Source organism: Streptomyces sp. NPDC006259 (assembly GCF_042870975.1).
GTDB lineage: Bacteria > Actinomycetota > Actinomycetes > Streptomycetales > Streptomycetaceae > Streptomyces.
On sequence record NZ_JBIAHY010000002.1, the window covers coordinates 607913 to 665098 of the forward strand.

Consider the following 57186-nt stretch of genomic DNA (forward strand, 5'->3'; position numbering starts at 1 on the left):
GGCGTCGGTCAGCAGCGCGGCGAGCCGGTGCCCCGCGGGCGCCAGGAACGCCTCCGTCAGCGCGCTCAGCGGAATGAACACGGCGGCCACGAAAGTCGTCACCCACGGCGCGCGGCGTGCGGCCGTGAGGAACACGGCGGTCGCCATGGCCAGGTAGGTGGGGCCGATCGACGTGCCGTCCGGCCCGGCGAGCTGCGGGATGTACGACAGGTGTTGCAGCGTCCCGGACGCGAGCGCCATCACCAGCAGACTCGCCAGCGGCACCTTGCGGTGCACGGCGAGCGGCAGGCTCGACAGCAGTGTCAGGGCGAGCCACCAGTGGTCCGGCGGCCGCAGTGGGTGCGCGCCGGGCGGGATCGCCTCCGGCAGCGCCAGGCACGCTGCCGCCGCGAGAACGGCCAGCGTCACGTCCGTGACCGCGGCAGACACCTGGCGGCCCGCGAAGGACCCCGACTCTTTCATGAGGTCCACGGTAAAGGCGCTGCTCACCCGGCCCGCCCTCCCCGGGTCTGAACCGGACCGCCGTCGTTCCTCCCCAGGACCCCCTCCTTGAGGAGGAGACGCGTCACGGGCGGCGTTCGAGGACGCCACGTGCCGTCGTCCGGACGGTGGAGGACCTCGCTCCTCTCGCCCGCCCGGCGGAGCGCGGGATTCGGCGCCGAGACGGAGGCCGGGGGTAGCGGACGCCGGTGGACTGGAGGGACGCACCCGCCACCGACCTCGAGGTTCGACCATGCTCGGAGCACGCAGCCGGAGAACGTCCCCCGGCGCCCCCATCGGCATCGATCCGGCACGAAGCGCCGTACGGCTGACCGAGGTGACCAAGGAGTACGGCCGCGGCCCGTCCGCGGTCGTCGCGCTCGACCAGGTCAGTACCGGCATCGCCGCCGGCAGCTTCACCGCCGTCATGGGCCCCTCCGGCTCGGGGAAGAGCACCTTCCTGCACTGCGCCGCCGGGCTGGACCGGCCCACGTCCGGAACCGTCCAGCTCGGCGGCCAGGACCTGGGCGAACTGGACGAGACACAGCTGACACGGTTCCGTCGGACCCGGATCGGGTTCGTCTTCCAGGCGTTCAATCTGCTGCCCTCGCTCACCGTGGAGCAGAACATCACCCTGCCTCTGCGGCTGGCGGGGACCAGGACGGACCACGACTCGGTCGGGAGCGTCACGGCCGCGGTGGGGCTCGCGGGACTGCTCGGCCGCAGGCCCGCGCAGCTCTCCGGCGGACAGCAGCAGCGTGTCGCCATCGCCCGCGCCCTCATCACACGCCCCGAAGTCATCTTCGCGGACGAGCCGACCGGCGCGCTCGACCCGGACACGGCCGAGGACGTCCTCGCCCTGCTCCGGCAGGCGGTGACCGACCTCCACCAGACGGTGGTGATGGTCACCCATGATCCGGTCGCCGCCCAGCACACCGACCTGGTGGTCTTCCTGGCCGGCGGACGCGTGGCGGGCCGCGTGGACGCGCCCTCCGCCGCACAGGTCAAGAGCGTCATGACCGAACTGCGGAGGAACCACTGATGCTGCGCATCGCCCTCGCCACGCTGCGCGCCCGCGGCGGGGCCTTCGCCGCCACGTTCGCCGCCCTCCTGCTGGGCGCGGCCGTGATCAGCGCCTGCGGTGTGCTTCTCGAATCCGGGCTGCGCTCCACCCTGCCGCCCGAGCGGTACGCCAAGGCCCCGCTGATCGTCGCCGGCCGGCAGTCCGTCGACCTGGACGTGAAGTCGGCCGACGGATCCGACTACCGCAGTTCGCAGTCGCTGCCCGAACGGCCGCGGCTCGACGCCACCCTGGCCGGCGACCTCGCCACGGTGGACGGTGTCGCCTCCGTGGTGCCCGACCGCCGCGCCACGGTCCGCCTGCTGGACGGGGACCGCGCCGTGACGGGGGCCAACGGTGCCGTACCGCAGGCGCACACCTGGGAGAGCCGCGTCCTGGGCGGCTTCCGCCTCACCGAGGGACACCGTCCCAAGGGTGCCCGTCAGGTCGTGCTGGACGCCGATCTCGCGGACCGCGCCGGGCTCCGGACAGGCGACAGCGTACGGCTCATGACGGCGTCCACCCCCCTCACCTTCGAGGTGGCCGGACTAGTGAGCCTCGACGACGGCCGCTCCCCGCGGCAGTCGGTGCTGTTCGCCTCCGGGGCCGCGATGGAGCGGCTGGCCCCTCGGTCAGGTGCGTCCGTCGACGCCTTCGGCGTGTTCACCACACCCGGCACCCGGACCTCCGAAGTGGCCTCCAGGATCGAACGGCTGCCGGCGGGGCGGCACGCGGCCGTGTACACCGGCGAGGGACGCGGTGAGGCGGAGTTCACCGACATCGCGGCCGGTGCGGCCAACCTGGTGGAACTCGCCACCGCCATCGGCGGCAACGTCCTGCTCGTGGCCGTGTTCGTGCTGTGCGCCACCACCTCCCTGGCCGTCCGTCACCGCCGCCGGGAGATGGCCCTGCTGCGCGCCATCGGCACCACTCCGGGACAGCTGCACCGCATGATCACGGCGGAGTCCGCGGCCACCGGCCTGATCGCGGGCGTGCTCGGCTGTCCCCTCGGTGTCGGTGTCGTGTTCTGGCTGAGCGGTCAGTTCGCCGGGCGCGGCCTCGTCCCGCCCGACTTCCGGCCGGTCGTCGGTCCGCTCCCGTTCCTCGCCGCCGTGGCCGCCACCGTCCTCACCGCGGTCACCGCCGCCTTCGTCGCGGGCCGGCGGGCGGCCCGCGTCCGCCCCACCGAGGCGCTGCGCGAGGCGTCGGACGAGCCCGCGGGCATCGGCCGCGGCCGCCTGGTGACAGGCGGCCTCCTGCTCGCGACGGCCGTCGCCGTGCTGAGCCTCGGTCTCGGTTCCCGCACCGACTTCCTGACCCTGGTGGGACTGGCCAACTCCCTGGTCCTGCTGCTCGTGATCGCCGCCGCGGTGCTCGGCCCGCTGATCAGCCGCGCCGCGACGGCCCTCCTCACCCCGCTGCTCGTCCGGACCGGCGTCACCGGCCGGCTCGCGGCGGCGAACTCGCGCGCCGGCGCCGCCCGCACCGCGGCCGCCGTCACCCCGCTCGTCCTGGCGGTGTCCTTCGCCTCGACGGTCGTCTTCACCCAGACCACCCAACTGAGCCGGGCGGCCGACGAGATGCGCTCCGGGACGGTGGCCGATCACGTGCTGACCGCCCCCGCCGGCCTGCCGCCGGGCCTCGCCGCACGGGCCGCCGAGCTGCCCGGGGTGGCGGCCGCCACCGGTGTGGTCCGTTCCGAGGCCATCGGCGTGGGTTCGCTGCTCGGTGAGGAGGAGGCCGTCTCCCTGACCGCACAGGGGCTCCGGCCGTCGGCGCTGACCGCCACCGTCGATCTCGGCACCCGCGAGGGAGACCTGTCCGCCCTGGCACCGGACACCGTCGCCCTCAGCACGACGGCGGCCTCCTGGCTGGGCCTCGACGTCGGCGACCGGGCGCGGCTGTACCTCGGGGACGGCACGCCCTTCTCCGGTGAGGTGATCGCCGTGTACGGACGAGGGCTCGGCTTCGCCGACCTCACCTTCGACCACGACCTGCTGCTGTCGCACACCACGACGGGAGTCGACCAATCCGTGCTGATCCGGTCGGCGTCCGACGCCGCGGACACCGCGGCCCGGCTGACGGCTCTGGCGCGCGACTATCCGGGCACCACCGTGGGCGGAGCATTGGCGGTCGACGCCCAGGTCGAGGAGCAGCGCGCGCTGGCGTGGGTGAACTACGTGGTCGTCGGCCTGATCATCGCCTACACCGCTCTGACGGTCGTCAACACGCAGGCGATGAACACCGTGACCCGTCGACGCGAGTTCGCGCTGCTGAGGCTGACCGGCGGCAGCCGCTCGCAGGTGCGGGGGATGGTACGGCGCGAGAGCCTCACGGTGGCGGCCGTCGGCGGGGGCCTGGGGACGCTGCTCTCGGTCCCGCCGCTGGCCCTGGTCGCGTTGGCGCTGACCGGCGGTCCCTGGCCGACCGTGCCGGTGACGGGCTGGCTCGCGATCGTCGGGTCGACGGCGCTGCTGGCGGTGGCGGGCGCCATGGTGCCCACCCGGCTCATGCTCCGGGTGCGCCCGGTGGACGCCATCGGGACGAAGGAGTGACGCGGGGGTGGTGGAGCACCGGAGAGCCACCTGGCGGAGCAGGACGGGCCGCCGCCGTGCAGCTCCCGCACGACCCTGGGCGCGACCGACTCCGTCGCGTCCCTCACGGACTCGGCCCGCCGCTCGACGGACGCCTCGTCGATGTCGATGCCCACGTCGGTGTCGGTGTCGGTGACGGGCACGACGGGCAGGGCCGAGACGCTGCGGGCGGGGGCGGATCCGGCGAACGCGGGGACCCCCTCCCCGACGTCGGCCACAGCCCTCTTCCCGCAGGTGGCGCCGGACGGCCCGGCCACCTCGCCGCGCCGCCGACTGGATAAGGTCATGGCCATGTCGAACGAGCATCCGCCCGCCCACAACCCCTACGCCCAGCCCGCCGGGCAGTACGGCGGTGACCCCGCCGGGCAGGGCGGCCCCTACGGTCCGCCGGCCGCGATGCCGGGCGGCGCCTACCCGCCGCCGCCCGCACCCGGAGTCTTCGGGGCCACGCCGCCGCCCGCACCCGGAGTCTTCGGGGCCCCGCCGGCGGGCGCCCCGGCAGCACCGTACGGGGTCCCCGGCGCGTACGGCGTCCATCCCTACCCGCCCGCTCCGGCGCCCGTCATGCCCGGCTCGGTGCGCGGCGCCCAGATCGTGAGCTGGGTGATGGCGGGGCTGGCGCTGCTGATCGTCCTGGTGTGGGGGTTCGGCTCCGGCGCGGAGGCCGCCGGCCGGCTCATGGGCGCCAACCTGATGGGCTGGGTGCTGTTCTTCCTGTCGTTCCGGTACCCGACGGCCGGCAACGGGGTGCGGATCGCCTCGATCGCTCTGGCCTCCCTGCAGATCGCGATGTCGATCGGCGGGCTCGCCCAGGGCAACGGGGGTGGAGGGTTCCCGCTGATCGGCGCGATCGTCGTCGTGACCCTGCTCAACCAGCGCAGCGCGGTGCAGTGGTTCCAGCGCCCGCGCGACATGGTCGGCCCGTACGGTCGCTGACCGCGCACCGTCGGCAGGTGTGACGGCCGGGGCGGCGACGGAGAACCGGGTGCCGCTCAGCCGTCGGTCCGGGACTCCAGCGCGTACAGGACGGCGGCCATGTCCTCCCCGCCGTGACCCTGTTCGACCGTCTCGGCGTAGAGGGCGTGGCAGACGTCGAGCAGCGGGGAGGCCAGGTCCGCCTCGCGGGCGGCCTCCGCGATCAGCCGGTTGTTCTTGAGGACGTCCGCGGCCGCCGCCTGGACGGAGAACTCGCGCGCCAGCAGTTTGGGCGCCTTCGCACGGGAGACCGCGCTGGCCATCGGGCCGGCGTCCAGGACGTCCCGCAGCAGACGCCCGTCGACCCCGTGCCGGCCGGCGAAGTGGAAGGCCTCGGCCAGGCCGGTGACCAGGGTGATGAGGAACAGGTTCACCGAGAACTTCATCAGCAGCGCGCCCGGGACCTGCCCGCACGCGAACGTCTCGCGGCACAGCGGGGCGAGCACCGGGCGTACGGCCGCCACGGCGTCGTCCTCGCCCGCCAGCATGACCACCAGCTCCCCCTGCTCCGCCGGACCCCGGGAACCGGACACCGGCGCCTCGACGTAACGGCCGCCCGCGGCCCGGATGTCGTCCCGCAGGCCGCCGGAGTACTCGGGGGAGGTCGTGCCCATGTGGACGACGGTGTGTCCGGCGACGCGCGCGGCGAAGCCGGGGCTGCCGCGCCCGAGGACCGCGTCGACGGCGGTCTCGTCGGCCAGCATGAGGATCACCGTGCCGGCCCGGTCGAAGACCTCGGTGGGGCTCGCCGCGACCTCGGCGCCGGCGGCACGCAGGGGCGCGCAGCGGTCGGGGGTGCGGTTCCACACGGTGAGGGGCGTCCCGGCGCGGGCGAGGTTGAGGGCCATGGGCTGCCCCATGACCCCGAGGCCGAGAAAACCGACGTACGTCATGTGCTGCCTTTCCGGGACCTTCGCGCGCCCCGTGCCGAGGCGGAGCCAGTGCCGTCGCGGACCGACGACTATGACACCGGTCATGGTAGGCGAGTTCATGACCGGCGTCATAGGGTGGGAGTCGGTCAGTCGCGACAGGACACGGGGAGGTCGACGGTGGCGCCGTCCGAACGGGGGCCGCGCGAGCGGATGGTCTTCAGCGCGGCCCAGCTCATCCGGCGCGACGGCGTCGGCGCCACCGGCATGCGCGAGGTGGCCGCGCACGCGCGGGCACCGCGGGGCTCGCTCCAGCACTACTTCCCCGGTGGCAAGGAGCAGTTGGTCAACGAGGCGGTGGGCTGGGCCGGCCGTTACGCGGCCGGCCGAGTGGCCCGGTTCCTGGCCGTGCTGCCCGAGCCGACGCCGAGCGGGCTGTTCCGCGAGATGGTGCGTCAGTGGACCGACGAGTACGCGTCGGACGGGTTCGCGGGCGGCTGTCCCGTCGCCGCGGCCACGGTGGACTGCGCCGAGTCCGCCGAGTCCACCAGGGAAGCCGCCTCCGCGGCGTTCGCCACCTGGAACGGCGCCGTGGCCGAGGCGCTGGCCGGGATGGGAGTGCCGCCGGAGCGGGCCGCACCGCTGGCCACGCTCATGATCGGAGCGCTGGAGGGCGCCATCCTCATCGCCCGCGCCGAGCGGGACGTGCGGGCCCTGACGAGCGTCGCCCGCGAACTCGGCCCGCTGCTCGACGCCGCGGTGAACCACCAGGGCTGAACCCGGTGGCGCTACGGCCGCGTCCCCGCCGTGGCCGACGGCGGACCGGACGCGTCGCAACTCGGCGCCCTGGGCGCGTCCTCGGCGTGCCCGGTCAGCGCGCAGACCGTGCGCAACGCCACCTTCCAGACGTCGTCCTGCCGGACCGCCGCCCCCGGTCCGCCGGCGTCCAGCGGCAGGCCGTCGCGGGTGAGCGTGTAACCGACGGCGGCGTCCTGGGACGTCGTGTACGCCACGGAGGTCACCGTGGCGCGCAGCCGGCTGCCCAGTCGGTCGGCGAAGAGGTTCTCGATCATCAGGGAGTTCTGCGGGCCGTCCTCCACCACCCGGCTGCGGTCGTCGACGGAGGATTCCGGGTCGAAGAGGGTCTCCCACGCGGCCCGGATGTCCCGCTCGGCCCCTTCCGGGTCCTCGGGGGCGGTACCGGTGGGGGTGGGGGACGGAGCCGTGGGCGCCGCGGAACCGCCGGCCGTGGGCGGCGCCGTCGAGACGGTGGGCGGCGGTGCCGACGTCGTCCGCGCCGCGTCGTCGCCGGTGCCGCCGCCGTCACAGGCGCCGACGAGGACGAGAGCGGCGGCGGTGGCCGCCCAGCAGGCCGCACGTCGTGTCACAGGGGACATGGGCTCCCTCCGGTCTTCCTGGGGCAGCTCTACCCGCAACGCGCGAGAACATCCCGGCGGCGGCCCCGCGGACGGCTGCCGCGAGAGGGTGTGCACCCGTCCTCACGCCGCGCGGAAGAACGGCTGAGGGCCCTCGGCCGTACGGGAGAATCGCCTCCGGGGCGGTGCCTCGGCGGCGTGCGGACGGGCCCGCGGCCCCCCGGGACGTGAACGACCTCCACGGAGCGGCCGTATCCCTGGGCAGTCGTACGCCCAGGTCGCCGACGCGGCCGGGCCCAGTCCGGGACCGGAAGACGGAGAGGCACGTGCCACAGCAGTCGCGGCGAGCACACACCGGCCGCACCACCGCCACCATCACCGCCGCCCGCCTCGTGCGAGGCACCCCGGCCGCCGCCGTGCTGCGAGGTGCCGCACTCGTCGGCGGCCTGGCCCTCCTCTGCCTCGCCACGGCCTGCGGCGGCAGCGCCGACGAATCCGCGGACGAGCCGGCGCTGAACAGCGACCCGGCGAAGATCTCCGCCGCCCCCGCGGCCGGGGTCGTGGCCCCGGCGAAGGTCGAGGTGATCGCCGGCCTCACCGGCTGCCAGGCCGACATCCGCATCGAGGCCGACGAACTGCGCCAGGGCGCGTGCACCACCGAGGACGGTGGCTACCTCATCACCACGTTCCCGCAGGAGAGGCTCAAGGAGACCTGGCTGGACTCCGCGAGCGTGTACGGCGGCACGTACCTGGTGGGAACCCGATGGGTCGTCAGCGCCGAGCCCGAGACGCTGGAGAGGTTCCGCGGCAGGCTCGGCGGGACGATCCGGGAGTTGCGGGGCATCGGAGCGGAGCCCGGCGCGTCGTAGTGGCGGGTGCGGACCGGTCAGGCCCGCAGCGGATTGACGCGGGCCGCCGCCAGCAGGTACCAGGCGGTGGCGCCGGTGTGCCGGTAGGGGTAGTAGCCGAAGCCGAAACCGGTGTCGAGCGGGCTGCTCGCCGAGACGACACCGGAGCCGGCGGCCACCGGCCTGCCGCCCAGGGTCTGGTCGCGGCCGAGCTTGTCCTGCGCCCGCTCGACGGAGGCGAGCAGCCGCCGGGCGCGGGCCTCGTCACCCGGGGCGTGCCGCTCGCGCAGGGCGAGCGCCAGGTGGGCCGTGCCCTCGAACCACACCCCGTCGCGGTCCGGCCTGGGCTGCCCCTCGGCGATCGGGGCGTCCTCCTTCGCCAGCAGGCTCGCGGAGCTGAAGGTGACGCCCTCGTACGACTGGCCCGCGGGCACCGTGCTGTTGCGCCGGGCCGCCGTGTCGAGGACGGCCAGTTCGGTCCGCGCCCAGTCCAGTGAGCGGGAGTGCGCGCGGGAGGGGAGCGCCAGGTGGGTCCAGGTCTGCGTGTCCTCCGGGACCGGGGAGGTGTTGACCGTCACGCCGTCGTTGGTCCCGGTGTAGAAGAAGCCGCCGGACGGCTCCCACATGGTCGCGACGAAGGCCGCGGCCCGTGCCCGCCGCTCCCGCCACACCCGGTCCCCGGTGAGCCGCGCGAGCCGTCCGAACAGGCACACCAGGTCGGTGTTGTGCTCGGTCGAGCTGAACGGCAGCCGCTCGTCCGCCCCGTCGACGCCGAACCGGTAGCCGCCCAGGGGCTGGTCGGTGCGGCCGACGCGCTCGATCCACTCACCGATCCGCACGCAACCGTCGAGGAAGCGGGTCCGGCCGGTCCGCCTGGCGAGCGCGGCCAGCGCGATCCCGGCCCAGGCCATGTCGCCCACGGCGGTCCCCGTGAAGCCGAACTGCGTGCCGACGTTGGCCGTGCCGTCCGCCCGCACGAACCCGTCCGGCTGCGGTGAGCCGTCGTAGAAGGTGTAGGGCCCCACGTTGTACGCCTGCCGCAGCCGGCCGTCGTCGTACACGGGGTCGTGGTTCTGCGCGTACAGCAGCGCGTCTCCGAGAGCCACGGCACGGCTCAGGCCGTCCGCGCCGCCGGACGCGAGCGCCGCGAGGACGGCGAGGGCGTTGTCGTAGGTGAAGGCGGTGCTGAACAGACCCGCCTGATCGGTGTAGCTCTGTGCCAGCCGGAGGGGGCCGTGCCGCGGATAGGCGTCCATGGCGGCGGCGAGGAAGGCGTGAGCCCGGCGCTCCGGCGAAGCGGGCGCGTTCGCGTGGGCCACACCGGACCCACCCGCGGTGAGCACGGCGGCGCCGACGCCGAGTCCGGTCCCGATGAGCGCACGACGACTGAACGCCGGGCCTTGGCTGCCGGTCATGGATCTCCTCGTTGATGCGGGGGAGCGGGAACAGGTGCAGCGGGGGAGCGGGAGCAGGGACGCCTGGAGACGCACGCGAGCCGCGGGAGCGCTCTCGCCTACGCACCCGCCAACTTGAGAGCGCTCTCAAGCCGATGCGCGCTCATTCTGCTGTGGGGTACGGGCCGGGTCAACGCCTGCGCGGGGACGAGCGGTTCCGCGTTCAGGGACGACGCACCGGGCTCAACACCTCGGGCGGGACGACGTGTCGGGGAGGGGGCGCGCACGGTGCCGCGGCGCCCCGTCGGCACACCGACGCCGCGTCTGCGTCTCCCGACAGCCCGGCCGGGGGCTTGTTCGCCGTGGCTGTCGTGGCGCATGCTGCCTCCCGGCGGGCAGGGGATCGGTGAGCCGGGAGGCATGCGGTGGGCGGCGGCGTCGTGCGGGCGATGTGGGAGCGGTTCGAACTCGTGCATGACCTGGTCTACTTCGCCCCCGAGGCGCACCGGGCCGCCGAGGATCTCGGGATGCGCGGCTTCTGGATGGGCTACTTCGCCTTCCGTGCCGCGCCCCTCGGCCCCGTTCCGGCCTCCGTCGTCACCAGTTCCTTCTACGTCTTCCATCCCGACCGCGTGGCACGTGCCGTCCCCGACGCCTGGCGGTACGCCGATCCGGCCGACGTCCTCGCGGCGCGCGAGCGGGCCATGGACGCCGCGATGACCCGCGTCTTCGGAGCGGACACGGTCGGTTCCGCCGCGCTGGCCGAGGCGGCCGACCTCGCGTGGGACGCGGCGCAGGCGGCCGACACGGCCGGACGCGTCCTCGGCGCCGCCAACCAGGCCCTCCCGCGTCCGGCACAGCCGCACGTCAGGCTCTGGCAGGCGGTCACCACGCTGCGCGAACACCGCGGGGACGGACACATCGCCGTACTGGTCGGCCAGGGCCTCGGCCCGGTCGAGGCCATGGTGCTGAAGTGCGCGGCGGCGGAGTCGGACGAGGAACTGCTGCGGCAGACCCGCAAGTGGGACCTCAGGGCCTGGCGGACGGCACAGGCCGGGCTGCGCGACCGCGGTCTGCTCACCGACGACGGCCGGCTCACCCCCGCCGGGACGGCCGTCCGCGCGACCGTGGAGGCCGGGACGGATGCCGCGGCGGCCGCCCCCTGGGCGGCCCTGGGCCCCGACGCCACGGCCCGCCTCGGCGGCCTCCTCGCCCTGCTGGCCCGCACCGTCCGCGAGTCGGGCCTCATCCCGGACGGCAACCCGGTCGGGCTCCCCGCCGTCACGGAGGCGGACGAGCCGGAGGAGTAGGGGTGGGGGAGCGGGAGGGGAGTGCGCCTCTCCCCCTGGGCCTGCTCGGGACACTCCTCCCGGGCCTGCCTCGGGCCACTCCTCCGGGCCTGCCTCGGGGCAGCTTCCCGCCCGGTTCGTGTTCTCCCGGCGCGACGCCGCCCGCCCGCCTCAGTACCCTCCAGAGCATGCGGATCTCCGTCTCCTCCGACATGGACGAACCCGTGGCCCGCGCGCTCGTCGCGGAGCTGCGCGGACGCGGGCACGACGTGGTGCCGCACGGTGCGTTGCGGCCCGGTTCGGACCCGCAGTGGGCGGTGTGCTCGGAAGCGGCGGCCCGGGAGGTGTCCGACGGGACCTCGGAACAGGCCGTCGTGTGCTGCTGGACGGGCACGGGCGCGTCCATCGCCGCGAACAAGGTGCCGGGCGTCCGCGCGGCGCTGTGCACCGACGCCGGTACGGCCGCGGGCGCACGCCGCTGGAACGACGCGAACGTCCTCGCCCTCAGCCTGCGCCTCACCTCCGAGCCGCTGCTGAAGGAGATCCTCGACGCCTGGTTCGCCGCCGAGGCCAGCGAGGACGACGAGGACCGGGCGAACGTCCTGCACGTCGACGGCATCGCCCGGGGCGGCGACGGGACGATTTCCTGACGGCGCCGCCGGCGTGCGCCGACGGCCGGCCTCGGCACCCGCGCGGGGCCGGCATTCGGCCGGCACCGCCGTCCTGAGGGTCCGGTGTTCGCCTCGGCCCCAGGCCCGGGTCGTCCGAAGCGACCTCGACCGTTCTCGCCCGGTCGTGGACGTCACCCACCGCCTTCCCGGCCCGGCGGTGCGCGCCGCGGCCGTACGCCGGCGGATGGAGGACGCCCGGCTGCGCCACCACGACGGGATCCGCGTCCACGGAACCGGTCTCCCCGAGGTCGCCGACGACCGGGCCCGGGCCGGCTGACCCGGACACCGGGCAGGGCGCACGGGCCGGGGCGGACGGCGCAGGGGGAGGGGCAGGAGCGGGGCGGCCGTGCGCCCTGTCACGGCGCCGGTCCCGGTGCCTAGAGTGGTCGGCCCGCCCCGCGGCACGGACCGGCGGGGCGAACGCCACCTTGCGTGGTCACCGGCCGGCCCCGGCCCCGGCGGCCGTCCGGACCCGGCGCGGCTCCCGGGGCGACGGGTGCGAGGACCACCCGCGCGACAGGCACCACACCGTGACGCCGTTCGGGCCGCGCAGCCGGGCCAGCGGTACGAGCGCGCGTCGAGAGCCACTGGAGGCCGCTGTGTTCCGACCGTGCATCGCCCTGATCGCCGACCCCACGTCGCCCGAAGGCTGCCGCGACTACCTCGCCGACGCCGTGGAACAGCTCACCGGCACACCGCCGGTGCGGATCGACTCCCGCCACTTCGAGACCGAAACAACCGGAGTGACCACGGTGACCGGAGTGACCGGAGCAACCGCCGCGGCCCAAGCGACCGGAGTGGGCGGAGCAATCGCAGCGACCGGAGCCACCGGAGTCGCCGGACCCGGCGGAGCGACCGGTCGCGGCGTCGGCGACGGGGGCCGCTTACGCTTGCACGTCCCCCAAGAGGGGCTGGACTTCGTGCCGGACATCGTCGTGCTGTACGAGATCCCGCCGCACCGCCGCCGTGCCCTGGCCGGCTTCCAGGGACTCCTGGAACGCCATGACGTGGTCACGCTCGGCACCAACCCCGACGCCTGGCGGACCGCGACGGAGAAGAACCTCACCGTGGCACGCTTCCGCCGGGACGGCATCGCCCAGATGGAGACCGCCGTGCTGTCCCGCCCCACCGCCCGCGAGGCCGCCGAGGCGTTCGAGCGGCTCGGCGGCGACACCTGGGCGCGGCCCGTCGTCGGCACCGGCGGCAACGACACCTTCCACGTCACCACCCACGCCCGGCTTGAGGCGGCCACCGTCTACTACGCCGAACACGGCACCGACTGGATGCTCTCCCGCGACGCGGGCAACTTCACCGCCGACGGTCTGCGCCACCAGTTCCGTGTCTTCGTCCTCGGCGGACGCGTCGTGCACGCCCGTGAGCACCTCCAGCCCGCCGCCGACACGCCCTGCAACACCTGCCAGGGCGCCACGCCCGTCCACATCGCCCCGCCGGACCTGCCGCCCCGGCTCGCCGAACTCGCCGTAGCCGCCACCGCGTCGGTCGGCCTGCCCTTCGCCGGGGTCGACCTGGCCGTGGAGAACGGCGGCGTCGTCTTCGAGGTGAACGTGCAGCCCGCCTTCGTCGACGGCGAACTCGAGACCGTGGCCGTCCCCTACGTCCAGGCGCACCTGGACGCGTACCACGCCCGCGCGGCGAGCGGTCCTCGCGCGGCACGGCAGCCGCGCCTGACCCGGCCGATCGGAACCGGCCGCCGGGACTTCACCGCCCCGGCGTGAACCCGGTCGTCCGCCCTCGCCGACGGCCGCACTCCCGGCCGTCGGCGAGGGCGCCGACGGCATGCGGAACCCGGACCGCTACGCAGTCGGCAACCGCGCCAGCAGAAGGGTCACGTCGTCGTTGTGGCTCTCCGGGTCCGGCAGCAGACCCGCGAGCACCTGGTCGGCCGCCGTCTCCAGGCAAGGCGCTTCGGCGAACAACTCCTTTATCAGCAAGGACAGTTCATCGAGACGTAAGGCGATGTCGCTGCCCGGCGTCTCGATCAGGCCGTCCGTGTACAGCACCAGGGTGGCTCCCGGCGGTATCCGCGTGCGGGCCTGTTCGAACGGGACGGAGCCGACGCCCAGAGGCATGTTGACCGGGCAGTCGAGCGCCCGTACGCCACCGCCGACGTCGGCGACCAGGACGGGGAGATGGCCCGCCGAGCAGATCGTCACCGTGCCCGTTCTCGGGGTGATCACCAGATAGCAGCAGGTGACGAGCTGGTCGGGCACGTCCAGGTCGGCGACGCAGGTGTCCAGCGCCCGCATCAGCTGCCGCGGCTGCATGCCGGTCTTCGCCAGCGCGTGCGCGGCCGAACGGAGCTGGCCCATCACGGCGGCGGCCTCCAGCCCCCGCCCCATCACGTCGCCTATCAGCACACCCGCCCGGCCGGCGCCCAGCGGCACGAGGTCGAACCAGTCGCCGCCCACCCCGGCGCCCTGGGTGGCCGGCCGGTAGCGGCTGGCGGTGGCCAGACCGGGCAGCGCGGGCGGCGTCCCCATCAGGCTGCGCTGGAGGGTGAGGGCGATGTGCCGCTGCTGCTCGTACAACTCGGTCAGCTCGGCCTGGGCGCGTTTGCGGTCGCTGATGTCCCGCACGATCGCGCACGCCCCGACCACCGTGCCGTGGGTGTCCCGGGTCGGCCACAGGGTCACGTCCACGTCCAGGAGCGCACCGGTGCGGGTGACCCTGAGCGTCTCGAAGTGCTCGACCTTGTGGCCCCGTCGCAGCCGCCTCAGCAGGGCCCTGACCTCGCCGCGCAGCTCCGGCGGGGCCAGCAGGGAGACGTGCCGGCCGATGGCCTCGTCGGCGGTGTGGCCGTACAGGCGCTGCGCCGCCGCGTTCCAGTAGGTGATGTATCCGTCGAGGGTGTGGGCGAGGATGGCGTCCTGCGAGGACTCCACGAGGGCGGCCAGCTCGTTGATGCGGGCCTCGGCGGCCTTGCGGTCGGAGACGTCGCGGACCGCCGCCGACACGAGGAGCCCGTCGCCGGTCTCCAGCGGGCTCAGGCTGATCTCGACGGGGAACTCGGTGCCGTCCGCGCGCAGCCCGAGGAGTTCCAGTCCGGCGCCCATGGGCCGGACCTGGCGGTTGGCCGTGTACCCGCCGCGGTGCCCGGTGTGCTGGGCGCGGAAGCGGTGGGGCAGCAGCAACTCGACCGGGCGACCGAGGAGTTCCTCGCGGCGGTAGCCGAACAGGGCCTCGGTCTGGGCGTTGACGAGGCGAATGGTGCCCCGGTCGTCGACGATGACCATCGCGTCCGGCGCCGCCTCCAGCAGCCCCCGGAACCGCTCCTCCGCGGCACCCGGGATCTTCTCCGGCACGGGGGCGCGGCAGCCGTACCGTGGTTCCGCCGGTTGCGCCTGCACCAAGTCGGCCATGATCCACCTCACTTCGCGCGACGATTCAGGCCATCACAGCGCCTCCACCCCCTCCCCGCTCCGGTATGTCGCTTACTGACCGGTCACGCCCGAAGCCGGCCGATCGAGGTCCGGGTGTGGGCGGGGCGGGCCGCTTCCGCGGTGCTCCGCCGCCGGCCCGCCCGGGACGGCATGGTTTCTCGCCCGCGCGGCCGAGGAGGGAGGGACCCGTTCGATCAGGATTCGAGAAGCGCCGGGCCTCCCGCAGCACATAACGTGGGGGCGATGCCCGGCACGACGGACGGAGACAGTCGATGAGCCCCGCGAAGAGGACGGACACCAGGTCGTCCGCGACGCACGCCGCCGACACCCATGACGTGATCCGGGTGCACAGCGCGCGCGTGAACAACCTCAAGGACGTCAGCGTCGAGATCCCCAAGCGCCGGCTGACCGTGTTCACGGGGGTGTCCGGCTCGGGCAAGAGTTCGCTGGTCTTCAACACGATCGCCGCCGAGTCGCAGCGACTGATCAACGAGACGTACAGCGCCTTCGTGCAGGGCTTCATGCCCACGCTGGCGAGACCCGACGTCGACGTCCTCGAAGGGCTGACGACCGCGATCATCGTCGACCAGCAGCGGATGGGCGCCGACCCCCGCTCCACGGTCGGCACCGCCACCGATGCCAACGCGATGCTGCGGATCCTCTTCAGCCGGCTCGGCCGGCCGCACATCGGGCCGCCCAGCGCCTACTCCTTCAACACCGCCTCGGTGCGGGCCAGCGGCGGCATCACCGTCGAACGAGGCGCCAGGAAGACGGTGAAGGCGACCTACCACCGCACCGGCGGCATGTGCGTCCGCTGCGAGGGCCGGGGCACGGTCTCCGACATCGACCTCACCCAGCTCTACGACGACAGCAAGTCGCTCAACGAGGGCGCGCTCACGATCCCCGGCTACAGCATGGACGGCTGGTACGGCCGTATCTTCACCGGCTGCGGCTTCTTCGACCCGGACAAGCCGATCCGCGGGTACTCCGAGACCGAACTGCACGACCTCCTCCACAAGGAGCCGACCAAGATCAAGGTCGACGGCGTCAACCTGACGTACGAGGGCCTCATACCGAAGATCCAGAAGTCGATGCTCGCCAAGGACGTCGACGCGCTCCAGCCGCATGTGCGCGCGTTCGTCGAGCGGGCCATGACCTTCACCGTCTGCCCCGAGTGCGACGGGACCCGGCTCAGCGAGGGCGCCCGGTCGTCGAAGATCGAGGGGGTCAGCATCGCGGACGCCTGCGCGATGCAGATCACCGACCTGGCCCTGTGGATCCGCAAGCTCGACGAGCCGTCGGTGACGCCGCTGCTCACGGCGTTGGGGCAGACCCTCGACTCGTTCGCGGAGATCGGCCTCGGCTACCTCTCGCTCGACCGGCCGGCGGGCACCCTGTCGGGGGGCGAGGCCCAGCGCGTCAAGATGATCCGCCACCTCGGCTCCTCGCTCACGGACGTCACGTACGTCTTCGACGAGCCCACGGCGGGCCTGCACCCCCACGACATCCGGCGGATGAACGATCTGCTGCTGCGCCTGCGGGACAAGGGCAACACCGTGCTCGTCGTGGAGCACAAGCCGCAGACGATCGCGATCGCCGACCACGTCGTCGACCTCGGCCCCGGCGCGGGTACGGCGGGCGGCACCATCTGCTTCGAGGGCACGGTCGAGGGGCTGCGGGCCGCCGACACCGTCACCGGCCGCCACCTCGACGACCGGGCCGCCGTGAAGGAGTCCGTGCGCGAGCCCACCGGGGCGCTGGAGATCCGCGGCGCGAGGGCGCACAACCTCCAGGGCGTCGACGTGGACATCCCGCTCGGCGTGCTCGCCGTCGTCACCGGTGTCGCCGGCTCCGGCAAGAGTTCGCTCGTCCACGGGTCGATCCCCGCCGACGTGGGCGTGGTGTCCGTCGACCAGAGCCCGATCAGGGGTTCGCGGCGGTCCAACCCGGCGACGTACACCGGACTGCTCGACCCGATCCGCAAGGCGTTCGCCAAGGCCAACGGCGTGAAGCCGGCCCTGTTCAGCGCCAACTCCGAGGGCGCCTGCCCCGCCTGCAACGGCGCCGGTGTCGTCTACACCGACCTGGCGATGATGGCCGGCGTGGCCACCACCTGCGAGGACTGCGAGGGCAAGCGGTTCCAGGCGGCGGTGCTCGACCACCACCTCGGTGGCCGGGACATCAGCGAGGTGCTCGCGATGCCGGTGGCCGAGGCCGAGGAGTTCTTCGGCTCCGGTGAGGCGCACACCCCCGCCGCGCAGCGCGTCCTCGGCCGGCTCGCCGACGTCGGACTCGGCTATCTCACCCTCGGGCAGCCGCTCACCACGCTGTCCGGCGGCGAGCGGCAGCGGCTCAAACTGGCCACCCACATGGGCGACAAGGGCGGCAGCCGATCCGTCTTCGTGCTCGACGAACCGACCACCGGCCTGCACCTCGCGGACGTGGAGCAGTTGCTCGGCCTGCTCGACCGGCTGGTCGACTCCGGCAGGTCGGTCGTCGTCGTCGAACACCACCTGGCGGTCATGGCGCACGCCGACTGGATCATCGACCTCGGCCCCGGCGCCGGACACGACGGCGGCCGGATCGTCTTCGAGGGCACCCCGGCCGAACTCGTCGCCGCCCGCTCCACCGTCACCGGCGAGCACCTGGCGGCGTACGTCGGCGCCTGACGGGCCGCGCCGCCGATGCCTGGGAGCGGTGACGCCTCCTGACGCATCGGTGCCGCCGCGGCGCGGCTGACCGCTGCGGCCGTCGTCCGGGTACGCCCGCTATCCGGGAACCTCGCCGAGGTCGCCCTCGACGGCGGGCGGACGGTGATGGTCCAGCACGGCGACCCCGCGCGGTGCGGGCCGAGGCGGCCGCACCGGCCGGCCGACGGACAGCTCGGGGCGCCGCGCACCCGGGTCACCCGAGGCCGGCTCGGCGCCCGCCTCCACCCGCTCCGGGCGGGACGTCAGCGCCTCGGCCACGGGCAGGCGGTCGGCGTGCGTCCGTTCGTGGGCGAGCAGTCCTCCACCTCTTCGGTGGACAGCGACCGCACGCGACTTTCCAGACCGTCGACGGGCAGGTGGTCGTGGTCGGGCAGGGGCGGCGTGCCACGGCCGTCGTCGGCCTTGCGCCGTGGGTCCCACTCCGTTCGCGCTGCGCGACGTCCTGGAGGGGCGGGGCCCGTGCGGGGGACCGGGCTCAGTGGCCGCCCAGTCCGCCCCCGCCGAACGAACCGCTGCTGCCCGAACTCCAGCGCGGCCGGGACTTCGACGTACTGGGACGCGTCCGCATGTTGGTCAGTTCGTACGGCGTGAGGGCGCGTCCGCCCTTCGGGGTCCGCGGTACCTCGTCGGGCTCCCGGATCTCCCGGACCTCGTGCACCGGCCCCTCCGGGGGCAGGTGCGGCTGATCCTCGGGGCGCGGCCGGGGCAGCTCCCGCTCCTTCACGCGCGCGCCCAGCCAGAAGCTGCCGCCCAGCAGGGCCAGCAGGACGACACCGACCATGAACATGCCCATGCTGAGCAGGCCGCTCGTGGCGGCCAACTGCGTGCTTGCGCTAGTCATATCGGCTGAATACCCCTCAAATGGGGCGTGAACCGTCTTGCGGGCCCTCGTCGCTCCGCACGCCCGGTCACCGCGCCGCGGGTGCGAGGCCGTCGCGCTGCCGTGGCCGGCCGTTGCGCTGGGCGGATCGGCGCTGAGCGCCGCGCTGCTGTGCCAGGTGGCCGCGCTGCCGTGTCAGGCCGCGCTGCAAGGCCAGGTGGCAGGGTGGCCGCGCTGGGCCACCGGCGGTAGCGGCACCGGTGGCCGCGCCGTAGCGCCGGGTGCCGGGCCGGCCGGGCTCCCTCTCTCCGCGAGGTCCCTTGCGCCGCCGGCCGCGCTCCGCGCGGATCCCGGCGTGGCCCGCATGCTGCCCGCCCCGCTCCCCGCATGCTGCCCGCCTCGTTCCCCGCCGGAGGCAAGGGCTTCGGCAAGGGCTTCAAGGACTTCTCCGGGCCAAGGACGCCTTCGGCTGCCGACGCCTCCCTGCCGGGTTTGGCGCGGCCCGCCGCGGCTACCCGCGCTGTGTGACTTCGACGACATCCCAACAGGAACTCTTCCGGTTCCTGGAGGACCGCTTCGCATGTGCCCAGGCGTGCACAGAGTGTGCGCGGGTCTGCGCGCTGCGCGCGAGCCTCGTGGATCCGGGGGGAACGGAACAGCAGGAACTCGTACGACGCAAGGGGATCATGTGCGCGGAGGTCTGTGACGCGACCTGCCGGGTGCTGTCCGAGGACAACCGGGTGGACGAGGCCGGTATCCGCGTCCAGGTGGAATGGTGCCGGACCGTCTGCCTGGAGACCGCGCACGTCTTCGACCGGCACCCCGGCGCCGAGGACGGTGCCGCCGTCTGCCGCGCCTGCGCCCAGGCCTGCACCGACTTCCTCAAGACGCTGGAGTGAGGTGGTGACCGTCATCGCCGGGTCGGTGACCGGCATTCCCAATTACTGAAACACGTTCTACGGTGTGCGCCGTCAGGAGACCGGCCTTGGGAAGCCAGGAGGCGCCGTGCACCTCGACCACACGCCCGAGCAGCTGCGGCTGCGCACCGAACTGCGCGCCTACTTCGCCGAGCTGGTTCCGGACAACGCCTACGCCCGGCACGCCGACCCCGTCGCCGCGAAGCGCTTCTACCGCGAGACCATCCGCAGGCTCGGCGCGGACGGCTGGCTGGGCGTCGGCTGGCCGAAGGAGTACGGCGGGCGCGGACTCACGCCGATCGAGCAGTTCGTCTTCTTCGACGAGGCCGCCCAGGCCGGCGTGCCCCTGCCGCTGATGGCGCTCAACACCGTCGGTCCGACGATCATGCGCTATGGAACGGACGAGCAGAAGGCGTACTTCCTGCCGAGGATCCTCGCCGGCGAGATCGACTTCGCCATCGGCTACAGCGAACCCGACGCGGGCACCGACCTCGCCGCCCTGAGGACGCGCGCGGTGCGGGACGACGGGGGCACCTCCCGCTCGGGCGAAGCCGAGAGTGGGGGAGAGTACGTCGTCAACGGCCAGAAGATCTGGACGACCAACGGCGACACCGCCGACTGGGTGTGGCTCGCGGTGCGCACCGACCCCGACGCCCCGCCCCACAAGGGCATCACCATGCTCCTCGTGCCGACCAGCGACCCCGGCTACTCCTGCACGCTCATCCGCACCCTCGCCTCGCACGACACCACCGCCAGCCACTACGAGAACGTGCGGGTCCCCGTCTCCCGCCGGGTCGGCGCCGAGAACGAGGGCTGGCGGCTGATCACCAACCAGCTCAACCACGAGCGCGTGACACTCGCCGCGCACGGCACCATGGCCATCCGCGCCCTGCACGACGTCCAGCGCTGGGCGACCGGCACCAAGCTCGCCGACGGCCGACGCGTCGTCGACCTGCCCTGGGTCCGCCGCCTCCTCGCCCGCACCCACGTGAGGCTCGACGCCCTCAAGCTCCTCAACTGGCAGATGGTGGGCGCCCTCCAGGACGGCACCCTGACCCCGCAGGACGCCTCGGCCGTCAAGGTCTACGGTTCCGAGGCCCGCCGGGACGCCTACGCCTGGCTGATGGAGGTCGTCGCCGCCCCCGCGGCGCTCCAGGAGGGCTCGGCCGGCGCCGTCCTGCACGGCGAACTCGAACGCGGCTACCGCTCCGCCGTGATCTTCACCTTCGGCGGCGGCAACAACGAGATCCAGCGGGAGATCATCTCCTGGATCGGCCTGGGGATGCCCCGGGTGCGGCGTTGACCCGCGGGGGACCGCCGTAGTGGGGGCCGCGACCGTCGACGGCTCCACGCACACCGGCACGGCCGGCGGGCTCAGCGGCTCCGGCACAGCGGAGGCGACCGGGCCGCGCGCCTGGCGTGGTGCCGCGGCCGCTCGCGTCGCCGGACGGGTCAGCGGGGCTCGCGGACCACGGCGACTCCTCCCGGGGGGACGGTGACGGTTCCGGTGACCGGTGTGCCGGTGAGGAGTTCGACGCCTTCGGCACGGACTTCGGCGCCCTTGCCGGTGTGGTCGATGAGGAACAGGTAGTCGGCCCGCGCGCCGCGGCGCCGGACGACCTCGATCCCGGCCGGTACGTCATGCTCCGGTGTGACACCGGCCTCCTGACGGATGCGGTGGAGCAGGGCGGCGAGGGTGTCCCGGTCGGGGTGGGTGCCCAGATACCAGGCGGTGCCGTCGCCGTGCCGGTGACGGGTGACGGCGGGGTGGCCGGCCAGTGGGCCGTCGGCGTGGGAGGCGACGGCCCGCGCGCCGGTGAGCCGGATGCGTTCCGACCAGAGATCGGCCGTGGCGCCCGGCGCCACGTCGCCGGCCAGGCCGGTCGTCTCGCCCGGCAGCAGCGGGAACAGCTCGTCGGTGACCACGCCGAGCACATCGCGGAACGCGCCGGGGTAGCCGCCCAGGTACACATGGGCGTTCTCGTCGACCATGCCGCTGTGGAAACCGACGGCCAGCGTGCCCCCACGTTCGGCGAACCGGGCGAGGTTCGCCGAGGCCGCCTCCGTGACCAGGTACAGCGAGGGTGCCAGGACGAGCCGGTAGCGGTCGAGCCGGGGGTCGTCGGGGCGTACGAAGTCGACGGCGATCCCGGCCCGCCACAGCGGGGTGTACCAGTCCCGCACCAGGTCCTGGTAACGCAGCTCGCCGCTGGGCTGGGAGGGCAGTTCCAGTGCCCAGCGGGCGTTCCAGTCCCACACGATCGCCACCTGCGCCGTACTGGCGGAATCCCGCACTTCGGCCAACGACCTCAGGTCGGCGCCCAGTTGGACGACGTCCCGCCAGATCTGGCTGTCGGTGCCGGCGTGCGGCAGCATCGCCGAGTGCCACTGCTCGGCGCCCGCCTTCGCCGCCCGCCACTGGAAGAAGGCGATGCCGTCGGCACCGTGGGCGAGGTGCGCGAGCGCGTTGCGGCGCATCTCCCCGGGCAGCTTGGCCCGGTTGACGGGCTGCCAGTTGACGGCGCCGGTCGAGTGCTCCATGAGGAACCACGGGCCGCCCGCGAGCGAGCGCATCAGGTCGCCGTGGAGGGCGATGTCGACCTCGGCCTCCGGGTCGTCGGACAGCAGGTAGTGGTCGTTGGAGAGGATGTCCAGCTCCGGCGCCCAGCGCCAGTAATCGAGGGCGTCGATGGTGCGCAGGACCAGGAAGTTGGTGGTGGCGGGGGTGTCCGGAGCGGCCCGGCGCAGGACCTCGCGTTCGGCGGTGCACAAGGAGAGCAGTTCGTCGGAGCAGAAGCGGCGCCAGTCGAGCTGGTGGGTGGGGTTCGGGGGGGCCGATGTGGTGCGGGGCGGCAGGATCAGGTCCCACGAGTGGTACCACTGGCTCCAGAAGGCAGTGCCCCAGGCGTGGTTGAGGGCTTCCAGGTCGTCGTCGTAGCGGGCGCGCAGCCAGGTGCGGAAGGCGGCGGCACTGGTGTCGCAGTAGCAGGCGTCGTTGTGGCAGCCGTACTCGTTGTGCACGTGCCACATGGCGACGGCCGGGTGGTCGGCGTAGCGCTCGGCGAGCGCCCCGGCGATGCGCAGCGCGGCCCGGCGGTAGGCGGGGCTGCTCGGGCAGAACGTCTGCCGGCTGCCGTACGACAGTCGGCGGCCGTCCCGGTCGACCGGCAGCGCTTCCGGGTGCCGGTGGAAGAACCAGGCCGGCGGGGCCGCCGTCGGTGTCGCCAGGTCGGCGGCGATGCCGTTCTCCTGGAGCAGGTCGAGGATCTTGTCCATACGGGTGAAGTCGTGGACGCCCTCGGCCGGTTCGAGCAGGGCCCAGGAGAAGATGCCGACGCTGACCATGGTCACCCCGGCCTCGCGCATCAGGCGCATGTCCTCGGCCCAGACCTCCTCGGGCCACTGCTCGGGGTTGTAGTCACCGCCGTAGGCGATGCCAGGAATGCGGAGACGGCGTGCGGTACTCACTGGTGGTGCTCCGGGAGGGGTGTAGGGGAGGGACGAGTGCGGGTGGGTCAGCCCTTGTTGGCGCCGAGCGTGAGGCCGCTGACGAACTGGCGCTGGAGCGCGAAGTACACGATCAGGGTGGGGATCGCGGTGAGCAGGGCGCCGGCGGCGACCAGGTTGGGGTCGGTGAAGTACTGGCCGGACAGGTTGTTCAGCGCCGAGGTGATCGGCATGTTGTCGCCGGTGGAGATCAGCACGAGCGCCCAGAAGAAGTCGTTGTAGATCCAGATGGACAGCAGCGTCGCCAGGGCGGCCATCGCGGGCTTGCACAGCGGCAGCACGATCTGCCAGTACAGGCGCCAGACGGAGGCGCCGTCGACGAGGGCGGCCTCGGTCAGTTCGTGCGGCAGCGAGCGCATGTAGTTGGCGAGCACGAAGGCGCAGAAGCCGGACTGGAACGCCACGTGGATCAGGACCAGGCCCAGTGCCGAGTCGTACAGCTTGCCCGAGGCGGTGATTCCTGGCAGGTCGACGAGCAGGTACATCCGGTACAGCGGGGTGATGATCACCTGCTGCGGCAGCAGGTTGCCCGCGGTGAAGACCAGCAGCAGCGCGATGTTGAGCCGGAAGTCGAAGCGGCTGACGTAGAAGGCGACCATCGAGGACAGCAGCAGGGTGACCAGCACGGCCGGGACCGCGATGAGCAGCGTGTTCCCGAAGTAGTGCAGCATGTCGGACTGCTGGAACGCTTGGGTGAAGTTGTCGAGGCTCAGCCTGTCGGGCCAGGACACGTAGCCCTTCTCGCTGGTCTCGGAGTAGGGCCTCAGCGCTGAGAAGGCGGCCCACAGGAGGGGGGCCAGCCAGGCCAGGGCCGTCACGACCAGGAAGGTGTGCAGCAGGACGCGGGCGGGACGGACGGGGGTGCGCTGCCTGGCCGCGAGGGTCGCGCTCATGCTCGCCGCTCCTTCCGGAAGGTCGAGATCAGGTACGGGATGATCACGACGAGGGAGATGACCAGCAGGACGACGGCGATCGCGGACCCGTATCCGATGCGGCTGGACTCGCCGATGATGTTGTTGGTGATCAGGATCGAGAGCAGTTCGGTCCCCTCGGCGCCCTTGTTGAAGACGAAGACCAGGTCGAAGGCGCGCAGGGCCTCGATGATCGTGACGACGAGGACGACGGTGTTGGTGGGGCGCAGGGTGGGGAAGATGACGTTCTTGAACGTCTGCCACTCGTTGGCGCCGTCCAGCGCCGAGGCCTCGCGCAGGGAGGGGTCGACGCCCTTGAGCCCGGCCAGGTAGAGGATCATCATGTAGCCGGTGTGCCGCCAGCAGGCGGCGACGAGGACGGCCCAGAGGTTGAGGTCCGGGTCGCCGATCCAGTCGATGTAGTGGCCGGGCTCGTTGGCCCCGATGAGGCTGTTGATCAGGCCCGTGTCCGGGTTGTAGACCAGCTGCCAGACGAAGCCCGTCACGGCCAGCGAGACCACGACCGGCAGGAAGAACGCGGTCTGGTAGACGCGGCTGAACCTGATGTTCTTGTCCAGCTGCACGGCCAGGAACAGCCCGAACGGCGTCGGGATCAGGATGAGCACGACGAACCAGATGACGTTGTGCTGGACGGCGGGCCAGAACTGCGGGTTGTCGGAGAACAACTGCGTGAAGTTGTCCAGCCCCACCCACGTGATGGAGTCGAAGCCGATGCCGTCCCAGCTGGTGAAGGCCAGGGCGATGGAGGCCAGCGCGGTGACCCAGACCAGGGCCACGTGCAGGACGGTGGGCACGCCGGCCATCAGGCCGAGCGTGATGCGGTCACGGCGGGTCAGCAGGCGGTGGTGGCCCTGCCGGACCCGCTTCTTCTCAGGCGCACGGCCCGGAGGCGGCACGGCGGCCGCCTCCGGGATCGTCGTGGTCGTTTCGGCGCTCATGGTGTCGGTGTTCATCCGCTTCGGAGGGAGGGGCGGTCTCAGCCGGACGCGAAGATCGTCTTCTTCTGGCGCTCGATCGAGGAGAGCAGGCCGTCGATCCCCTTGGGGTCGCGGACGAACTTCTGGAGCGCGGGCTGCATCACCGTCGAGGTGAAGTCCGGGCGGCTGTCACGGTCCATGAACTGCGTGAGGTGCTTCGCGCCGCCGATCATGTCGTACGCCTTCTTCTGCAGGGCGCTGTAGGCGGAGGTGTCGGCCTTCGAGGAGGCGGCGATGAGGCTCGGGTCGGCCTTGAGGTAGGTCTCCTCGGCCTGCGGCGTGCCGAGGAATTCGAGCAGCTTGACGGAACCGGCGTGGTTCCTGGGCTTCTTGCTGAGCATGATGCCGTCGGTCGGCGCCTCGACGGTGTCCTGCCCGTACGCCGGGTCGATCTCCGGGAAGGCGAAGAAGTCGAGGTCGTCCAGGTCCGCCTTGTCGGTGAACTGCTGGGCCACGAACATGCCAAGCATGTACATGCCCGCCTTTTTCGCCACCAGCGTCTGGGCGGCGTCCTGCCAGGTACGGCCGACCGCGCCCTCCTGGTGGTAGGGGAGGGTCTCGGCCCAGGTGTCGAAGACCTTGCGGACCTTCGCGTCGGTCCAGGAGGCCTTGCCCGCCATCAGTTCGACGTGGAAGTCGTAGCCGTTGAGGCGGAAGTTGATCTGGTCGAAGGAGCCCATCGCCGGCCAGGCGTCCTTGTCGCCGTACGCGATCGGGACGAGGCCGTCCTTCTTCATCCGCCTGCACAGGGCGACGTACGCGTCCCACGTGGTGGGGACCTCGTAGCCGTACTTCCGGAAGACGCTCTTGCGGTAGAAGACCGCCCACGGCGACGTCGTCAGCGGCACCAGGTAGTACTTGCCGTCCTGACCCTTGCTCAGATCGTGCATCGCCGGGGGGAAGTTGCCGCCGATCGTCTTCCAGACGTCGTCGATCGGGGTGGCCAGACCCTTGTCCGCGAAGAACTGCATCCGGTAACCGGCGAACCACTGGAACACGTCGTCCGGCGTTCCCTGGAGGTAGGAATTGATCTGCTCCTGGAAGGTGTTGTGGTCCTTGGTGTTGAGGGCGACCTCGATTCCCGACTGCTTGGTGAAGGCCGCGTAGACGTCGCCGTACGCCTTCTTCGGGACGGCGTCGGAGGCGTTGGAGCCGACCGTGACGGTCTTGGTGTCCGACGAGGCGGAGTTGCCGGCGCAGGCACTCAGCAGAGGCAGGCCGGCACCCAGCACCGCGGCTCCGCCGAGTCCGCGGAGCACGGTGCGGCGGCTGGTTCCAGACAGGGGCTGACCGGGGGAGGAAAGGCGCATTTCGGCTCCTACGGGGCTGGCGGTGCCCAGGTGTGGCACGTCAGCCGGACGGGGGTGTGGCGGAGAGTGGGTCCTCGAGGGACCACCTGAAGGTCGGTCGAGAGCCAGAATCCAACATGATCGAACAAGCGCGATCGTCGGACGCCAGGAAGCGTGGACGTTGCGTGGAGTCGCTGTCAAGACTTTCCGCTCGGGAATCCACGAGGTGGCCGGACCGGCCGCACGCCTCGATGACCGGTCGGCGCGCCGGACGGATGACGCCGAGACGACTCGCCATCGAACCGTCCGGGTCCTGACAAACGGCGCTGAGCTGCTGGAACGCATGACGGGCGGGCGTTCCCCGGAAGCCTCCGGCGCCTCGCTCGGTCAGGCGGCAGGTCCCGGCGGCCATCGCGCCGGAAGGAGCGGCCGTGTGAGAACTCTTGACGTCCGCTCGGCGGATGCGTAGACATTGACCGCGCGGTCAGACCGCGCGGTCAGGAAACTGACCTCGTTCGACGGAGAACACACGGCCATGAGGAGACCCATGACGACAGGTCCGGAGCGCGGTGCGCACTCCTCCGCGCCGCGCAGTGAGGACGTGGCCAGGCTGGCCGGAGTCTCCCGCAAGACGGTCTCCCGTGTGCTCAACAACGAGCCGTACGTGTCCGACGAGTCCCGTCGGCGTGTCCTGGCGGCCGCCGAGGAACTGGGCTACCGGCTGAACCACGCGGCCAGATCACTGGCCTCCGGCCGTACCCGGTCCATCGGCGTGGTTGCCCTGGGCACCGCCGGATACGGAACCGCCTCCCTGCTGGTGGGCATCGAACAGGCCGTACGGGACGCCGGTTACGCGCTGCGCGTGGTCAACACCCCGGACGGCGACCCGCGGAGCATCGCCGGCGCGCTGGAATCACTCCTGGAGCAGGGCGTGGACGGCATCGTCGTCTCCGAACCCATCGTCGAGGGCGAAGTCCCGCTCGGCGTCGACGTGCCGGTCCTCTTCATCGGTGCGCCGCCCGCCTTCGCCGCCGCCCGGACGCTGACCGTCGGCGTGGGCGCCCATCAGCTGGCCCGCGCGGCCACCGAACACCTGCTGGACCTGGGCCACACGACCGTCCATCACCTCGCCGGTCCGCGCCGGTGGTACGCCACCAAGGACCGCATCGAGGGATGGCGGGCGGCGCTGGCGGCCCGGGGCGCGCATGAACCGCCCGTGCTGAACGGCGACTGGTCGGCGGCCTCCGGCCATGCCGCGGGCCTCGGGCTGGCCTCGGACCGCTCGGTGACCGCGGTGTTCGCCGCGGGCGACGAGATGGCCATCGGACTCATCCACGGCCTGCGGGAGAGCGGGCGCCGTGTGCCGGAAGACGTCAGTGTCGTCGGTTTCGACGGCAACCCCGTCTTCGCCTACGTCTCCCCGCCCCTGACCACCGTCCGTCAGCCCTTCGAGGCGGCGTCGAGCGAGGGAATCCGGCTCCTCCTCCACGCCATGGAGCGGCCCGACACCGAACTGCCGCCGGCGAACGACCCACCCGTCGAACTGATCGTCCGCGGTTCCACCGCGCCTCCGTCCGCCCTCTGACCCACCCGCCCCGCCCTGTACCACTGCTCCGGCGCACCCACCCGCCCCGCCCCGTGCCACTGCTCCGGCGCACCCACCCGCCGGGGCGCTCCACCTCCGAGATTTCCGCGCTTGCCGCGCCGCACCCCCGCGCGCGAGCAGCGCTCGGCAGCGTCGCCCGGCTGTTGCCCGGGCCACGCGCCCAACGACCTCCGCCGCGTCACTCCGAGCCGTTCCGAGCCGGCGGACACCGAAACACACCTTCCCTGGGAGCCGCAATGTCCCCTGCGCAGACAGGCGCCAGACCCGGCGCCGCTCCGCGTTCCCGACCCGTCTCCTCCTTCTCCCTGGCCTTCATCCTGCTCGTCTCGGTGATGACCATGGTCATGCCCGCCGGCCGGGCGGACGCCCTGGCCCGTCCCTCGCAGACGATGTACACCCCGCCCTCGGGCGCGCCCTCACCCGGGTCGCTCTACCCGCGGGCGGTGCGGATGCAGCACAACGGCTCCGCCAACGGCACCCTCCTCGCGACCTTCGAGCAGTACACCTCCGGCACGCCGGTCCTCCCCATCTACCGCAGCACGGACAACGGCAACTCCTGGTCGAAGATCTCCGAGGTCGCCGACACCCAGAACGGCTGGGGCATGCGCTGGGAGCCCGAGCTGTTCGAACTGCCCACGGCGGTGGGCGGCTTCCCGGCCGGCACCATCCTGGCCGCCGGCGCCTCGGTCCCCTCCGACCGCTCGGCCATCAAGATCGACGTCTACGCCAGCACCGACCGCGGACAGACCTGGACCTTCGTCAGCAACATCGCCACCGGAGGCCCGGCGTACGACACGAACGGCAACACCCCCGTGTGGGAACCGCTCTTCCTCCACGCCAACGGCAAGCTGATCGTCTACTACTCCGACCAGCGCGACCCCGACCACGGCCAGAAGATCGTGCACCAGGTCACCACGGACCTCCGCAGCTGGGGTCCGGTCGTGGACGACGTGGCGATGCCCACCTACAGCCAGCGCCCGGGCATGCCCACCGTCGCGAAGCTGCCCAACGGCACCTACGTCATGACCTACGAGTACGGCGGCTCCCCCTCGGGCAACTTCGCCGTCTACTACAAGATCTCCGCCGACCCGGAGGCCTTCGACTCCGTCACGGGCATCCCCCTGCGGTCGACGGACGGTGTGGTCCCCGCCAGCACCCCGTACATCACGTGGCTGCCCACCGGCGGGCCGAACGGCACGCTCGTCGTCGGCGCCTACAGCACCGGCGACCTGTTCCTCAACACCCAGAACGGCGCCGCGAACACCTGGACGCGTATCGGTTCCCAGGTCGCCGGCGGCTACAGCCGCGGCATGCTGCCCCTGCCCGACGGCCACAGCCTGCTCGTGCTCAGTGGCGGCAACGGAGGCAGCAACCTCTCCAACCCGGTCACCTACGGCACCATCGATCTCGGCGGCGGGATCTCGGACGGTGCCACCTACACCGTGTCGAACGCGGGCAGCAAGCTCATGCTGAGCATCGCGGGCGGCTCCACCGCCAACGGCACCCACGCCACCCAGCAGAACGCCGACAACGCCACCGACCAGCGGTGGCGCTTCGTGCAGCAGAACTCCGGCTACTTCAAGATCCTCAACGTCGCCAGCGGCAAGGTCCTCGGCGTGGAGAACCAGTCCACCGCCGACGGAGCCAAGGTCCTCCAGTGGGACGACAACGGCACCCTGGACCACGAGTGGGCCGTCGCTCCGAGCCCGGCCGGCGGCTATGACCTCACCAACCGGGTCACCGGCAAGCACCTCGAGATCCCGAACGCCTCCACCACCCCCGGCGCCGTCGCCGGCCAGTGGAGCGGCACCAGCTGCGCCTGCCAGCGCTGGAACGTCACCCAGACCGCTCTGCCCCCGCTGGGCACCGGGCAGTACGTCCTCGTCAACAAGAACAGCGGGAAGTACCTGGACATCCCGCAGGGCTCCACCGCCGGCGGTACGGCCACCGATCAGTGGCAGAACTCGGCCTGTTCCTGCCAGCTGTTCACCTTCCAGTCCGCCGGCGGCGGAGCCTGGACCATCAGGAACGTCAACAGCAACCTGAACCTGGACATCCGAAGCGGCTCCACCACCGCCGGAGCCGCCGTCGTCCAGAACACCCCGTCCACCACGAACTCACAGAAGTGGACCCTCACCGACGCGGGCAACGGCTTCCAGAAACTCAAGAACGTGGGCAGCGGCTTGAACGCCGCCGTCGCCCAGTCCTCCACCAGCAACGGCGCGGCAGTCGTGCAGTGGAACGATCTGAACATCGACGACCAGTTCTGGAAGATCGTCCGTATCAACTGAACGGCTCGATGAGGGGCCTCCTGTCGGCTCGGGATCGCGAGGCGAACCGGGCGTCAGGAGGCCCTGGCCGTGTCCGGGAGCGCGCCCGCTCCCCTGAGCGGCGAGGGGGCCGTCCCCTTCCTGTGCGACCGCTTCACCGAGGGCGGGCTCTCCGGAGCCGTCAAGGGGTGAGAGGACACGTACCTGATCGGTACGGTGGTGCCGGGACGACGAGAGGGGCGGCGCGGCCGTGGGTGAGGAGCCGGAGATCAGGACGGCGAAGGAGGCCGCCGACCATGCGCTCATTCTCGCCTTCGGGCGACTCCAGGGGGCGGCGAACCGGCTGGAGTACCTCCTCGGCCGGGCCCTCGAGGTGGAGTGCGGCATCAGCCATCTGGTCTTCGAGGTGCTGCTGATCCTCGGGCGGGCGGGCGAGCCCGGGTTGTCCATGCGGGCCATCGCCCAGGAGCAGGTCCTGACCACCGGCGGCGCCACCCGGCTGGTGGACCGCATGGAGACGGCCGGTCTCGTGACGCGCGCGGAATCACCCGACGACCGGCGCGGGAAGCTGGTGCGGCTGACCCCGCTGGGGGAGGAGACGGCCGTACGCGCCGCGCGGGTCCACCTGGAGAACATCAAGCGGAACTTCGTGGAGCCCCTCCCCGCGGCGGACCGCGAGCGGTTCGCGGAGAATCTGCGCATCCTCAGCCACACAGCCCGGGACATGCTGCCGCGGCTTCCCTGACTTGCGGAGTGGGGGCGAGGCGGGTCTCATGGGCATCGGCCACGCTCATGTGTCTCAGGCCACATGAGCGCGGAATTACCTGACGAGTCAGCTACTGTTTCGTCAGGTGAATCGCTCGCGGTCCGCGGGCGCTCTCTCTGCCGAGGTCATCGATGAAGCACGTCCACGTCTTCGACGCCCGTCGCGGCCGGCCGCGAGGAGGCACCGCGACCCTGCGCGAGATCACCTCGCGCCACCCCGACCTGCCGATCGGGATCGTCTCCGGCGGTCTCTCCACCGGGCCGGGGAGGGTGCCGATCCGGGCGCTCGGCCACGTCCAGGGCGCCGACGCCGGGATCGCCGAGCCGACCGGCGCCACGTTCGGCCAGCTGTACGGGGATTCGGTCGCCGACGGTTCGTTCGCCCTGGACTCCGGGGCCGCCGCCCGTGGCGTCGCACCCGTGCGACAGGTGGCCCCCGACCGCGCGGCGGAGCCGGCCACGGCCGTGCGGCACGCCTTCTCCGTCGACGGACCGAGCCTGTCGGAGGCGCTCACCTACCGGACGCTCGCCCGGGCGGCCGGGCTCAATGCGGATGCCGTCGTCGCCGCCCTCGAAGCGCCGGGGGCGCGGACCGCCGCCCGCGCCGGTCTCCGCCGCGCGGCCCGGTTCGGGGTCACCGGATTCCCCACTCCGCCGGCTGTCGACGGCGACTCCGTCACCCCGCTCGCGCACGGCCATCCGTTCGCCTACGGCCATGGGCTCGCGCACGGCCCCCCGTTCGCCTACGGCCACTTGCTCCCGCACGGCCACCCGCTCCCGCACGGTCACGCCACCGCCCGCGAGGTCGACGAACGCCTCGTCGCCCACTGAACCCCCCCGTCCCGACCCCCACCCCCCCCCGCGACAAGGAGCCCCGAGCATGAACACCCTCGACTTCAAGGTCCTCGACCTGGACTTCCCGGCCGGAAGCAAGAACAAGACCGCCACCCTCGTCACCGGCGAGAGCGAGGCGCTGCTGGTCGACGCCGGCTTCACCCGCGCCGACGGCCACCGCCTGGCAGCCGAGATCCTCGACTCCGGCAGGCAGCTCACCACCGTCTTCGTCTCCCACGGCGACCCGGACTTCTACTTCGGCGCCGAGGTCCTCGCGGACGCGTTCCCCGAGGCGAGGTTCGTCGCCACCCCGATCGTCGTCGAGCACATCCGGCATTCCTACGAGAGCAAGCTGAAGGCCTGGGCGGCGCTCGGCCCGAACCTGCCCACCCGCCTCGTCGATCTGGAGCCGCTGACCGGTGACCTCACCCTGGAGGGGCACCGCTTCGAACTGAAGGGCGGCTCCGAGGAGCTGCCCGACCGGCACTACCTCTGGCAGGCCGAGTCCCACGCCGTGCTCGGCGGTGTCCTGCTCTTCCAGCAGGAGCACGTCTGGGTGGCCGACACCGCGACCCCCGAGTCCCGCGCCGCCTGGATCAAGCTGCTGGACGAGATGGCGGCCCTCGACCCGCGGCTCGTCGTCCCCGGCCACCGCCTGCCCGGGACGGCCGCCGACGCCTCCGCCATCAGGGCCACCCGCGACTACCTCGTCGCCTTCGAGGAGGAACTCGGCAAGGCGGCCGACGGCGCCGCGCTGACCGAGGCGCTCGTCCGGCGCCACCCGGACAACGGCATGCTGATCGCGGCGCAGATCGGTGCCAAGGTCGCCAAGGGCGAGATGAAGTGGGGCTGACCATGGGCGACTTCGCCACTTCCACGGCCCCCGCCGACGTCGTCCGCCGGCAGTACCTGGCCTCCTCCGCGGGCGACCTGGAGGCCCTGCGCGCCACGCTCGCACCCGACGTGGAGTGGACCGAGATGGCCGGCTTCCCCCTCGCCGGCACCTACCGCACCCCAGACGGCGTCACGTCGAACGTGATGGAGAAGCTCGGCCGGGACTGGGAGGGCTGGACCGCCCACGACGACACCTACGTGGTCGACGGCGAGAACGTCGTCGTCCTCGCCCGCTACACCGCGGCCAACAAAGCCACCGGCAAGCCCGTCGACGTCCGCGTCGCCCACCACTTCGTCGTCCGCGGCGGACTCATCGTGCGCTTCGAACAGTTCGTCGACACGGCGCTGGTGCGCGAGGCCATGACCGACTGACAGAGGGTGTGCCGCCGCCAGTCGGAAGATCCGCATACCGACTGGCGACGACGCGGCGCCGGTGATCGCCTTCTGCGAGCAGGCGCTCGCCGCCCTCGCCGGCACCGCCGCGCATCCAGCTCGCGGCCCTGAGCGTGCCCGCGCCGGACGGCCTCCGCGCCGGACCGCGGAGACCCGAGCGCCCGGCACGGGTCGTCCGCTGTGCCGTCCTGCCGCGTCCCGGCAGGGATCCCGAGGCTCAGTCGGTCCTTCCCGGTGTCGGCGTGGAGGTGTCCCGGCCGGCGCGGAGCATGGCCTTGTAGAGCGGTTCGTGTCCGGGTGGGGCGGGCAGGGGGCCGCGTGCCGGGGTCTCGAGGGACTGTACGAGCAGGGCGACGACGCGTCGCCACGCGTCGGGGGCGGCCTCGCCGGTGGCGTTGACGACACCCGCGTTGGCCATGTGGATCAGTACCAGGTCCGAGGGGTCGAAATCCTCGCGCAGACGGCCGGTGGCCTTGGCGCGGTCGATGAGGCGGAGCATGCCCTCGTACGCCTGGTTGCGGCGTTGTTCCAGGACCTTGGCGGTGGGGAAGGCCATGGTCAGGACGTCGGCGAAGCCGCTGTCGGCGGCCTGCATGGCGCAGGCGGTCTCGATGTAGCCGACGAAGCCCTTCCAGGGGTCGGAGTCGTCCAGGGCGACGGCGACCGCGTCGGCGTAAGCCCCCATGCGGTCGGAGAAGACGGCGTCGACCAGTTCTTCCTTCGTGGGGAAGCGGCGGAACATGGTGGCGATTCCCACACCCGCCTCGCGGGCCACGGAGGCCATGGAGGCGTTCAGGCCGTCCCGCGCGAACACCGTGCGTGCGGCGGCGATGATGCGCTCCCGGTTGCGCTCGGCGTCACTGCGCAGAGGCTGGGCGCCGGGACCGTCGGAGTGCGGGACGCCTGTAGTCATGCGGCCAGTCTAACAATCGGAGTGCCCTATCCACTTTCAGTGCTACGGTGGTCGCACGGAATCGGAGCACCCTATCCGAATTGCGTCCGTGAAGTGGATAGACCTATCCACTTTTCCCTCATGCCGCGGTCCGTGCCGTGGGGGTGGTGGCGCCGGCCCTCGGCGCCGCCGCATCCCCGCCGCTCCCGTCCGCTCCGCATGACGCCTCTGCGAAAGGATCCCCTGTGACCAGCATGTCGTTCACCGACGCGGTACGCACGTGCCTCACTGCCAAGTACGCCACGTTCTCCGGTCGCGCCCGGCGCGCGGAGTACTGGTGGTTCTCGGTGCTGTACGTGATCGCCACCCTGGTGATCGCCGGTACCAGCCTCGCGATCGATGTCCCGCTGGTGAACGTCCTCCTGCTCCCGTTCGTCGTGCCCATGCTGACCGTCTCGGTCCGCCGGTTGCACGACACCGGCAGGTCCGGCCGGAGGATGCTCATCGCCCTGATCCCGGTCGTCGGCCCGATCGTCTATCTCGTGGGCATGACGGCGGACAGCACCCCGGGCGCCAACCGGTACGGCCCCTTCCCCGAAGCCGTCCCGCACCCCGCCGGTTGAGCCGGTCCCACCGGGCGTCGGGCGCCGTGCCCGACCCACGTCACCGAGCGCCGGCACCACGGCTCAGCCTCAACGGTCACTGGAAGGACCTGTCATGACCAGCATCGCCATAGTCGGAGCCGGCTCCCCACTGAGTCCGGCCATCGCCCGCACCTTCGGCTCTCGGGGCTTCGAGGTCGCCCTGATCTCCCGTGATCGTCAGAAGCTCGACGCTCTCGTCGGCAGGCTCACCGCCGAGGGCGTCACGGCCGCCGCCTTCCCTGCGGACGTACTCGACCGTGGGGAACTCTCTCAGGCACTCAAGGACGCCGCCGCCAGGTTCGGCCCCGTCAACGTCCTGGAGTACTCCCTGGTCGAGGCGCTCGACGCCACCGTGACGACCACCCCGGCCGGGACCGGAGCGCCACAGGTGCGGCACGAGGTCGAGTGCCAGCTCCAGGAGGCCGTCGCCGCCACCGAGGCGGTCCTGCCGGCGATGCGCGAGGCGGGCACCGGCACTCTGCTGTTCACCACCGGCGCCCGCTCCATCGACTCCCGACCGCCGACCGCCGACCGCCGACCTCTGCGCCGCCGCCGCGGCCCTGCGCGAGTGGGTCATCGACCTGCACGAGGATCTGGTCGGCACCGGCATCCAGGCCGCACACATCGGCATCGACGCGACGATCGGCACGCCCACCTTCTACGGACAGCCACGGGCCACGGCCGACGAGATCTCCCCCCTCCACTGGGAGCTGCACACCACCCACCGCGACCGGGCCGAGCGGATCTTCAGGGGCTGACCCGCACCCGCCGGACAACCCCCTCCGCACCCCGGCCCGCCCCGGCGTCCGCCCGCCGAGGAGGCGCATCCTCCAACCCCTCGCGAAGCGCTGGACCGGCCCGGTCCCGTCCGGCCGGGCGGCCGGGGAGCATGCGCCCGCGAGGGGACCTGCCAACCGCACCCTGGCCCGCCTCGATCCTCCCGTGTTACGAAGAACCCATGCCTGTACACGCGGGAGACGCCGGACGTCGCGCCTACGACGTCGTCATCGTCGGTGGTGGTCACAACGGGCTGGTGGCGGCCGGCTATCTGGCGCGGGCGGGGCGGTCCGTGCTGGTGCTGGAGCGGCTGGGCCACACCGGGGGCGCCGCCGTCTCCACCCGGCCGTTCGCCGGTGTGGACGCCCGGCTGTCCCGCTACTCGTACCTGGTCAGCCTGCTGCCGTCGAAGATCGTGCGGGATCTGGCGCTGGACTTCCGCGTCCGGAGGCGCACCATCTCGTCGTACACGCCGGTGGAGCGCGACGGGCGGGCGACCGGGCTGCTCGTGGGCGGGGGCGAGGCCCGCACCCGGAAGGCGTTCGCGCGGCTGACCGGCGGGGAGCGGGAGTACGCGGCCTGGCGACGCTTCTACGGCATGACCGGGCGGCTGGCCGAGCGGGTCTTCCCGACGCTCACCGAACCGCTGCCCGGCCGCGAGGAGCTGCGCCGCCGGGTCGACGACGAGGATGCCTGGCGGATGCTCTTCGAGGAACCGGTGGGCGTCGCCGTCGAGGAGTACTTCGCGGACGACCTGGTGCGGGGCGTCGTCCTCACGGACGCGCTGATCGGCACGTTCGCCGACGCCCACGACGCCTCCCTCAAGCAGAACCGCTGCTTCCTCTACCACGTGATCGGCGGCGGCACCGGAGCCTGGGACGTGCCCGTCGGCGGGATGGGGGCGCTCACCGACGCGCTGGCCGACGCCGCCCGCAGCGCGGGCGCCGTCCTCGCCACCGGGCACGAGGCCGTGCGCATCGACACCGACGGCCGCAGAGCCGAGGTCGCCTACCGCACCGTCGACGGCGAAGGCGTGGCCGCCGCCCGGCACGTCCTCGTCAACGCCTCCCCGCGACAGCTCGCCGCCCTCACCGGCGACGCCCCGCCGGACCCCGCCGAGGGCGCCCAGCTCAAGGTGAACATGCTGCTCCGACGGCTGCCCCGGCTGCGCGACACCCGCGTCGACCCGCGCGAGGCCTTCGCCGGCACCTTCCACATCGCCGAGGGCTATGCCCAGCTGGCCACCGCCCACGCTCAGGCCGCGGCCGGAGACCTGCCCACCGCCCCGCCGTCGGAGATCTACTGCCACTCGCTGACCGACCCGACGATCCTCGGCCCGGACCTGGTCGAGCGGGGCTACCAGACACTCACCCTGTTCGGCCTGCACACCCCGGCCCGGCTCTTCGAACGGGACAACGACGCCGTACGCGAGGACCTGCTCAGGGCCACTCTCGCCCAACTGGACGCGCACCTCGCCGAGCCGCTCGCCGACTGCCTGGCCACCGACGCCGACGGCCGCCCCTGCATCGAGGCGAAGACCCCGCTGGACCTGGACCGCGACCTCGGCCTGCCCGGCGGCAACATCTTCCACCGGGACCTGGCCTGGCCCTACGCGCGGGACGGAGTCGGCCGCTGGGGCGTCGAGACCGGGTACGCCAACGTGCTGCTGTGCGGTGCCGGCGCGGTGCGCGGGGGCGGGGTCAGCGGGGTGCCGGGGCACAACGCGGCGATGGCGGTGCTGGAGGAACCCGCTGGATGAGGGCCTGCGGTGCCCTTCAGGACCGCATGCCCCCGTCCACCCGCAGCACCGTCCCGGTGACATAGGAGGCGCGGTCGCTCAGCAGCCACGCCGCGGCCTCGGCGACCTCCGAGGGGTGGGCGCCGCGGCCCAGCGGGGTCTGGGCGTTGAGCTGGTCGACGATGCCGGGGGAGGCCTGCTCCCAGGCGTCGATCATCTCGGTCATCGTGGTGCCGGGAGCGATCGCGTTGACGCGGATGCCCTCCGGCCCGTACGTCATCGCGGCCGAGGCCGTGAGGCTGTTCAGCGCCCGCTTCGCCGCCCCGTAGGCCGGCAGGGCGGGGTTGCCCATGAGGCTGCCGACGCTGGAGGTGTTCACGATGGCCCCGCTGCCCGCGGTGGCCCGGATGGCGGCGATCTCGGCGTTCATGGCCACCCAGGGCCCTTTGAGGTTGACGGCGTACACATGGTCGAACTCGGCCTCGGTCAGCTGGTCCATCGGCCCGGGCGACTGGATCGTCGCCGCGTTGTTGAAGGCGACGTCGAGCCTGCCGTACAGCTCCACCGTCCGGTCGACGGCGGCGCGGACGCTCGCCGGGTCCGCGAGGTCGCAGTGGACGTGGTCGGCGGTGCCGCCCGCGGCCCTGATCTCCTCGGTCACCGCCTTGAGCTGGGTCTCCGTGCGGGCCGCGAGGAGCACCCGGGCGCCCTCCCGGGCGAACAGCCGCGCCGCGGCGGCGCCGATGCCGCGCCCCGCGCCGGTGATGAAGGCGACCTTGTCGGCGAGCAGCCCCGAGGTGGTCGTGCCGGTGGTGCCGTCGGTCATGTGCGTCGTGTTCGTCATGCCGACGAGCCTGCGCCCGGCCGCCGAACCCATCCAGGCACCGCCGGTACCTGGATGAGCGGCCGGGTCCCGCGCACACTGGAGGCGTGGACCGACGAGAGCTGGCCGAATTCCTGCGCACCCGACGTGAGCGCATCGCCCCCGCCGACGTGGGCCTTCCCGCCGGGCAGCGCCGTCGCACGCCGGGGCTGCGCCGGGAAGAGGTCGCGCAACTGGCGTACATCTCCACCGAGTACTACACGCGCCTGGAGCAGGCCCGCGGCCCGCGCCCGTCCCGTGAGGTGCTCGCCCAACTGGCCCGCGCACTGCGTCTGTCGGACGCGGAACGCGACCACCTGCACCACCTGGCGGGCACCCCGCAGGGTCCGCCGTCGGGCCCTTCGCGCGAGGTGCGGCAGAGCATCGTCGACCTGCTGCACCGGCTGCCGCAGGCCGCGGCGTTCGTGCTGTCGGCGACGTACGAGGTCATCGCCTGGAACGACCTGGCCGCCGCCCTCATGGAGGACTTCTCCGCCCTGTCGCGCCGCGACCGCAACGTCGTCCGGCGGGCCTTCCTCCAGCAGCCGGGCGGCGGACGGCGGCTGTACGGCGTGTCGGACGCCGACGAGTTCGCCCGGACCGCGGCCCAGCATCTGCGCGCCGCCGCCGCGCGCTATCCCGACGACCCGGAACTGACCGAGCTGATCGCCGAACTCGTCGACGGCAGCGAGGAGTTCGCCCGGCTGTGGGCCGCTCACGAGGTGACCGCCCGGCCCACCCTCCGCAAGACCTTCGACCATCCCCTCGTCGGCCCCGTCACCGTCGACTGCGACGTCCTGGACATCACCGACCGGGACCAGCGGGTCGTCATCTACACGGCCGCCCCCGGCTCGCCGTCGGAGGCGGCGCTGCGGCTGCTGTCCGTCATCGGCACCCAGCGGATGGACGTGGCCCGCTGAAGGATCGAGGGCCAGTCAATCTGACGGAGTATCAGAAAATCTCTTCCGTCGTCCGGACCCCTGCGGCATCCTGCGCCCATGCAGACGGAGCTGAGCAACCAACTGGGAGTCGAGCACGCCGTCTTCGGCTTCACACCGTTCCCCGCGGTGGCCGCGGCCATCAGCCGCGCCGGCGGCTTCGGCGTGCTCGGCGCGGTCCGCTACACCGCCCCCGACGATCTGCGGCGCGACCTCGACTGGATCGAGGCACACGTCGACGGCAGACCGTACGGCCTGGACGTCGTCATGCCCGCGAAGAAGGCCGAGGCCACGAACGACCGCACACTGACCGAGGCCGACGTCGAGGCGATGATCCCCGAAGGGCACCGCCGGTTCGTACGGGACACCCTCGCCAAGCACGGTGTGCCCGAACTCGCCGAGGGCGAGGCGGCGGGCTGGCGCATCACCGGCTGGATGGAGCACGTCGCCCGCGGTCAGCTCGACGTCGCCTTCGACTACCCGATCCGGCTGCTGGCCAACGCCCTCGGGTCCCCGCCCCCCGACGTGGTGGCCCGCGCCCATGAACGCGGCGTGCCGGTCGCCGCGCTCGCGGGCAGCGCCCGGCACGCGCTGAAGCACCGGGACGCGGGCATCGACATCGTCGTCGCCCAGGGCTACGAGGCCGGCGGTCACACCGGCGAGATCGCCTCCATGGTGCTCACCCCCGAGGTCGTGGACGCCGTCGCCCCGCTGCCGGTGCTGGCCGCCGGCGGCATCGGCAGCGGACGGCAGATCGCCGCCGCCCTCGCCCTCGGCGCCCAGGGCGTGTGGCTCGGCTCCCTCTGGCTGACCACCGCCGAGGCCGACCTGCACTCCTCCGCCCTGACCCGCAAACTCCTCGCGGCCGGCTCCGGCGACACCGTCCGCTCCCGCGCCCTCACCGGCAAACCCGCACGTCAGCTCCGTACCGAATGGACCGACGCCTGGGACGCCCCCGACGGGCCCGGCCCCCTCCCGATGCCGCTGCAGGGCCTGCTCGTCGCCGAGGCCGTGTCACGGATCCAGAAGTACGAGGTCGACCCGCTGCTCGGCACCCCCGTGGGGCAGATCGTCGGCCGGATGAACGAGGTCCGCGGCGTCCGTGCCGTCTTCGACGACCTCACCCGCGGCTTCGAACAGGCCGTCGACCGCGTCAACCGCATCGCAGGAAGGAGCGGTCAGTGACGAGCACACCGCCCACCGGCTTCTGGGCCCAGGCCACCGAGGACCCCGGCCGTACGGTGATGATCGCGCCGGACGGCGAGGAGTGGACCGCCGGACGCCTGCACGCCGCCGCCAACCGCCTCGTCCACGGTCTGCGCGCGGCCGGGATGGAACGCGGCGACGCCTTCGCCGTCGTCCTGCCCAACTCGCCCGAGTTCCTCACCGCGTACCTGGCGGCCAGCCAGGCCGGGTTCTACCTCGTCCCCGTCAACCACCACCTCGTCGGCCCCGAGATCGCCTGGATCGTCTCCGACTCCGGCGCGAAGGTCCTCCTCGCCCACGAGCGCTTCGCCGACGAGGCGCGCCGGGCCGCCGACGAGGCCGCCCTCCCCGCCACCCACCGGTACGCCGTCGGCGAGGTCGCCGGCTTCCGGCCGTACGACGAACTCCTCGAAGGACGACCGGAGTCGGCACCCCGCGACCGCACCCTCGGCTGGGTCATGAACTACACGTCCGGTACGACGGGGCGCCCGCGCGGGATCCGGCGTCCGCTGCCCGGCAGGCCGCCCGAGGAGGCGTACCTCGGCGGCTTCCTCGGCATCTTCGGCATCAGGCCCTTCGACGGCAACGTGCACCTGGTCTGCTCGCCGCTCTACCACACGGCCGTGCTCCAGTTCGCGGGGGCGTCCCTGCACATCGGTCACCGGCTGGTGCTCATGGACAAGTGGACCCCCCGCGACATGCTCCGCCTCATCGACGCACACCGGTGCACCCACACCCACATGGTCCCGACCCAGTTCCACCGCCTCCTCGCCCTCCCCGACGACGTGCGGGCGCGCTACGACGTCTCCTCCATGCGGCACGCCATCCACGGCGCCGCGCCCTGCCCCGACCACGTGAAGCGGGCGATGATCGAGTGGTGGGGCGAGTGCGTGGAGGAGTACTACGCGGCCAGCGAGGGCGGCGGCGCCTTCGCGACGGCCGAGGACTGGCTGAAGAAGCCCGGCACGGTCGGCAAGGCCTGGCCCATCAGCGAACTCGCCGTCTTCGACGACGAGGGCAACCGGCTGCCGCCCGGGGAACTCGGCACCGTCTACATGAAGATGAGCACCGGCGCCTTCAGCTACCACAAGGACGAGGCGAAGACCCGCAAGAACCGCATCGGTGACTTCTTCACCGTCGGCGACCTCGGCTGCCTCGACGAGGACGGCTACCTGTTCCTGCGCGACCGCAAGATCGACCTCATCATCTCGGGCGGCGTCAACATCTACCCCGCGGAGATCGAGTCCGCCCTGCTCGCGCACCCCGCCGTCGCCGACGCCGCCGCCTTCGGCATCCCGCACGACGACTGGGGCGAGGAGGTCAGGGCCGTCGTCGAACCGGCCCCCGGCCACCGGCCCGGACCCGGACTCGCCGCCGACCTCCTCGCCCACTGCGCCGACCGCCTCGCCGGCTACAAACGGCCCCGGAGCATCGACTTCATCGCCGAGATGCCCCGCGACCCCAACGGCAAGCTGTACAAACGGCGGCTGCGGGAGCCGTACTGGGAGGGCCGCACCAGGCCGCTCTGAGCGGCACCGGCCGTGAGGCTCATCCGTACTCACCCACCCGGACCACCCGCAGGGCCGGCGAGGACAGGATGTCCTTCTCGCAGAACCGGGACGTCACCCACTTCTCCGCCGAGAACAACCGGGTCTGGTCGTCGTAGTGGCGGGAGCCGGGGTCCGAGGACTGGGAGTACGTCAGCAGGGTCCGGGCCACCGGGCAGCGGCCGCCGTCCCAGCCGACGGCCTGGAGGTAGCTGGAGCCGGTCGTCACCTCGGTGTAGCCGCCGCCGGCCGGGTCCCACACGGACTCGACCTTGTTCCAGACGCCGAGGGACTCGGTGCCGCCCGGCACGGGGAGGCGTGCGCCGCCCCGGACGACGAACTGGTGCGCGCCCAGCGGGGCGTCCAGTGGGATGCCCGCCGCGCGCAGTTCGGCGACCGCGTCCGCGAGGGCGGTGGTGAAGGCCGGCGCGTCCGTGTCGAGGGTGCGCGGGGTGCCCACCGGGTCGGCCGCCGAGAACGGCACCTTCCACTGCCGGGCCGCCGGGAACCGTCGCCAGAAGCGGTCGAACAGCAGCGCTCCCCGGCTGCCGGTGTCGGCCTTGTGGTCCCACGCGGCCAGCACCCCGCAGGCCCCGCTCACGTCGACCGCCTGGCCGCCGCTGCCCGTCGCGGTGCCGCCCGGCAGCGCGTCGCAGGCCCGGGCCGCATCCGCGGCGGCCAGATCGGCGGCCGGCACCCGGTTGGCGTACTGCTGCCGTTGCAGGTCGCGCACGGTCAGAGCGCCGCGGTCGGCCAGCGCCGCCACGTCCTCCAGCGCCCCTCGCGTGCGCAGGGACCGCGCGGTGCCGACGGTGCCGAAGACCCGCTCGTAACCGGTGAGCGGCCGGTCCGCGTTGGCCAGCCAGGCACTGTCGTTGGAGTTCTCCGCGTACGGCGCGTCCCGCAGGGTGGGCAGCGCGGCCGGCCCGAAGATGCCGGGCTCCACGGCGTCGGCGTCACGGCCGGGCGCGCAGTCGCCGCGCGAGCCGTCCAGGACCGCCACGCCCGACGCCGGGTAGGTGGCCCGGCCGAGCGGGGTGGAGCAGCGCTGTGCCAGTTCGTCGGTGATGCGGGGGAGGACCTGGGACTGGGTGAACAGGGTGTGGCCGCGGGAGTCGGCGGCGATCGTGTTCACCCACGGGAGGCCCTGGGTGCGGCGCAGCGCGCCGAGGACGTCCGAAGTGCCGCGGGCCCGGCCGAAACCGAGCGCGGTGTCGGAGCTGCGGAGGTTGGTGGCGTTGGGGTCGTTGAGGGCGTACGCCGTGGTGCTCGTCCAGGGCAGTGGGAGGCCGCTGCCGAGGGAGGTGACCACCGGTCCGTAGCGCGTCCACCACTGGGTGCGGGTCACCGGGGTGCCGCCCCGGACCGCGACCGTCACCGCGCGCTTCGTCATGCGTGCGGGTGCGCCGTCGACCAGGTAGACCGTCGGGTCGGCCGGATCCAGCGTGAGCTGGTGGAGGTTGAGGGGGACGCCGGTGGCCACGGTGTGACTCCAGGCGACGTGCGCGTTGTGGCCGATGGACACGGTCGGCGTGCCCAGGAGCGAGGCGCCGGCCACGTCCAGCTCGCCCGGTATGGTCTGTTGCGACTGCCAGAAGCGGCGGCCGCCCTGCCACGGGTAGTGCGGGTTGCCGAGCAGCAGTCCGCGGCCGTTCGCCGTGGTGGCACCGCCGAACGCCACCGCGTTGGAGCCCATGTCGGCGGAGTCGGCCGCGAGGAGTTCGGCGGCGGCACGCGCGGTGCGCGCCGGGTCGAGGACGGCGTCGGACGCGGCGGCGGGCGGCTGCGCGGCCGTGATGCCGTCCACGGCCCGGCCCTGGCCGCCGAGGACGGCGAGCGCGTAGCCGCGGGCGGCCACGTCGAGCGTGGTGACCGGCCGCACCCAGGCGGCGCCCTTGCAGGCGGGATCGGTGATCCGGTTCTGCCGCAGCCAGGCGTTGTACCCGGCGGCGTAGCCCCGCATCAGTTCCTTGGCGGTACGACTCGGACCGGCGGGCGCCGGCCGCGCGAGCAGCCGCTCCACGGTGCCGGTGTCGCGTACCCCGCGGAAGTAGAGGTCGCTGGAGAGGTTCTTGGCGGCCGAGGAGAGCGAGAGGTCGGTCGCCGCGTCGGGGCCGAAGTACCGCGAACGCTCACCGCGCACGGTCACGAAGCCGTCGGCGACGGTGCAGACCTGGTCGGCGGCCTGCGCCCAGCCGGTGCCGAAGCCGAGGTCCGCGTAGTCGCGGGCGAGTATGTGCGGGATGCCGTACTCGGTGTAGCGGACCACGGCGGACAGGCCTCCGGCGGAGGGGTGTTCCTTGCGGCTCCGGTCGTCGGGCCGGTCGGCCGCGGTCGCCGGGAGCGTGCCCGTGGCGGCGGTGAGCAGGGCGACGGCGGCGACGACGATTCGTCTCGGGCGGGTGCGCATCGTGCCTCTCAACATCGTTGGAGGAAGGGGCGGTTGAGGGTACCAGCGGGTATGTGCCGCGTCAGGACGCTCGTCGAACCGGGACGGGAACGGGGCGGGCCCCGCTCGCACGGCGCGGCCGCCGGCTGGACGGGCGCGCCGGCCCGGCCCCGCCGGTGACTTGACCTGCTCCGGCGGCCCGCCGAGGATCATGTGCCATGACGCCCGGACACGGCAGCACCGTCGACGGGGTGCTGCGCCGCAGCGCCCGACGCACCCCCGCACGCGTCGCGGTGGAGTACCGCGACCGCACCTGGACGTACGAGGAACTCGACGAGGTCGTCTCCCGCGCGGCGAGCGCCCTGCTCGGCCAGGGCCTCGCCCCCGGCGACCGGATCGGCGCCTACGGCCACAACTCCGACGCCTACCTGATCGCGTTCCTCGCCTGCGCCCGGGCCGGCCTGGTCCACGTCCCCGTCAACCAGAACCTCACCGGCGACGACCTCGCGTACATCGTCGGCCAGTCGGGCAGCACCCTGGTGCTCACCGACCCCGGCCTCGCCGGCCGGCTGCCCGACGGCGTACGGACGCTGCCGCTGCGCGACGCCGACGACTCGCTCCTCGCCCTGTCGGCCGCCGCCCCCGCGTACGACGGCCCCGAACCGCGCGGCGAGGACCTGGTCCAGCTGCTGTACACCTCCGGTACGACGGCCCTGCCCAAGGGCGCGATGATGACCCACCGCGCCCTGGTCCACGAGTACCTCAGCGCGATCACCGCCCTGGACCTGAGCGCCGGGGACCGCCCCGCGCACTCGCTGCCCCTCTACCACTCGGCGCAGATGCACGTGTTCCTGCTGCCGTACCTCGCCGTGGGCGCCACCAACGTCATCCTGGACGCACCCGACGGCGACCGGCTGTTCGACCTGATCGAGACGGACCGCGTCGACAGCCTCTTCGCCCCGCCCACCGTGTGGATCGGCCTCACCGACCGGCCCGACTTCGGCACCCGCGACCTCGGCGGACTGCGCAAGGCCTACTACGGGGCGTCGGCCATGCCCGTCCCCGTCCTGGAACGGCTGCGCGAGCGCCTGCCCAAGCTCCGCCTCTACAACTGCTTCGGCCAGAGCGAGATCGGCCCCCTCGCCACCGTCCTCGCCCCCGACGAGCACCGGGGCCGGATGGACTCCTGCGGACGTCCCGTCCTGTTCGTCGACGCGCGCGTGGTCGACGAGAACGGCGCGGAGGTGCCGGACGGCACGCCCGGCGAGATCGTCTACCGCTCCCCCCAGTTGTGCGAGGGCTACTGGGACAAGCCCGAGGAGACCGCCGCCGCGTTCCGCGACGGCTGGTTCCACTCCGGCGACCTCGCCGTGCGCGACGCCCACGGATACCTCACGATCGTCGACCGGGTGAAGGACGTCATCAACTCCGGTGGCGTGCTGGTCGCTTCGCGCCAGGTGGAGGACGCCCTGTACACGCACCAGGCCGTCGCCGAGGCCGCCGTGATCGGCCTGCCCGACGAGAAGTGGATCGAGGCCGTCACCGCGGTCGTGGTCGCCCGCGGCGAGGTGACGGAGGACGAACTCATGGACCACGTCCGCCAGAAGCTCCCCGCGTTCAAGGCGCCCAAGCGGGTGGTGTTCGTGGACGAGCTGCCGCGCAACGCCAGCGGGAAGATCCTCAAGCGGGAGCTGCGGGACCGCTTCTCCGGCGCCTAGCGTGTGTCCGGGGGAGGTGTGAGCTGCCGGACCGCTGTTCCGGCGCGTAGTGCGTGTCCCGGGGGCGCCGGCCCGTCCCTACCCGCGCGGGCGCAGGTCCACGATCCTCCGGATCTTCCCCACCGACCGCTCCAACGACTCGGGGTCCACGACCTCGACGGCGACCGAGACGCCGACACCGTCCTTCACGGCCGCCGCGATCGAGCGCGCTGCCGTGTCACGGTCCTCGGGCGTGGCGTCGGGCCGGGCCTCCGCGCGGACCGTGAGGGTGTCGAGCCGGCCCTCGCGGGTCAGCCGCAGCTGGAAGTGCGGGGCGACCCCCGGCGTGCGCAGCACGATCTCCTCCACCTGGGTGGGAAAGAGGTTGACGCCGCGCAGGACGACCATGTCGTCGCTGCGTCCGGTCACCTTCCTCATCCGGCGGAACACCCTCGCCGTGCCCGGCAGCAGCCGGGTGAGGTCCCGGGTCCGGTACCGGATCACGGGCATCGCCTCCTTGGTGAGCGAGGTGAACACCAGCTCGCCCTCCTCGCCCTCGGGCGCCACCTCGCCCGTGAGGGGGTCGACGATCTCCGGGTAGAAGTGGTCCTCCCAGATGTGCAGCCCGTCCTTGGTCTCCACGCACTCCTGCGCGACTCCGGGGCCGATCACCTCCGACAGGCCGTATATGTCGACCGCGTCGATCGCGAACCGTGCCTCGATCTCCCGGCGCATCTCCTCCGTCCACGGCTCGGCGCCGCAGATCCCCACCCGCAGGGAGGTGCCGCGCGGATCGACGCCCTGCCGCTCGAACTCGTCGAGCAGGGTGAGCAGGTAGGACGGGGTCACCATGATGATCTCCGGCCGCAGGTCCTGGATCAGCCGCACCTGGCGAGAGGTCATGCCACCGGACGCGGGGACCACCGTGCAGCCGAGCCGTTCGGCGCCGTGGTGGGCGCCCAGTCCGCCGGTGAACAGGCCGTATCCGTAGGCCACATGGACCGTGTCGCCGGGACGCCCGCCCGCCGCCCTGATCGAACGGGCCACCAGGTCCGCCCACAGGGACAGGTCGTTCTCGGTGTACCCGACGACGGTCGGCCGGCCGGTGGTGCCGCTGGAGGCGTGGATCCGGCGGATCCGTTCGCGCGGCACGGCGAACATGCCGTACGGGTAGTGCTCGCGCAGGTCCGCCTTGGTGGTGAGGGGGAACCGGGCGAGGTCGGCGAGGTCCCGGCAGTCGTCGGGGTGGACACCGGCCTTGTCGAACGACTCACGGTGGAACGGCACATGGGCGTAGGCGTGCCGCAACGAGGACCGCAGCCGCTCCAGTTGCAGCGCCCGCAGCGCGTCCAGACCGAGCCGTTCGCCCTCGTCCCGCAGGTCCCTCGCATCCGCCACGGACGCCTCCCTCGCCAACCGCGCCAATCCGGGCGACCGATCATTCGGTCGATCCCCCACGGATCATTGACCCAGACGTACGGCGGGGAGGCAAGGGGCCGGGCCGCACTTTCCGGACCTCCGGTGACGCGTTGCGCGCGGACCCGCCGGGCACCGAGGATCTGCGCATGCCGATCTTCACCGCACCCGACGGGACCGCCCTCGCCTACCACGTCCGGGGGGAGGGCGAGCCCCTCGTCGTCCTGCCCGGCGGCCCCATGCGGGCCTCCCGGTACCTGGGCGACCTCGGTGGCCTGGCCGCCCACCGCCGCCTGATCCTGCTCGACCTGCGCGGCACCGGCGGCTCCGCGGCCCCGGCCGACCCGGCGACGTACCGCTGCGACCGCCAGGTGGAGGACGTCGAGGCGCTCCGGGTCCACCTGGGCCTGGAGCGGATGGATCTCCTGGCGCACTCGGCGGGCGGCAGCCTCGCCATGCTCTACGCGGCCCGCCATCCCCGGCAGGTGGCCCGGCTCGTCCTCGTGACGGCCATCCCCTGGGCCCTGGGGCGGCCCGCCACCCCCGAGGAACGGATCGCTGCGGCGCGGCTGCGCGCGAACGAGCCCTGGTTCGCGACCGCCTTCCCCGCGTTCGAGGCATGGCTGACCGGCAGGGACGACGTCGACGTCGACTTCGCGGCCGTCGACGCCTTCTTCTACGGCCGCTGGGACGACACCGCCCGCGCCCACGCCGCCGCCGCCGACGAGCAGACCGACGAGGACGCGGCCGGCCGCTTCCACGACCCCGCCGCCTACGACCCGCCCGCCCTGCGGGCCGCCCTGGCCCGCGTCGACGCCCCGGTACTGGTGCTCGCCGGCGAAGTGGACGGCGGCCCCCGCCCCGCACTGGCCCGGATCGTCGCCGACGCCTTCCCGCACGCCGAGTTCGCCGTGCAGCCCGGTGCCGCCCACTACCCGTGGCTGGACGACCCGCGCTGGTTCACCAGCCGCACGGAGGCCTTCCTGGCCGGCACGGGGGCACCCCGGCCGACGGCCGGACGGGGCTGACCTCCGGCCCCGCCGTCAGCCGTCGGCCGTCAGCCGTGAGTTGTCGTCCGTCAGCCGTCCGCGGCCACCGCCACCTCCCGTGCCCACCGGTAGTCCGCCTTGCCGCTCGGTGAGCGGCGGACGGACTCCGTGACCACGAGCTGGCGCGGGATCTTGTAGCCGGCGAGGCGGGTACGGCAGTGGGTCTGGATGTCCTGGAGGGAGGGGCGCGGCGCTCCCGTGCGCAACTGGACGACCGCGGCCACATGGCTGCCCCAGGTGGCGTCCGGCACGCCCGCCACCAGGGCGTCGTACACGTCCGGATGCGCCTTGAGGGCCTGCTCGACCTCCTCGGGGTACACCTTCTCGCCGCCGGTGTTGATGCACTGCGAGCCCCGGCCCAGGACGATCACCACCCCGTCCTCGTCGACGGTGGCCATGTCGCCGAGCAGCACCCAGCGCTCGCCGTCCTTCTCGAAGAAGGTCTCGGCCGTCTTCGCCGGGTCGTTGTAGTAGCCGAGGGGCACGTGGCCGTGCTGGGCGACCCGGCCCACCTCGCCCGGTGTCACCGGCTCGCGGGTGACCGGATCGACCACCCGGGTGCGGGGGTTGACGCGGACGCGGAAGCCGCGCTCGGGCCCCGAGTCGTCCGTCGCCGTGCCGTTGAACCCGGACTCGGAGGAGCCGAAGTTGTTCAGCAGCATCGCGTTCGGCATGAGCGCCCGGAACTGCGCGCGGACCGTGTCCGACATGATGGCCCCCGACGAGGAGACGCTGAAGACCGACGAGCAGTCGGTGCCCTTCATCGGGCCCTGGAGCGCGTCGATGAGCGGTCGGAGCATCGCGTCGCCCACCAGGGAGATGCTCGTGACCTTCTCCTTCGCCACGGTCCGCAGCACCTCCTCGGGCACGAACTTGCGGTGCAGGACCACGCGTTGGCCGAAGTGGAAGCCGACGAACGCCGTCAGCGTGGAGGTTCCGTGCATCAGCGGGGGAGTGGGGAAGAAGGTGATCCCCGACCCGCCGGCCGCGACCCGCTCGGCCAGCTCCGCCGGCTCGCGCACCGGTTCCCCGGTCGGCGCCCCACCGCCCAGCCCCGCGAAGAACAGGTCCTCCTGACGCCACATCACCCCCTTGGGCAGCCCGGTCGTCCCGCCGGTGTAGATGATGAACTGGTCGTCCCCCGAGCGCGCCGGGAACCCGCGCTCCGGGGAACCGCCCGCCTCGGCGTCCGCGAAGGGAACGGCCGTGAGGGAGGCGTCCGGACCCGCCCCCACCCGGATCGCGTGCCGCAGTCGCGGCACCCGCGGCAGAGCCCCCGCCACCCGCTCCGTGAACTCCGCGTCGAAGACCAGCGCGACCAGGTCGGCGTCCCGGTAGAGGTAGACCAACTCGTCCTGGACGTAGCGGTAGTTGACGTTGACCGGCACGATCCGCGCCTTCAGGCAGCCGAGCACGGTCTGGAGGTACTCGACGCCGTTGTAGAGGTGCAGTCCGAGGTGTTCGCCGGGGCGGACGCCGCTGTCGAGAAGGTGATGGCCGATCCGGTTGGCCGCCGCGTCCAGCTCGGCGTACGTCAGCCGGCGTTCCGCGCCCGTCCCCGGCCGATCGACGTACACCAGCGCCTCGCGGTCCGGTACCACGTCGACGACCGACTCGAACAGGTCGGCAAGGTTGTACTCCACCGTTCCTCCTGACCTCGCACCGGGCCTGGCTCTAGTGACGGTCGCCGGTCATCAGAGCAAAGGGCGCCTCAAGTGGGAAGGCCCCGCACCAAGAAATCTGACTGTCTGTCAGAAAACCCTTGAAGTGCCATCACCACTCCTGCAACCTGTTCTCGTTCTGGACGTGGCAGGCAGACGGGAGACGGCCGTGGGCGGTACGGAACACCTCACCGTGCGGCGCGAAGGCGCCACACTCGTGCTCACCCTCGACAGGCCGGAGGCACGCAACGCGCTCTCACCGGCCATGCTCGTCGGCCTCCACGACGGCTGGATCGAGGCGGACGAGGACGACTCGGTCCGCTCCGTCGTCCTCACCGGCGCGGGCGGCTCCTTCTGCTCCGGCATGGACCTCAAGGCACTCGCCGGAGACGGCATGGCGGGCGAGCGGTACCGCGACCGGCTCCAGGCCGATCCCGACCTGCACTGGAAGGCGATGCTGCGCCACCACCGCCCTCGCAAACCCGTGATCGCCGCCGTCGAGGGGTACTGCGTCGCCGGCGGCACCGAGATGCTCCAGGGCACCGACATCCGTGTCGCCGGCGAGTCCGCCACCTTCGGCCTCTTCGAGGTGCGTCGCGGACTGTTCCCCATCGGCGGCTCCACCGTCCGTCTGCCGCGCCAGATCCCGCGCACCCACGCCCTGGAGATGCTGCTCACCGGACGGCCGTACACCGCGCGCGAGGCCGCCGCGATCGGGCTGATCGGCCATGTGGTCCCCGACGGCACGGCCCTGGAGAAGGCCCTGGCAATCGCCGAACGCGTCAACGCCTGCGGCCCGTTGGCCGTCGAGGCCGTGAAGGCTTCGGTGTACGAGACCGCCCAGATGACCGAACCGGACGGGCTCGCCGCCGAACTCGCCCGCGGCTGGCCGGTCTTCGCCACCGCCGACGCCAAGGAAGGCGCCCGCGCCTTCGCGGAGAAGCGGTCACCCGTCTACAAGCGTGCCTAACGAGGGAGTCCCCGTGCCCGAAGTCCTCAAAGCTCCCCTGGTCGTCGAGTTCCCCTTCACCCGATCCCTCGGCCCGGTCCAGAGCGCCTTCCTGAGCGGCCTGCGCGACCGCGTCGTCCTCGGCGTGCGCACCACCGACGGCCGCACCCTGGTCCCGCCCGTCGAGTACGACCCGGTCACCGCCGAGGAACTCCGCGACCTCGTCGAAGTGGCCCCCACCGGCACGGTCACCACCTGGGCCTGGAACCACGAACCTCGCCGCGGTCAGCCCCTCGCCTCCCCCTTCGCCTGGGTCCTGGTCCGCCTCGACGGCGCCGACACCGCCCTCCTGCACGTCCTCGACGCCCCCGGCCCCGACACCGTGCACACCGGCCTGCGCGTCCGCGTCCGCTGGGCGCAGGAGCGCGTCGGGGCGATCACCGACATCGCCTGCTTCGAGCCCTACGACGGTGATCCGGCCGAACCGACAGGCCACAGCGGTGAGTTCGAGGACGCGGTCACCGGCATCGTCGCCGCCGCCCGACTCGACTACACCTACTCACCCGGTCGCGCCCAGACCGCCTACATCACCGCCCTCTCCGACCGGCGCACGGTCGGTGAGCGCTGCCCCTCCTGCCGCAAGGTGTACGTCCCGCCCCGCGGCGCCTGCCCCACCTGCGGCGTCCCCACCGCCGAGCAGGTCGAGGTCGGCCCCCGCGGCACCGTCACCACCTTCTGCATCGTCAACATCAAGGCCGCTCACACGGCGAATCTCGACATAGAGGTCCCCTACGTCTACGGCCACATCGCCCTCGACGGCGCCGACCTGGCCCTGCACGGCCGGATCGGCGGCATCCCCTACGACCAGGTGCGCATGGGACTGCGCGTCGAACCCGTCTGGACCGAAGGCGCCCGCTACCCCGACCACTACCGGCCGACCGGCGAACCCGACGCGGACTACGACACCTACAAGGAGCTGCTGTGACGCGCCACGCATCCGCGGGATCCCGGGACATCGCCGTCGTCGCCTTCGCCCAGACCGATCACCGCCGCACCTCCGACGACCTGTCCGAGGTCGAGATGCTGATGCCGGTCCTGCACGAGGTCCTCGACCGCACCGGCCTGAAGACCGCCGACATCGGCTTCACCTGCTCCGGCTCCAGCGACTACCTCGCCGGCCGAGCCTTCTCCTTCACCCTGGCACTGGACGGCGTCGGCGCCTGGCCGCCCATCTCCGAGTCCCACGTCGAGATGGACGGCGCCTGGGCGCTGTACGAGGCCTGGACCAAACTGCTCACCGGCGACGCGGACACCGCGCTCGTCTACGCCTACGGCAAGTCCTCGCCGGGGCCGCTCCGCGACGTCCTCACCCGCCAGCTGGACCCGTACTACGTCGCCCCCCTCTGGCCCGACTCCGTCGCCCTCGCCGCCCTCCAGGCCCAGGCCCTCATCGACGCCGGCTCCACCGACGAGGAGTCCCTCGCCGCGATCGCCGCGCGCAGCCGCTCCGACGCCACCGCCAACCCCCATGCCCAGCTCCGCGGCCCGGTCCCGCACGGCGACCACCTCGTACGGCCGCTGCGCACCGGCGACTGCCCGCCCATCGGCGACGGAGCCGCCGCCGTCATCCTCGCGGCGGGCGACCGGGCCCGCGAGCTGTGCGAGCGTCCGGCCTGGATCCGGGGCGTCGACCACCGCGTCGAGGCCCACTCCCTGGGCGTGCGCGACCTCACCGACTCGCCCTCCACGCGCCTGGCCGCCGAACGGGCCGGCGCCTTCGAACGGCCCGTCGACACCGCCGAGCTGCACGCCCCCTTCACCTCCCAGGAGGTCGTCCTGCGCAAGGCCCTGGACCTCGGCGACGACGTGCGCGTCAACCCCTCCGGCGGCGCGCTCGCCGCCAACCCGGTCATGGCCGCCGGACTCGTCCGCATCGGCGAGGCCGCCGCCCGCATCCACCGCGGCGAGTCCGACCGCGCTCTCGCCCACGCCACCTCCGGCCCGTGTCTGCAACAGAACCTGGTCGCCGTACTCGAAGGGGATCCGCGATGAGCAAGGAGCCCGTGGCCGTGGTCGGGATCGGCCAGACCAAGCACGTCGCCGCCCGGCGGGACGTCTCCATCGCCGGCCTGGTGCGCGAGGCCGCCCGGCGCGCCCTCGACGACGCCGAGCTGACCTGGGCCGACATCGACGCCGTCGTCCTCGGCAAGGCGCCCGACTTCTTCGAGGGCGTCATGATGCCCGAGCTGTACCTCGCCGACGCCCTCGGCGCGGTCGGCAAGCCCATGCTGCGCGTGCACACGGCGGGCTCCGTCGGCGGATCGACGGCGCTGGTCGCGGCCAACCTGGTGGCGGCGCGCGTCCACGGCACCGTACTGACGCTCGCCTTCGAGAAACAGTCCGAATCCAACGCCATGTGGGGCCTGTCCCTGCCGATCCCCTTCCAGCAGCCCCTGCTGGCCGGGGCGGGCGGCTTCTTCGCGCCGCACGTGCGCGCGTACATGCGGCGCAGCGGCGCGCCCGACACCATCGGCTCCCTCGTCGCGTACAAGGACCGCCGCAACGCCCTGAAGAACCCCCTCGCCCACCTCCACGAGCACGACATCACCCTGGAGAAGGTCCAGGCCTCGCCCATGCTGTGGGACCCCATCCGCTACTCGGAGACCTGCCCGTCCTCCGACGGCGCCTGCGCCATGATCCTCACCGACCGCGCGGGGGCGACCCGTTCGCCCCGCCGGCCCGCCTGGATGCACGGCGGCGCGATGCGCAGCGAGCCGACCCTGTTCGCGGGGAAGGACGCCGTCTCCCCGCAGGCCGGCAAGGACTGCGCCGCCGACGTCTACCGGCAGGCCGGGATCTCCGACCCGCGCCGGGACATCGACGCCGTCGAGATGTACGTGCCGTTCTCCTGGTACGAGCCCATGTGGCTGGAGAACCTCGGTTTCGCCGCCGAGGGCGAGGGCTGGAAACTCACCGAGGCCGGAGCGACCGAGCTGGACGGGGACCTGCCCGTCAACATGTCGGGCGGCGTGCTGTCCACCAATCCCATCGGCGCCTCCGGCATGATCCGCTTCGCGGAGGCGGCCCTCCAGGTCCGCGGGCAGGCGGGCGAACACCAGGTGGACGGGGCCCGCAGGGTCCTCGGGCACGCCTACGGGGGCGGCTCGCAGTTCTTCTCCATGTGGCTGGTGGGAGCGGAGCCGCCGCCGTCCTGAAAGGTCCCCCTCACGTGCTCTGTCGGCACCAGGAACCGATCGCTAGGCTGGCCGCGGACGACGAACCGGGAGGAGCACGGACGTGGCCGAGAGCACCATCCAGCAGCAGCCGTTCACGGGCTGGGACAAGCCGGAGCTGGACCTCAGCAAGGCCGAGTGGCAGTCCAGCAGCCGGGGTCGGGGGGATGTCCAGATCGCCTTCGTCGAGGGTTTCGTCGCGATGCGCAACAGCGGCCGCCCCGAGAGCCCTTCCCTGATCTTCACGCCCGCCGAATGGGGCGCGTTCGTGTCGGGGGCACGTGAAGGCGAGTTCGACCTGACCTGAGGCCACGCCGGGCCGGCCCGACGGCCGTGGCGAGCCGCCTCGACGGGCCGCCGCCACGAGCCGAACCGGCGGTGTCGGCCGTCATTTTCCGGACACGCGACCGGTGAGAGCCGGCCGGGGACCGCACCTGAGCCAGGCTGGCCCCAGCAGGTCGGAGGTCGTGTCCCGGAGGTGAGGACCATGAGCACCCTGCCGGTCGCCGTGGCGGTCGACGGTTCCGAGGGGAGTCTGCGGGCCCTCGACTGGGCCGTGGACGCCGCCCGCAGACGCGGGACGGCGCTGCGCGTGTGCCACGTACGCCACTACGCCGCGTGGACTCAGCCCGGCGCGCCCCTCATCATGCCCCCGCCCCCGGACGAGGACGCCGTCCTCACCGACGCCCGCGCCCGCCTGGAGGCAGCCGCGGACGGTACCGACGTGGAGTACGTCGGTCTCGACGGGGCGCCCGGCGCGCTGCTGCCCGAACTGGGCGCCGAGGCCGAACTGCTGGTACTGGGCTCCCGGGGCCGGGGCGGCTTCGCGAGCCTGCTGCTCGGCTCCAACGGCATGACCGCCGCACGGGACGCCGAGTGCCCCGTCGTGATCGTGCCCCGGCCCGGCCGCGAGGTCGAGGGCCCGCCGCCCGAGCCCGGCCCGCGGGTCGTCGTGGGTCTGAACGTGGACGGCCCCGACGACGCCACGCTCGCCCTCGCCTTCACCGAGGCAGCGCTGCGCGACGCCCGCCTCCAGGTGGTCGCCGCCTACCCCTGGCCCGCGCAGACCTGGGCCGCCGCCCCCGGTGACCTCCTCCCCCCGGAGGTCGACCAGGACGCCGTCGAACACGAGACGCGCGTCCTCGTCGACGGTTTCCTCGCCCAGCACCGGGAGCGCCACCCAGGGGTCCCCGTGGAGCCGTACCCGGCCCCCGGCGACGCGGCCGGCCATCTCGTCGCCGCCTCCCGCGACGCCGAACTGGTCGTCGTGGGCCGCCACCGCCGACGCCTGCTGGCACCCGCCCGCATGCTGGGCTCCGTCACCCACGCGGTGCTGCTGCACGCCGCGAGCCCGGTCGCGGTGGTGCCACCGGCGCCCGCGGAGGAGTGAGCCGCGCCTGCTAATGGATGGCTCCGGCCCTATCATTAGCGGCATGCAGGACGCGCTCCCCGGCGACACCCGCCTCGCCCTCGACCTCGCACTGACCGTCCGGCACGACGGTCACGGCGGGATCGCCGACGACCTCACCGACCCCACGGGACTCACCACCTGGATCCGCGCCCACGCCGACGACCTTCCGGTCACCCCCGGCTACGCCGCCGACGCCCCCGCCCTCACCGCCGTACGCGACCTGCGCGCCGCCGTCCGCGCCCTGTTCGCGCACGCGGTGCGGCCCGGAGCGCCGAGCCCCGCCGACGCGGCCCGGCTGCTGCCGGTGCCCGAGGCCCTGGACCGCCTCAACACGGCCGCCGCCCGCCGGCCCACCGTCCCCGTCCTGCACTGGACCCGGGGCGCCGATCCCGGCGTCCGGCTGCGGCCCGTGCCGGACGGCGGCGACCTCACCGCCGCCCTCGCCCAGGCCGTGATCGCCTTCCTGACCGGCCCCGACCGGCAGCGCCTGCGCGCCTGCCACGCCCCGCGCTGCGTGCGCTACTTCCTCAAGGACCACCCGCGGCAGGAGTGGTGCCGGCCGTCCTGCGGCAACCGGGCCCGGGTGGCCCGCCACCACGAACGCCACAAGCGGGCCTCGCGGCCCGACAGGCCCTGAAAGTCCCGGCACGATTCGCCGGCCACGCGTGCGCCCGGGGACGAGCGGAGACGACCGTGCCGCGGGGCAGGCAGCGGGATCCGCGCCCGGGGGAGAGCCGCACAACCCACCGGTAACAGGCGGCCGCCCGCACGACGCCGGGGGCCCCCGTACCCGTACCATGGCCCCATGTCGTTCCTCCGCCGCCGCAGTGCCACGCCCGCCGGGCCCGACTTCGACGTCCTGGCCATGGACCCGGGTGACTGGCCCGGCAATCTCGGCGCCGGCCTGCTGCCCGCCCCCGACGGCTCCTGCCAGGGCGTCTTCCTGCGCTACGACCTCTTCGGCGGCCGCGGCCCCGCGATGATCATCGGCAACCTCCCCGAGGGCTCGCCGGCCCGCGAGGTCGCCGAGGACGAGGTCCCCTTCGAGGTGGCCCAACTGCTCCTCGCCCTGGAGAACGACGAGGAGGTGACCGTCGTCGGCACCGAGGACATGCCGGTGATGCAGGGCGACAACCTCCTCATCGTGCGCCGCCTCAAGCTCTCCGAGAGCCGCATCTCCTGCGTGCAGTTCGACCGCAGCGACCATGTCCTGGTCACCATCGCCGCCTGGGACCGGCCCATCACCGACGACCTGTACGCCCTGCTGAAGCCGCTCCCGGCCGAGCTTTTCCAGCAGGGCTGACCGGGCGGGCCTACGGCGCCGAGACCGTGGGCGTCGACAGCCGTACGTCCGCGGCCCGGACGAACGCCACCCGGTGGCCGTACTGGATCTCGTAGTACAGGTCCTTGCCGACGACCACCTGGTGCGAGTCGGTGCCGAAGGTGACCGCGTAGTAGTACTCGCCCGGCACCTTGTCACCGACCACGTACCGCTGTCCCGCCGGCAGCCGGTACGACAGCGGCGACACCGACTGGACGGGCACGCCCGCCGGGTACGCCGACGCCTCCGGGTAGGCGCGTCCGTAGACCGGCACGCTGTCCACACCGTCCTTCGGGGTCACCACCAGCCCGTTCGCGGGCACCGCCGTCGGCTGGGCCGCCGGGTTCCTGAACCAGGCCTTCTGGCCCAGGTACCAGATCGCCGTCCAGTCGCCGTAGCGGTCGGCGACCGCGTACTGCTGGCCGGTGGAGACCCGTGAGGAGAGGTCGTTCACGCCCGTCGTCGGGGTCGTGCCCAGACCGACGTCCTTGATCAGGGCCGAGTTCTCGTCGTGGTCGGAGTACAGCCGCACCGCGCTCGACCCGTGCGCCGCGCACGGTTCGCCCTGGGCCGTGCAGCCCGTG

The 57186-nt window shown here is 72.8% G+C and carries 50 protein-coding genes and 1 pseudogene (2 of these 51 only partly in view); 34 read left to right on the top strand and 17 right to left on the bottom strand.

The genetic code is table 11. From position 1 onward, the window contains the following. Positions 1-462, bottom strand: the start of a protein-coding gene (locus tag ACFYO5_RS08720; RefSeq protein WP_388705836.1) for a sensor histidine kinase. It extends 843 nt beyond the left edge of the window; 462 of the gene's 1305 nt are visible here — the first part of the coding sequence; it begins with the start codon at positions 460-462; the stop codon falls past the left edge of the window. A 271-nt stretch (positions 463-733) separates the two neighbouring features. On the opposite strand from ACFYO5_RS08720, the gene ACFYO5_RS08725 reads away from it, so the two are divergent. The 3 genes from ACFYO5_RS08725 to ACFYO5_RS08735 all read left to right on the top strand — a co-directional run bounded on the left by ACFYO5_RS08725 (position 734) and on the right by ACFYO5_RS08735 (position 5070). Continuing rightward, positions 734-1522: an ABC transporter ATP-binding protein gene (locus tag ACFYO5_RS08725; RefSeq protein ID WP_388705838.1), complete on the top strand. Its 789-nt coding sequence runs from the start codon at positions 734-736 to the stop codon at positions 1520-1522. Continuing rightward, positions 1522-4095, top strand: coding sequence for an FtsX-like permease family protein (locus ACFYO5_RS08730; protein WP_388705840.1), 2574 nt, complete (start codon positions 1522-1524; stop codon positions 4093-4095). Before ACFYO5_RS08725 ends, ACFYO5_RS08730 begins: the two co-directional genes overlap by 1 nt. 141 nt (positions 4096-4236) lie before the next feature. After that, on the top strand, positions 4237-5070 hold the full coding sequence (locus ACFYO5_RS08735) for a hypothetical protein (RefSeq protein WP_388705843.1): 834 nt from the start codon (positions 4237-4239) through the stop codon (positions 5068-5070). A 56-nt stretch (positions 5071-5126) separates the two neighbouring features. Here ACFYO5_RS08735 and ACFYO5_RS08740 read toward each other — a convergent pair whose 3' ends face one another. After that, positions 5127-6002 (bottom strand): NAD(P)-dependent oxidoreductase, encoded by an 876-nt coding sequence (locus ACFYO5_RS08740; protein ID WP_388707149.1) that lies wholly within the window; start codon positions 6000-6002, stop codon positions 5127-5129. Between the two features lie 189 nt (positions 6003-6191). Between ACFYO5_RS08740 and ACFYO5_RS08745 the strand changes: the two genes are divergently transcribed. Further along, a complete protein-coding gene (locus ACFYO5_RS08745; RefSeq protein ID WP_388707152.1) occupies positions 6192-6755 on the top strand; it encodes a TetR/AcrR family transcriptional regulator in 564 nt (187 codons plus the stop codon). Positions 6756-6766: 11 nt separating this feature from the next. Here ACFYO5_RS08745 and ACFYO5_RS08750 read toward each other — a convergent pair whose 3' ends face one another. Then, entirely contained in the window at positions 6767-7375 is a 609-nt protein-coding gene (locus ACFYO5_RS08750; RefSeq protein ID WP_388705845.1) for a hypothetical protein, read from the bottom strand. A 305-nt stretch (positions 7376-7680) separates the two neighbouring features. Between ACFYO5_RS08750 and ACFYO5_RS08755 the strand changes: the two genes are divergently transcribed. After that, positions 7681-8223, top strand: a complete 543-nt coding sequence (locus ACFYO5_RS08755; RefSeq protein WP_388705847.1) for a hypothetical protein — start codon at positions 7681-7683, stop codon at positions 8221-8223. 17 nt (positions 8224-8240) lie between these two features. Here the strand turns inward: ACFYO5_RS08755 and ACFYO5_RS08760 are convergent, their stop codons facing one another. Beyond that, positions 8241-9617, bottom strand: coding sequence for a Tat pathway signal sequence domain protein (locus ACFYO5_RS08760; protein WP_388705850.1), 1377 nt, complete (start codon positions 9615-9617; stop codon positions 8241-8243). Positions 9618-10021: 404 nt separating this feature from the next. Here ACFYO5_RS08760 and ACFYO5_RS08765 point away from each other — a divergent pair, with 404 nt between their 5' ends. The 4 genes from ACFYO5_RS08765 (at position 10022) to ACFYO5_RS08780 (ending at position 13292) form a co-directional block, all read left to right on the top strand. Continuing rightward, complete coding sequence (locus ACFYO5_RS08765; RefSeq protein ID WP_388705853.1) at positions 10022-10906, top strand: hypothetical protein; 885 nt, start codon at positions 10022-10024, stop codon at positions 10904-10906. A gap of 167 nt (positions 10907-11073) precedes the next feature. Beyond that, positions 11074-11535 carry an RpiB/LacA/LacB family sugar-phosphate isomerase gene (locus ACFYO5_RS08770; RefSeq protein ID WP_388705856.1) on the top strand — a complete coding sequence of 154 codons (462 nt, stop codon included), beginning with the start codon at positions 11074-11076 and terminating at the stop codon, positions 11533-11535. A 145-nt stretch (positions 11536-11680) separates the two neighbouring features. After that, positions 11681-11833: a hypothetical protein gene (locus ACFYO5_RS08775; RefSeq protein WP_388705859.1), complete on the top strand. Its 153-nt coding sequence runs from the start codon at positions 11681-11683 to the stop codon at positions 11831-11833. A gap of 322 nt (positions 11834-12155) precedes the next feature. After that, positions 12156-13292 (top strand): RimK family alpha-L-glutamate ligase, encoded by a 1137-nt coding sequence (locus ACFYO5_RS08780; RefSeq protein WP_388705861.1) that lies wholly within the window; start codon positions 12156-12158, stop codon positions 13290-13292. 78 nt (positions 13293-13370) lie between these two features. Here ACFYO5_RS08780 and ACFYO5_RS08785 read toward each other — a convergent pair whose 3' ends face one another. After that, a complete protein-coding gene (locus tag ACFYO5_RS08785; protein ID WP_388705863.1) occupies positions 13371-14936 on the bottom strand; it encodes a PAS domain S-box protein in 1566 nt (521 codons plus the stop codon). 293 nt (positions 14937-15229) lie between these two features. Here ACFYO5_RS08785 and ACFYO5_RS08790 point away from each other — a divergent pair, with 293 nt between their 5' ends. Beyond that, positions 15230-17626, top strand: a complete 2397-nt coding sequence (locus ACFYO5_RS08790; RefSeq protein ID WP_388705866.1) for an ATP-binding cassette domain-containing protein — start codon at positions 15230-15232, stop codon at positions 17624-17626. Positions 17627-17725: 99 nt separating this feature from the next. Here the strand turns inward: ACFYO5_RS08790 and ACFYO5_RS08795 are convergent, their stop codons facing one another. Together ACFYO5_RS08795 and ACFYO5_RS08800 are read right to left on the bottom strand one after the other, a co-directional pair. Further along, entirely contained in the window at positions 17726-17926 is a 201-nt protein-coding gene (locus tag ACFYO5_RS08795) for a hypothetical protein (RefSeq protein WP_388705869.1), read from the bottom strand. 217 nt (positions 17927-18143) lie between these two features. Further along, positions 18144-18509, bottom strand: a complete 366-nt coding sequence (locus ACFYO5_RS08800) for a DUF6479 family protein (protein ID WP_388705872.1) — start codon at positions 18507-18509, stop codon at positions 18144-18146. Between the two features lie 503 nt (positions 18510-19012). On the opposite strand from ACFYO5_RS08800, the gene ACFYO5_RS08805 reads away from it, so the two are divergent. Together ACFYO5_RS08805 and ACFYO5_RS08810 are read left to right on the top strand one after the other, a co-directional pair. Continuing rightward, the gene (locus tag ACFYO5_RS08805; RefSeq protein ID WP_388705875.1) at positions 19013-19387 is read left to right on the top strand and encodes a ferredoxin; all 375 of its coding nucleotides are present in this window, start codon (positions 19013-19015) and stop codon (positions 19385-19387) included. Between the two features lie 106 nt (positions 19388-19493). Then, entirely contained in the window at positions 19494-20708 is a 1215-nt protein-coding gene (locus tag ACFYO5_RS08810) for an acyl-CoA dehydrogenase family protein (protein ID WP_388705877.1), read from the top strand. A 149-nt stretch (positions 20709-20857) separates the two neighbouring features. On the opposite strand, the gene ACFYO5_RS08815 is transcribed toward ACFYO5_RS08810, so the two are convergent. The 4 genes from ACFYO5_RS08815 to ACFYO5_RS08830 are packed head-to-tail and all read right to left on the bottom strand — an operon-like array spanning position 20858 to position 26131. Beyond that, entirely contained in the window at positions 20858-22873 is a 2016-nt protein-coding gene (locus ACFYO5_RS08815) for a beta-galactosidase (protein WP_388705880.1), read from the bottom strand. A 47-nt stretch (positions 22874-22920) separates the two neighbouring features. Next, positions 22921-23805: a carbohydrate ABC transporter permease gene (locus tag ACFYO5_RS08820; RefSeq protein WP_388705883.1), complete on the bottom strand. Its 885-nt coding sequence runs from the start codon at positions 23803-23805 to the stop codon at positions 22921-22923. After that, on the bottom strand, positions 23802-24782 hold the full coding sequence (locus ACFYO5_RS08825) for a carbohydrate ABC transporter permease (RefSeq protein ID WP_388705886.1): 981 nt from the start codon (positions 24780-24782) through the stop codon (positions 23802-23804). Before ACFYO5_RS08825 ends, ACFYO5_RS08820 begins: the two co-directional genes overlap by 4 nt. A 38-nt stretch (positions 24783-24820) precedes the next feature. Next, complete coding sequence (locus tag ACFYO5_RS08830; protein ID WP_388705889.1) at positions 24821-26131, bottom strand: ABC transporter substrate-binding protein; 1311 nt, start codon at positions 26129-26131, stop codon at positions 24821-24823. 526 nt (positions 26132-26657) lie between these two features. Here ACFYO5_RS08830 and ACFYO5_RS08835 point away from each other — a divergent pair. From ACFYO5_RS08835 to ACFYO5_RS08860, 6 genes are all read left to right on the top strand, one after another. Beyond that, complete coding sequence (locus tag ACFYO5_RS08835; protein WP_388705892.1) at positions 26658-27695, top strand: LacI family DNA-binding transcriptional regulator; 1038 nt, start codon at positions 26658-26660, stop codon at positions 27693-27695. A gap of 257 nt (positions 27696-27952) precedes the next feature. Further along, positions 27953-30007 carry an RICIN domain-containing protein gene (locus tag ACFYO5_RS08840; protein ID WP_388705894.1) on the top strand — a complete coding sequence of 685 codons (2055 nt, stop codon included), beginning with the start codon at positions 27953-27955 and terminating at the stop codon, positions 30005-30007. A 229-nt stretch (positions 30008-30236) separates the two neighbouring features. Next, positions 30237-30731 (top strand): MarR family transcriptional regulator, encoded by a 495-nt coding sequence (locus tag ACFYO5_RS08845; protein ID WP_356564658.1) that lies wholly within the window; start codon positions 30237-30239, stop codon positions 30729-30731. Positions 30732-30883: 152 nt separating this feature from the next. Next, the gene (locus ACFYO5_RS08850; RefSeq protein ID WP_388705898.1) at positions 30884-31582 is read left to right on the top strand and encodes a DsbA family protein; all 699 of its coding nucleotides are present in this window, start codon (positions 30884-30886) and stop codon (positions 31580-31582) included. A gap of 49 nt (positions 31583-31631) precedes the next feature. Then, positions 31632-32438, top strand: a complete 807-nt coding sequence (locus ACFYO5_RS08855) for an MBL fold metallo-hydrolase (protein WP_388705900.1) — start codon at positions 31632-31634, stop codon at positions 32436-32438. Between the two features lie 2 nt (positions 32439-32440). Then, positions 32441-32851, top strand: a complete 411-nt coding sequence (locus ACFYO5_RS08860) for a nuclear transport factor 2 family protein (RefSeq protein ID WP_388705903.1) — start codon at positions 32441-32443, stop codon at positions 32849-32851. Positions 32852-33089: 238 nt separating this feature from the next. On the opposite strand, the gene ACFYO5_RS08865 is transcribed toward ACFYO5_RS08860, so the two are convergent. Further along, positions 33090-33785: a TetR/AcrR family transcriptional regulator gene (locus ACFYO5_RS08865; protein ID WP_388705905.1), complete on the bottom strand. Its 696-nt coding sequence runs from the start codon at positions 33783-33785 to the stop codon at positions 33090-33092. 233 nt (positions 33786-34018) lie between these two features. On the opposite strand from ACFYO5_RS08865, the gene ACFYO5_RS08870 reads away from it, so the two are divergent. From ACFYO5_RS08870 to ACFYO5_RS08880, 3 genes and pseudogenes are all read left to right on the top strand, one after another. Then, complete coding sequence (locus ACFYO5_RS08870) at positions 34019-34387, top strand: DUF805 domain-containing protein (RefSeq protein WP_388707156.1); 369 nt, start codon at positions 34019-34021, stop codon at positions 34385-34387. A 94-nt stretch (positions 34388-34481) separates the two neighbouring features. Beyond that, positions 34482-34841 (top strand): annotated as a pseudogene (locus ACFYO5_RS08875) (SDR family NAD(P)-dependent oxidoreductase); the annotation flags it as partial. Positions 34842-35366: 525 nt separating this feature from the next. Then, positions 35367-36944 (top strand): phytoene desaturase family protein, encoded by a 1578-nt coding sequence (locus tag ACFYO5_RS08880; RefSeq protein WP_388707159.1) that lies wholly within the window; start codon positions 35367-35369, stop codon positions 36942-36944. A 16-nt stretch (positions 36945-36960) separates the two neighbouring features. Here ACFYO5_RS08880 and ACFYO5_RS08885 read toward each other — a convergent pair whose 3' ends face one another. Then, entirely contained in the window at positions 36961-37767 is an 807-nt protein-coding gene (locus ACFYO5_RS08885) for an SDR family NAD(P)-dependent oxidoreductase (RefSeq protein WP_388705908.1), read from the bottom strand. Between the two features lie 86 nt (positions 37768-37853). Between ACFYO5_RS08885 and ACFYO5_RS08890 the strand changes: the two genes are divergently transcribed. The 3 genes from ACFYO5_RS08890 (at position 37854) to ACFYO5_RS08900 (ending at position 41458) form a co-directional block, all read left to right on the top strand. Continuing rightward, positions 37854-38705 carry a helix-turn-helix transcriptional regulator gene (locus ACFYO5_RS08890; RefSeq protein WP_388705911.1) on the top strand — a complete coding sequence of 284 codons (852 nt, stop codon included), beginning with the start codon at positions 37854-37856 and terminating at the stop codon, positions 38703-38705. A 78-nt stretch (positions 38706-38783) separates the two neighbouring features. Beyond that, positions 38784-39908: an NAD(P)H-dependent flavin oxidoreductase gene (locus ACFYO5_RS08895; RefSeq protein WP_388705913.1), complete on the top strand. Its 1125-nt coding sequence runs from the start codon at positions 38784-38786 to the stop codon at positions 39906-39908. Beyond that, positions 39905-41458, top strand: a complete 1554-nt coding sequence (locus ACFYO5_RS08900) for an acyl-CoA synthetase (RefSeq protein ID WP_388705915.1) — start codon at positions 39905-39907, stop codon at positions 41456-41458. Before ACFYO5_RS08895 ends, ACFYO5_RS08900 begins: the two co-directional genes overlap by 4 nt. A 19-nt stretch (positions 41459-41477) precedes the next feature. Here the strand turns inward: ACFYO5_RS08900 and ACFYO5_RS08905 are convergent, their stop codons facing one another. Continuing rightward, positions 41478-43886: a penicillin acylase family protein gene (locus ACFYO5_RS08905; RefSeq protein WP_388705917.1), complete on the bottom strand. Its 2409-nt coding sequence runs from the start codon at positions 43884-43886 to the stop codon at positions 41478-41480. A gap of 197 nt (positions 43887-44083) precedes the next feature. Here ACFYO5_RS08905 and ACFYO5_RS08910 point away from each other — a divergent pair, with 197 nt between their 5' ends. Further along, complete coding sequence (locus tag ACFYO5_RS08910; RefSeq protein WP_388705919.1) at positions 44084-45583, top strand: acyl-CoA synthetase; 1500 nt, start codon at positions 44084-44086, stop codon at positions 45581-45583. A 78-nt stretch (positions 45584-45661) separates the two neighbouring features. Here the strand turns inward: ACFYO5_RS08910 and paaK are convergent, their stop codons facing one another. Then, a complete protein-coding gene (gene paaK / locus ACFYO5_RS08915; protein ID WP_388705922.1) occupies positions 45662-46960 on the bottom strand; it encodes a phenylacetate--CoA ligase PaaK in 1299 nt (432 codons plus the stop codon). Between the two features lie 167 nt (positions 46961-47127). On the opposite strand from paaK, the gene ACFYO5_RS08920 reads away from it, so the two are divergent. Beyond that, on the top strand, positions 47128-48006 hold the full coding sequence (locus ACFYO5_RS08920) for an alpha/beta fold hydrolase (RefSeq protein WP_388705924.1): 879 nt from the start codon (positions 47128-47130) through the stop codon (positions 48004-48006). Positions 48007-48056: 50 nt separating this feature from the next. Here the strand turns inward: ACFYO5_RS08920 and ACFYO5_RS08925 are convergent, their stop codons facing one another. Then, positions 48057-49670 carry an acyl-CoA synthetase gene (locus ACFYO5_RS08925; protein ID WP_388705926.1) on the bottom strand — a complete coding sequence of 538 codons (1614 nt, stop codon included), beginning with the start codon at positions 49668-49670 and terminating at the stop codon, positions 48057-48059. A 187-nt stretch (positions 49671-49857) separates the two neighbouring features. On the opposite strand from ACFYO5_RS08925, the gene ACFYO5_RS08930 reads away from it, so the two are divergent. The 8 genes from ACFYO5_RS08930 (at position 49858) to ACFYO5_RS08965 (ending at position 56584) form a co-directional block, all read left to right on the top strand. Next, positions 49858-50658: a crotonase/enoyl-CoA hydratase family protein gene (locus ACFYO5_RS08930; protein WP_388707161.1), complete on the top strand. Its 801-nt coding sequence runs from the start codon at positions 49858-49860 to the stop codon at positions 50656-50658. 13 nt (positions 50659-50671) lie between these two features. Continuing rightward, positions 50672-51622 carry a Zn-ribbon domain-containing OB-fold protein gene (locus ACFYO5_RS08935; protein ID WP_388705928.1) on the top strand — a complete coding sequence of 317 codons (951 nt, stop codon included), beginning with the start codon at positions 50672-50674 and terminating at the stop codon, positions 51620-51622. Then, entirely contained in the window at positions 51619-52689 is a 1071-nt protein-coding gene (locus ACFYO5_RS08940) for a thiolase domain-containing protein (protein WP_388705930.1), read from the top strand. The genes ACFYO5_RS08935 and ACFYO5_RS08940 overlap by 4 nt, the downstream gene beginning before the upstream one ends. Further along, positions 52686-53852 carry a thiolase domain-containing protein gene (locus ACFYO5_RS08945; protein WP_388705932.1) on the top strand — a complete coding sequence of 389 codons (1167 nt, stop codon included), beginning with the start codon at positions 52686-52688 and terminating at the stop codon, positions 53850-53852. Before ACFYO5_RS08940 ends, ACFYO5_RS08945 begins: the two co-directional genes overlap by 4 nt. 82 nt (positions 53853-53934) lie before the next feature. Next, on the top strand, positions 53935-54177 hold the full coding sequence (locus ACFYO5_RS08950; protein WP_356564691.1) for a DUF397 domain-containing protein: 243 nt from the start codon (positions 53935-53937) through the stop codon (positions 54175-54177). 180 nt (positions 54178-54357) lie between these two features. Beyond that, entirely contained in the window at positions 54358-55260 is a 903-nt protein-coding gene (locus ACFYO5_RS08955; protein WP_388705935.1) for a universal stress protein, read from the top strand. 43 nt (positions 55261-55303) lie between these two features. Then, positions 55304-55918, top strand: coding sequence for a CGNR zinc finger domain-containing protein (locus ACFYO5_RS08960; protein ID WP_388705938.1), 615 nt, complete (start codon positions 55304-55306; stop codon positions 55916-55918). A 168-nt stretch (positions 55919-56086) separates the two neighbouring features. Then, positions 56087-56584, top strand: a complete 498-nt coding sequence (locus tag ACFYO5_RS08965) for a hypothetical protein (RefSeq protein WP_388705940.1) — start codon at positions 56087-56089, stop codon at positions 56582-56584. Between the two features lie 10 nt (positions 56585-56594). Here the strand turns inward: ACFYO5_RS08965 and ACFYO5_RS08970 are convergent, their stop codons facing one another. Continuing rightward, positions 56595-57186, bottom strand: the final stretch of a protein-coding gene (locus tag ACFYO5_RS08970; RefSeq protein WP_388705942.1) for an N-acetylmuramoyl-L-alanine amidase. It continues 1394 nt past the right edge of the window; 592 of the gene's 1986 nt are visible here — the last part of the coding sequence; its start codon lies beyond the right edge, outside the window — the gene reads right to left on this strand; the stop codon is at positions 56595-56597.

Excerpts from the sequence above, each read along its gene's own strand:
- ACFYO5_RS08860 (WP_388705903.1), top strand. The coding sequence starts at position 32,441 with ATGGGCGACTTCGCCACTTCCACGGCCCCCGCCGACGTCGTCCGCCGG.
- ACFYO5_RS08835 (WP_388705892.1), top strand. The coding sequence starts at position 26,658 with ATGACGACAGGTCCGGAGCGCGGTGCGCACTCCTCCGCGCCGCGCAGT.
- ACFYO5_RS08730 (WP_388705840.1), top strand. The coding sequence starts at position 1,522 with ATGCTGCGCATCGCCCTCGCCACGCTGCGCGCCCGCGGCGGGGCCTTC.
- ACFYO5_RS08880 (WP_388707159.1), top strand. The coding sequence starts at position 35,367 with ATGCCTGTACACGCGGGAGACGCCGGACGTCGCGCCTACGACGTCGTC.
- ACFYO5_RS08870 (WP_388707156.1), top strand. The coding sequence starts at position 34,019 with ATGTCGTTCACCGACGCGGTACGCACGTGCCTCACTGCCAAGTACGCC.
- ACFYO5_RS08865 (WP_388705905.1), bottom strand. The coding sequence starts at position 33,785 with ATGACTACAGGCGTCCCGCACTCCGACGGTCCCGGCGCCCAGCCTCTG.
- ACFYO5_RS08800 (WP_388705872.1), bottom strand. The coding sequence starts at position 18,509 with ATGACTAGCGCAAGCACGCAGTTGGCCGCCACGAGCGGCCTGCTCAGC.
- ACFYO5_RS08825 (WP_388705886.1), bottom strand. The coding sequence starts at position 24,782 with ATGAGCGCCGAAACGACCACGACGATCCCGGAGGCGGCCGCCGTGCCG.
- ACFYO5_RS08920 (WP_388705924.1), top strand. The coding sequence starts at position 47,128 with ATGCCGATCTTCACCGCACCCGACGGGACCGCCCTCGCCTACCACGTC.
- ACFYO5_RS08895 (WP_388705913.1), top strand. The coding sequence starts at position 38,784 with ATGCAGACGGAGCTGAGCAACCAACTGGGAGTCGAGCACGCCGTCTTC.
- ACFYO5_RS08830 (WP_388705889.1), bottom strand. The coding sequence starts at position 26,131 with ATGCGCCTTTCCTCCCCCGGTCAGCCCCTGTCTGGAACCAGCCGCCGC.
- ACFYO5_RS08735 (WP_388705843.1), top strand. The coding sequence starts at position 4,237 with ATGTCGATGCCCACGTCGGTGTCGGTGTCGGTGACGGGCACGACGGGC.
- ACFYO5_RS08850 (WP_388705898.1), top strand. The coding sequence starts at position 30,884 with ATGAAGCACGTCCACGTCTTCGACGCCCGTCGCGGCCGGCCGCGAGGA.
- ACFYO5_RS08910 (WP_388705919.1), top strand. The coding sequence starts at position 44,084 with ATGACGCCCGGACACGGCAGCACCGTCGACGGGGTGCTGCGCCGCAGC.
- ACFYO5_RS08745 (WP_388707152.1), top strand. The coding sequence starts at position 6,192 with ATGGTCTTCAGCGCGGCCCAGCTCATCCGGCGCGACGGCGTCGGCGCC.
- ACFYO5_RS08960 (WP_388705938.1), top strand. The coding sequence starts at position 55,304 with ATGCAGGACGCGCTCCCCGGCGACACCCGCCTCGCCCTCGACCTCGCA.
- ACFYO5_RS08785 (WP_388705863.1), bottom strand. The coding sequence starts at position 14,936 with ATGGCCGACTTGGTGCAGGCGCAACCGGCGGAACCACGGTACGGCTGC.
- ACFYO5_RS08955 (WP_388705935.1), top strand. The coding sequence starts at position 54,358 with ATGAGCACCCTGCCGGTCGCCGTGGCGGTCGACGGTTCCGAGGGGAGT.
- ACFYO5_RS08905 (WP_388705917.1), bottom strand. The coding sequence starts at position 43,886 with ATGCGCACCCGCCCGAGACGAATCGTCGTCGCCGCCGTCGCCCTGCTC.
- ACFYO5_RS08945 (WP_388705932.1), top strand. The coding sequence starts at position 52,686 with ATGAGCAAGGAGCCCGTGGCCGTGGTCGGGATCGGCCAGACCAAGCAC.
- ACFYO5_RS08760 (WP_388705850.1), bottom strand. The coding sequence starts at position 9,617 with ATGACCGGCAGCCAAGGCCCGGCGTTCAGTCGTCGTGCGCTCATCGGG.
- ACFYO5_RS08750 (WP_388705845.1), bottom strand. The coding sequence starts at position 7,375 with ATGTCCCCTGTGACACGACGTGCGGCCTGCTGGGCGGCCACCGCCGCC.
- ACFYO5_RS08740 (WP_388707149.1), bottom strand. The coding sequence starts at position 6,002 with ATGACGTACGTCGGTTTTCTCGGCCTCGGGGTCATGGGGCAGCCCATG.
- ACFYO5_RS08725 (WP_388705838.1), top strand. The coding sequence starts at position 734 with ATGCTCGGAGCACGCAGCCGGAGAACGTCCCCCGGCGCCCCCATCGGC.
- ACFYO5_RS08965 (WP_388705940.1), top strand. The coding sequence starts at position 56,087 with ATGTCGTTCCTCCGCCGCCGCAGTGCCACGCCCGCCGGGCCCGACTTC.
- ACFYO5_RS08770 (WP_388705856.1), top strand. The coding sequence starts at position 11,074 with ATGCGGATCTCCGTCTCCTCCGACATGGACGAACCCGTGGCCCGCGCG.
- ACFYO5_RS08790 (WP_388705866.1), top strand. The coding sequence starts at position 15,230 with ATGAGCCCCGCGAAGAGGACGGACACCAGGTCGTCCGCGACGCACGCC.
- ACFYO5_RS08820 (WP_388705883.1), bottom strand. The coding sequence starts at position 23,805 with ATGAGCGCGACCCTCGCGGCCAGGCAGCGCACCCCCGTCCGTCCCGCC.
- ACFYO5_RS08840 (WP_388705894.1), top strand. The coding sequence starts at position 27,953 with ATGTCCCCTGCGCAGACAGGCGCCAGACCCGGCGCCGCTCCGCGTTCC.
- ACFYO5_RS08855 (WP_388705900.1), top strand. The coding sequence starts at position 31,632 with ATGAACACCCTCGACTTCAAGGTCCTCGACCTGGACTTCCCGGCCGGA.
- ACFYO5_RS08885 (WP_388705908.1), bottom strand. The coding sequence starts at position 37,767 with ATGACGAACACGACGCACATGACCGACGGCACCACCGGCACGACCACC.